The sequence below is a fragment of the Lysinibacillus sp. 10T31 genome (assembly GCF_056394365.1).
Map to the genome: position 1 here is coordinate 1 of NZ_JBFTHS010000016.1, position 57671 is coordinate 57671.

The window sequence follows — 57671 nt, forward strand, 5'->3', positions numbered from 1 at the left end:
TTCGAGGTGGAAGTGTGGTGACACATGGAGCTGACGAATACTAATCGATCGAGGACTTAACCAAAAAAGTTTGAAACATTCAATGCACCGTTTATCCAGTTTTGAAAGAATAATTCTTTCAACCAAGGGTTTCAAGATACGAGTAGTTCTAGGAAGCGATGGAGAGAAGGAAGGAGCGTACTCAAGTACGTGACTGACTGAACGACAGAAGCTGACGAAGAAATACGATGTATATTGAAAGCCGWYAATAGTCTAGTGATGATGGCAAAGAGGTCACACCCGTTCCCATACCGAACACGGAAGTTAAGCTCTTTAGCGCCGATGGTAGTTGGGGGCTTCCCCCTGTGAGAGTAGGACGTCGCTAGGCAATCTAAAGTCTGAGAATTTTTTCTCAGGCTTTTTTATTTTATAGGCTGTCTTATACAACAAATGTATAGGACAGCCTTTTATCTTCAGTCAGCAATATTTTCTGTGCGAAAGCGAAGCGGCAGCAACAAATGTTTTCTGTGCGAAAGCGAAGCGACAGCAGCAACAATTACGCAAGACAAAATCTAAAATTCAAGGGCGTTGCGAAGATTATTTAAATAAGATTGGCTAACGGGTAGTTCACTGCCATCCTTTAGAGTGACAATAAAATTAGAAGCAAGATCACGAGCCATTTTTTTTATGAAATGAATATTAACAATATAAGACCTGTGAATGCGAATAAAAGATGATGGTAGACGCATTTGAAGTTCTTTAAGAGTAATACTTGTTTTAAATTGTTCCCCCTCCACATAAAACCACGTTTTTTTCTGTAGGCTTTCAATATGAGAGATTTTTTCAATTGCAACAGGATTCCATTCCTCTTCTTGCTTTCCAGTTAAAAATTGAAAGGGCTCCAATTTCTTTTCGGTAAAGGTTGAAGGTAATACTACAACAAGTGCTGCAGGCACATCTAATATGTTTATAGGATAACCTATCCCATAATACGGTGTTTCGAATAAGGAATTATCTAAAACGGCATCTGTTCGTTTCCTCGTGCGTAGTACTTGCTCGGCAATGCTACCAGACTGTACTTGTTGACCTATTTCCAAGTTAATGTTTTGATGTCCAGAATGAAAATAGATATAGGAGTTTTCAGCAGCAATTGCAATGGATGAATTGGCTGGAACCCAGTCTTTTAACATTGAAATAAACTGTTGTGAAATATCTTTTGGCAAAGAATTAACCTCATTGTTCATTGTGAATATCCCCCTTGTTTGTAAACAGTTTACCAAATTTCGTCTCCAAAAAAAGCAGTTTCATCATTAAAATTTGGTATTTTATCTAAAAATAATGAAAATTCAGATGTACTGTTATATATTAATTTATAACAAATAAACCTGTTATGGAACAGTGAATTAAAAGTTTTTTAACAGAGTATATTGTATACAAAGGGGAAGGTGGAATTTCAATATGTCAACACGTCAAGAAAAAATCCAAGCATTAGAAAAACAATGGGCAGAGAACCCACGTTGGGCTGGTATTGAACGCGCATATTCAGCTGAAGAGGTAGTTAAGCTGCAGGGCTCTGTAGTACTTGAACAAACTCTAGCAACCAAAGGTGCGGCTCGACTTTGGAACTCTTTACACGAAGAACCGTTCATTAATGCATTAGGTGCATTGACTGGTAATCAAGCTGTACAGCAAGTAAAAGCAGGATTAAAAGCAATCTACTTATCGGGCTGGCAAGTAGCTGCTGATGCTAACCTTTCTGGTCAAATGTACCCTGACCAATCTTTATATCCAGCAAACTCTGTTCCAGCAGTAGTTAAGCGTATTAACCAAGCTTTACAACGTGCAGACCAAATCGATCATGCTGAAGGACGTGTAGATCAATTTGATTGGTTCGCTCCAATCGTAGCAGATGCTGAGGCAGGCTTCGGTGGTCCTCTAAACGTATTTGAGCTTGTAAAAGGAATGATTGAAGCTGGAGCTGCTGGTGTTCACTTAGAAGACCAATTAGCTTCTGAGAAAAAGTGCGGTCACTTAGGTGGAAAAGTGTTACTTCCAACACAAAATGCTGTTCGTAACTTAATCGCTGCTCGTCTTGCAACAGACGTAATGGGTGTTGATACAATTTTAATCGCTCGTACAGATGCTGATGCTGCTGATATGGTAACATCTGATATCGATCCGCGTGATGCTGAGTTTATTACTGGTGAACGTACTCCAGAAGGCTTCTTCCGTACAAAACCAGGTATCAAACAAGCGATTGCTCGTGGTTTAGCATACGCGCCATATGCAGACTTGATTTGGTGTGAAACATCTAAACCATCTCTTGAGGAAGCTCGTGAATTTGCGGCAGCTATTCATGCTGAATTCCCAGGTAAATTACTAGCATACAACTGCTCACCTTCTTTTAACTGGAAAGCAAATCTATCAGAAGAAGAAATCGCAGAATATCAACGCGAGTTAGGTAAAATGGGATATAAATTCCAATTCGTAACATTGGCTGGTTTCCACGCATTAAACCATTCTATGTTTGAGCTTGCACATGATTATAAGGATAATGGTATGGCTGCATACTCTAAGCTACAACAAGCTGAGTTCGCATCAGAATCAAAAGGCTACACAGCTACACGCCATCAACGTGAAGTAGGTACTGGTTACTTTGATGATGTATCTCAAGTTATCTCTGGTGGTACTTCTTCTACAACAGCAATGGCTGGTTCTACAGAAACAGAACAATTCGTATAAGATTCATAAAGTACGCGTATTCCTAAATTCATAATCATAGATTAGTCTCCTCCGCTCCTCCTAAAGCGGGGGATGACTACTTAAATTCGCAAAGGTGGGGGAAACAACTGATGGAACAAGCAACAACAGGTAAGCTTAAAATTGTTGGGGAACAAAACGAGCAAACAAAAGAAATTTTAACACCAGAAGCCCTTGAGTTTGTTCTTGCCCTGCACGAAAAATTTGATGCTCGTCGAAAAGAGCTGTTAGAGGCTCGTCAAGGACGTCAAAAGCGTCTTGATGCAGGTGAGAAACTCGACTTCTTACCAGACACACAGCATATCCGTGAGGGAGATTGGACAATTGCACCACTTCCAGCAGATTTGCAAGACCGTCGTGTAGAAATTACAGGACCTGTTGACCGCAAAATGGTTATTAATGCATTAAACTCTGGTGCAAGAATGTTTATGGCTTGCTTTGAGGATGCATCTGCTCCGACATGGGAAAACATGATTGGCGGTCAAATTAATATGCGTGATGCTATTAATAAGACAATTGAATTTACACAAGCATCTAATGGTAAAACGTATAAATTAAACGAAAACACAGCTGTGTTGTTAGTTCGCCCACGTGGTCTTCATTTGCTTGAAAAGCATGTACTAGTGGATGGTGAACCGATCTCTGGTAGTTTCTTTGATTTCGGTCTGTATTTATTCCACAATGCTAAAAATGCATTGGCACAAGGTACGGGACCTTATTTCTACCTACCGAAGCTTGAAAGCCATTTGGAGGCACGCTTATGGAATGATGTCTTTGTGTTTGCACAAGATTATATTGGAATTCCACAAGGGACAATTAAGGCTACTGTATTAATCGAAACAATTTTAGCAGCATTTGAAATGGATGAAATTTTATATGAACTACGCGAACATTCAGCTGGTCTGAATTGTGGACGCTGGGATTACATTTTCAGCTATATCAAACGTCTGCGCAATCAGCCGGATGTAATTTTACCGGACCGTGGGCAAGTAACAATGACTGTACCATTCATGAAGGCATATACGTCTTTATGTATTCAAACATGTCATAAACGTAATGCTCCTGCGATGGGCGGTATGGCAGCACAAATCCCTGTTAAAGGGGATGACGACGCGAATGCTGTAGCTTTTGCAAAGGTTGCAGAAGATAAACGTCGTGAGGCAACAGATGGCCACGATGGAACTTGGGTAGCGCATCCGGGTATGGTTGCAACGGCAATGGAACAGTTTGATGCGATTATGACGACACCAAACCAAATCCATAAAAAGCGTGAGGATGTAAATGTTATAGCGGAAGATTTAGTAGCTGTTCCAGAAGGTACAATTACACTTGAAGGTCTGCGCATTAACTGTAGTGTAGGGGTTCAGTACATTGCTTCTTGGCTACGAGGCAACGGAGCTGCACCGATTAACAACTTAATGGAGGATGCTGCAACTGCAGAAATCTCTCGCACACAAGTATGGCAATGGATTCGTCATCCAAAAGGTGTCTTGGATGATGGCCGTGGTATTACATTAGCCTTTGTACTAGAAATCTTGGAGGAAGAGCTTGTGAAAATTAAAGAGGCTGTTGGGGAACAAGCTTATAACGGTGGCCGCTATGAAGAAGCTGCTGAGCTGTTTAAATCTTTAATTGAACAAGATGAATTTGCGGAATTCTTGACGCTTCCAGGTTACGAAAAATTAGCTTAAATTTCTTTCAGCAATCGCTGAAAGAAATTGATTTAAGATACGAATCTACTAAACGAACATATCCTAACTTTCCTAAATTGTTGTGGACTGAACTCGAATGGAGTCCACCTTATTCCACTATTGTAAGGAGCGGGGTCTGTTCCCCTGTTCCTTACTGAAAAATGAACACGGTTACAAAAAAGGGGTCATTAATAAAAGTAAAGAGATCTAAAAGAGGTGAATGATGCCTTACGAGCTTAGATGGGGAGCTTGTAAGGCATTTTCTTATCCACTAAAAACGTTCCTGGACCGACACCGGTAGTTGATGAAATTTATGATGCATTAGCAATAGTTGAAGGGGATGTCTCGAATTAATCATGAGACATCTCCTTTTTCGATTGTTCAATTGGTCTCTTTCTTTATGCACAAAGAATAATTATTTGTTATATTAGCTATATAACAATTATGGAGATGATATTAATGTTTATTCAAATAGAGCCACAATCTGATGTACCAATCTATGAACAGGTAACACGGCAGATTATTGAAGGTATTGCAAGAGGAGAAATGAAACCAGGAGAAACCCTACCGTCTGTTCGTAATTTAGCGGCTGATCTGGGTGTAAATATGCACACGGTTAATAAAAGCTATCATGAGCTAGAGGAAAAGGGGATCATTACTATTAGAGCCAAATCAGGTGCTATTATTCGTTCAACAGAGGAACGAGCGTTAACTCCTGAACAATTTCAACAAATTGAAAAAAACCTAAAGCCTGTTGTGGTAGAAGGAATGGTGCTCGGCGCAACAGCTGAACAAATCGAGCACATGATAAAAAAGGTATTTTCTGATTTGCAAGTACCCGCAGAAGGGGTGTAGCACATGCTACTTGTCGTTTTTTCAACCGTCTACATCATAACATTAGCTCTACAAGTATTTGTTCCATATATAGTACGTGAGACAATCGTTTTTGGCGTTACTGTACCTGAACAAAATGTAAAACATCCCGCGTTATGTAATATGAAAAAGCATTATGCTCAAATCGTTGGAGTATCTGGTGTCATGTTATTACTGATGATGATTGTTAGCTATTATTACTTTGCTCAATCTGAGTTCATGCAAAGTATTTTACTGCTAGGATGCTTATTTGCAATGCTTGCAATCAGTATGACATTATATTGGATAAACCATCAAAAAGTTTTAAAACTTAAAAAGGAAGATCAATGGGGCTTAAATATAAAACAAGTTCGTGCAGTTGACTTAACGGCACGTAGTCGTGATGAAATGCTCCCTTGGCCATTTTATGTAATCCCTTTTGGTGTTACAGCGTTTCTCATTATCTTTACATTCCGCCATTATGACCAAATACCAGATCACATTGCTGTACATTGGGGACCTGGAGGTGAAGCGGATTTTTGGAGAAGCAAAACATATTTTACTGCGGTTTCATTGCCGCTTGTTATGCTGATGATACAATGTATGATGTGGGGAACTGTAGATTCTATAAAGCGTTCAGCAATCAAGTTGGCTGTCAATCGTAAGGAAGAATCATTGGAAGATCAGCTAAAAAGTCGAAAGTATATGAGCTGGAGCATTATGTTATTAAGCTATGCCCTTACAATATTATTTACAGTATTACAGCTAAGCAATATTTATCCTTCAATGACTACAGGAAATAGGTTATTACCGGTATTTATTTTGTTTTTATTGCTTGTTCTGGGCTCAGGCCTTGTTTACGCATGGAAAAAACGTAAGCTGAGAGTGAACTATGGAGATAATGTTGCTTCAGAGGTAATGGATGAGGATGAGGATCGCTATTGGAAGGGCGGATTAATGTATGTGAATCGTCAAGATCCTTCTGTTTTTGTAGAGAAACGCTTTGGGGTAGGTTGGACGATGAATTTTGCAAATCCACGTGGCTATATCGTAATTGGTTTGCCGTTACTTATATTGCTGTTGATTTCTTTCTTTTCGTTATAATATAAAAAAATGGAGTTATCAATTATATCTCGGCATAATTCCGTGACATCCGCCGGAGGCTTTAACTTTTTTCGGCGGATTTTTTGTTAAAATGGTGTACAGGAAACAAGTTGGATGGAGGTAGACCTGAATGAAAATTCTCGTTGTAGATGATGATGTACATATTTTACAGCTAGTGAATATTTATCTAACAAGAGAGGGTTATCAAGTGATACAGGCGGAAAACGGACAACAGGCTCTTAAATTACTTGAAGGAAACTCGCCTGATTTGGCTGTTGTTGATGTTATGATGCCGGGAATGGATGGTTATACATTAACCGAGACATTGAGCCAGGATTACGATATTCCAGTATTGTTATTAACAGCAAAAGGCGAGCTTGAGGACAAGGAACGAGGGTTTTTGGCAGGCTCAGACGACTATGTTGTGAAGCCTTTTGAACCTAAAGAATTGCTGTTTCGCATAGCCGCGATATTGCGTAGATTCGATAAGAAAAATCAGGTAACCATCAAGGTGGGTAGGCTCGTTATTGATCGTCGAAGCTTTGAGGTTGTCATTGGGGAAGATACACTTGTTCTGCCTTTAAAGGAATTTGAACTATTGGCATTACTAGCATCCCGCCCGAATCAGGTGTTTACACGTAGTTATATAATGGAGCAAGTGTGGGGCTATGACTACGATGGAGATGAGCAGACTTTAAATACGCATGTGAAGCGGATTCGTGAGCGTCTGCATCGTTATGAACCAGGTGTTGAGATTACAACGGTACGTGGTGTTGGCTATAAGGTTGAGGTTATTGCATGATGAAAACGTTATATAGTAGATTTGTTGTCACGACGATGCTCGTTATGATCGGTAGCTTGTGTATCGGCTTTTTAGCGACTAATACGTATTATCATCAAGTTGTGAAGGGGAAAAATGATGCTAAAAATGTGAAAATTGCGCAGGATATTGCGAAATACATTGAGTCATCAAAGCCTGACGATTTAGATAATTATTTAATGACTCTTGGTGAAATAGGTTATCAAATTTATGCAACAACTGGTAGCGAAGGACATTTCTTTGGCGGTGAGTATCGTGATAAAACACTACCGTCCAATACAGTCAAGCATGTTTTAAACGGGGAAATTTATCATGGTATGCGTGATTTTCCAAAAGAGACTTTTGTGACAGGTTTTTTTGCGAATGAATTAATTAATACGATAGGTGTGCCATTTACTTATGAAAATAAGCAGTATGCACTGTTCATTAGACCTGACATTCGCTTGTTGTTCTCTGAAGTGCATACGATACTTGGTGGACTTATCCTTACGATGACAGTACTTAGTCTATTGGCAATGCTTCTTTTTGCTAAGGCTCTCATTCGCCCTATTACACAGCTAACAGAGGCAACACATCAGCTTGCGCATGAAAAATTCGATACGCTACTGGATATAGATCGAGCGGATGAGATTGGACAATTAGCTGTTAGCTTTAATGTCATGACTGAAAAATTACAGGAAAATGATCGAATCCGTAAAGAGTTTATTAGTAATGTGTCCCATGATTTTCAGTCGCCATTGTTGAATATTCAAGGCTATGTAGATTTACTAAAGAATCCCTTGCTGACCGACAAGGAAAGACAGGAATATACAACGATTATTGAGCTAGAAACGAAGCGTATGTCGACATTAACAAAGCAATTACTTTTACTAACGTCACTCGATCAATCTACAAGGCTATTAAAGCGTGAATCCTATCGTTTAGACGAGCAATTAAAGGAAACAGTTAGAAAATATCGCTGGCAGCTTGAAGGCGCAAATGTACAATTGTCGTACCAACTTGAACCAGTAACATATGATGGTGATGCTGGGCTATTACAAAATGTTTGGGATAATTTATTGACGAATGCCATTAAATATAATGTCGAAGGTGGAGAAATCCATATTCACTTGCAAGAATCCTCAGCCTCAGTTGAAGTGCTCGTTGAGGATAGTGGCATAGGAATAACTGCTGAACAACTACAAAAGGTATTTGATCGCTTTTATCGAGTGGATGCCTCTAGAACAAAACAAGGTACTGGGCTTGGACTAGCCATTGTGAAGCAAATTGTTGAGCTACATGGAGGAACGGTTCATATGGACAGTGTTATGAATTCCGGTACAAAGGTCCGTGTCCACTTACCAAAACTGCCAAAATTGTAATGAGGAGTTCATGTAAAGTTCATGTTCGCGAGATAAACTGCTAACTAAGTTGAAAAAGCTTAGGGGGGTTATCGTTTGGAACAAAAATGGAGTATACGCCTTATTCGTCTTGCTGCGATTTTTGCCTTATTGGGTACGTATCTAGGCTCACATATGTCAGGCTCAGGTAGTTATGAATTTAGACCGATACATGCGCATATTTTGCTCGTAGGTTGGTTAAGTATGTTTGCATGGGGTATTTTCTACCGTGCCTTTAAAGTGAAATCGCAAAAATTAGTGACAGCACATGGTTGGACAGCTATTTTAGGCGTTTTTGGCTTAACACTAGGCATGTGGTTCTACAATTTAAATCCATTTAGTTTTAGCAAAACATTTACATTGATTTTCTTTATCATAGGTGGGACAACATTATTAATTAGTTTTGCTTTATTCATCGTTGTAACATTTATGGTAGATCAAAAAGAAGAAATGAAAAACTAATCAACATACCGTGTCACTGTCTTTAATAAGAGGTGACACGGTATTTTGTATGAAAAACAGTTTTGTTTGGCTCGTCATCAAAAGTTGGATATGACATTTATAAGTTGATGGTGTGGAGACTTAGCGACAAAATAAAGTAAAAGGATTCACACACAGTTTTGTGTGTGAATCTTTTTTTACTCTTTGAAAGGTGAATGTCGATAAAATTCAGAAGTTGGGTGATTAATCCCTTTATTTCATATTTTCAAGAGATTTCTTAAGCCATTTTGTTGCCTCGGTATAATCCTGTGCAACACCGTGTCCTTTTTTGTAAAGCATACCAAGCTGGAATTGTGCTTTTTGATGCCCTTGATTGGCAGCCAGTCGATATAGTTGGGCGGCCTTCGTAAAATCCTTCGGTACCCCTTGTCCATGACTGTGCATCTGAGCTAATTGATATTGTGCTTTGGCATGTCCCTTAGCGGCAGCTTGTTCAATCCATTTCGCTGCCTCAGTATAATCCTGATCGACACCTTTGCCCTTATCAAATAAATTACCAAGCTGATATTGAGCACCTGAATGTCCTTGGATGGCTGCTAATCGATAGCAACGTCGTGCCTCTTCTAAGTCCTGCTCGATCCCCAATCCATGCTCATATAATAACCCTAATTGATATTCAGACTGAATATGGGACTGATCAGTAGCGGCTCTCCACCATTTTACTGCTTCATCATAATTCAATTCAGCTTCATATAATAATCCGAGCTCGTACTGAGCATCTGCATAACCCTTTTCAGCAGCCGCTTTGAAGAGAGGGAGAGCTTTCTCTGGTTGCTGGAGTTGGTATACATAAATACGCCCAAGCTCAAAGCCAGCACTAATATGTCCATTGTTAGCGGCTAACTGTAACCATTTTTCAGCTAAAGTTATATCGTTTTCTTTGACATAGAGCACACCGAGACAGTATTGAGCATTTAAATGGCCTTTATGTGCTGCGAGCTTAAACCATTTTATAGCTTCCAGGTGATCTTTAGAAATACCTTGTCCAGTGTTATATAGCATTGCCAATTGGAATTCTGCATTTGTATGGTCTTGAAGTGCAGCTAAATGGAACCATTGCGCAGCTTCTTCAAGATTTTGCGAGATGCCACGACCTTTAAGGTACATATAGCCAAGATTATACTGAGCGCTTGCATCACCAGCTAATGCAGCCATTTCAAAATAGGCTATAGCTTCCTCATAGCTTTGCTCGACACCAGTTCCATTGTGATATAGGAATCCAAGGTTATTTTGAGCACTTGTATTTCCTTGATTGGCTGCTAGCATGTACCATTTTGCTGCCTCGGCAAAGTTTAGTGGCATCCCAAGTCCTTGATTGTATAAAACCCCCAGATTGTATTGTGCATCTGCGTTTTCTAAATCCGCAGCAGCTTTATAATATTGAGCGGCTTCTTCATAATTTTGTATAACGCCATTGCCTAAATGATAGAGCACGCCTAAGCTATAAAGCGCGTTTGCATCATTTTGCGCAGCGGAGCGTTCAAACCACATTTTTGCAACAGCATAATCTTTTTTAACGCCACGCCCTTGATTATAAAGAGCCCCTAAATTATATTGAGCACTTGCATTCCCTTGTTTTGCAGCAAGCTCAAACCAGTCTGCAGCTGTTTTATAGGCCTCGGTTGATTGGTCATCTTGAAGTAGCGTATTTATATCAAAAGCTGAAGTTATATCTTCAAAGCTGGAGCCTTGGCGCATCAACTTTGCCTTTAAGGTACGGTCATAGCGTTCGATAAACCATTCTACAATATCACTTATATAATCAAGAACAATTTTTGCTGCCTTTGCCTCCACAACTTCACTTCTATTACTAGAAGTCATTTTGCTTACAAGATTCATTAATAAATAAATGCGCCGTGGATGAATTTTTGCAACAAAGCTACGATTATTGAGTAAAGATCGAATATTTTTTAGCTTCGGTTCGGTATGCATTTCCAACTTATAAAGTTCATATAAAATTTCCTCCAGTACAAGGAGTGATTTTTGTAGAGATATAGCTGGTTTTGTAATGGCGAGCGTGCTAGCATCTTGTAAATTTTTAGCTAATTTAATGAAGCACAAAGCTTTTAATTTCTTACATTGATCTTGGAGAATTTCATATTGTATGACGATAGAACTCACCACTTTCATAACATTATTCTTTTTCTGCTCATTACCGAAATATGGATGTTTAATTTGTTAAAACGTATACCATGTATATTAGTTGATTGGAGTGGAGACTGGATGACTCCTTGGCGAGCGTCACAGATGTGACCCTGCCGCCCCCAGGAAAGCGCCCAGTCGGCGGAAATCAACCATACGCTACGATGATATCCTCTTTTTACATATATCGGGGAAATACCGTTATTGTTGAATTGTCCTCGATACATGATACTATTTGTTATGAGGAGATTTGTTGAAATTCAGTAACGATTACTAGAGAGTGTATATGTCAAAGTTTCATGTTATCCGGGGGATAGAAATGATGAAAAATATTGCAGCAATTATACCAGCCTATAATCCACAACAGTCACTTATAACCTATGTCCATCAATTATTAGCCACCACCATTAGCCAAATTATTATTGTCAATGATGGCAGCGATCAAAAATATGCAGATGTTTTTGAGGAGTTGAAAAAGATTGACTGCTGTCTAGTGCTAGAGCATGGCAACAATATTGGTAAGGGAGGAGCACTAAAAACAGCCTTTGCCTATGTAATGGAGCGAAGGGGTATGTTCCAAGGTGTTATTACAGTAGGTGCTCATAGACAACATACTATACAAGATGTAAAGCTAGTTTTAACAATGACAAAGGTATTTTCTGAAGGAATAGTGCTAGGAGTACGTAACTTCCATTCTTCGGATAGCACGTTTTTATCATATTGGGGTAACCGTGCAACAAGTTTGTTTTTTGAAGTCCTTTATCATAGAAACTAATGGATACACAAACAGGTTTACGGTTTATTTCTATAAAGGAGTTACCATGGCTAATAAAAGTAAAAGGCGAACGATATGACTACGACACAAATATATTAGTTGCAGCACTTAAAAGAAAGTGTCCAATTTTTGAAGTAGAGATAGGTCAGCTACGAATAAAGAAAAATACAGTTATACAGTATGATGAAATAACAAATGCAGGATCAATTATTGCTAAAATGCTTATGAATTATTTAAAACCCAAGGAAAAAATAACGAAGAAGTTTAACTTATTTTAGCAGATGTCCAAATCTACTGAAATAAATTAATATCTCTAGCGGATGTCACGTATTCGGAAAGGAGCTCTCATGCACAAAGCCGAATCCGGACGCATTGTTTATCTGTGCGAAAGCGAAGCGACAGCAACAAATGTTTTATGTAGCGACAGCTACAATTATGCCTCGGCATAATTGATTTTTGAAATAATATGTGAAATAAATAATAATAATTACTCAAAAACGTAGCGAGTATGGGAAGAGGGAGCAATGATGATGGAATATTCAGATCAAGTGAAAAATCGTGTGAAACGGATGGAAGGTCAGCTACGTGGGATTTTAAAAATGATGGAAGAAGAAAAGGACTGTAAGGCAGTCATTACTCAATTATCGGCAGTACGCTCAGCAGTAGATCGTACAGTTGGTGTCATTGTTAGTACGAATCTTTTAGAATGTGTACAAAATGCTGAAGGTGATGGCGAGAAAATGAATGAAGCTATTCAAGAAGCAGTCAATTTAGTAGTGAAAAGTCGTTAAAATAAAGAACAGCCTGACCTAAAAAAGCTCAGTAATATATAGAAAACTCACTTAAAGACTGAACTGCGCCCTAATTGTTAGACACATTCTAACAATTGGAGCGCAGTTCAAAAGACAAGTGAGTTTTTATTTTTTTACAAAAATATAGTTTAATTCGATACTTATATTTTATTTCAAGGAGTTTGTACCTATATATTGTATTTTATGTATATAGTTAAAAGTCACAGCTAGTGAACTTGTCCGATAGATTTATAGTTCCTTTATCTGTTATTCTAATTACAAGAATATAACAAATGGAAGGTGATTTATTGTGAAGAAATGGTTGATAAGCGGAGTAGCATTACTGATGTTAAGTCCAACAGCAGCCTATGCTCAAAATGCAGACACTCGCTCAGTAAATACTTCCTCTGCGTTTGCTTATAATGTAGTAGCTGATACAAAAGTAACGACTTGGGATCAATTCACAACAGAAATCGTAAAGCAATTAAATAATTTCGCTCCCGAAATTAATATTACATATAGTGGATCAATGATCGATTTCAAAAAGAATTTTATGGAGTCCTTTGAAAAAGCACAGGAGCAAGCAGTCTATGCGAGTGGCCATATGGAAAGTACTGCTATTTCTGCGGACTCAACGGGCAATGTGACATTTAAAGTGAAATATTTGACAAACCAAACGCAAGAAGCGGCCGTACAAAAAAAGGTTGATCAAATATTAAAAATGATTATTAAGCCTTCAATGAAAACAGAATTCGAAAAAGTAAAAGCGATTAATGATTATATAGTGTCAAATACAACATATGGTACTAAAACAAAGGCTAGTCCCCATAGTGCTTATGCATTGTTAATGGAAGGACAAGCTGTATGTCAGGGCTACGCGTTAACAACCTATAAAATGTTAGAACAAGCTGGATTCGATGTAAAATATGTTGTTGGTACTGTTAATGGTAACGAGGCACATGCATGGAATTTAGTGAAGGTTGATGGTGAATGGTATCATTTAGATACGACATGGAATGATCCATTACCAAATCGTTTCGGTGCTTCTTCGTACGATTATTTTTTAGTAACGGATGCACAGCTAAAGAAAGATCATAAATGGGTAGCATCAAATTATCCTGCTGCAACAAGTACAAAATATAGCTATATGCAAAATGTTCATTTTGCATATCAGGTTAATAATACACTGTACTTTAGCAATACAGCAGATAAAGATAAATTGTATACGCTTGATTTAGCAAGTGGTAAGAAAACAATGGTCATTGATAAACGCGCCTTGTATATTACAGGAGCGGATAACTTTTTATATTTCAGTGACTACAGTAACAGTGGCTACTTAACAAAATTAAATCTTAAAACATTGAACACTGAGGTGCTCGCAAAGCAAGTAGTTTCTGATTTAAGAATTAATGATAACTATTTAGTTTATAATGTTAATGGCAAAGAACAGAAGCTTAAAATAAAATAAACTTCAAATATTCTTATCTACTTATAAAATGAAAGCACAAAAAGACTTCCAAGTGAGTCCTTTGTGCTTTTTTTGTATATAATGAAAACAGGAAAACGGTTGGAGGTGAGGATTTTGTGGAAAAAATTAGCCATTATTGTAATTCTTATTATTTTTATTGACCCCATTTATACGGCTGGTAAAGCAGTTGTACAACAAGTGATAACTTGGGCAAATAATGATGAAATAGAAACGATGCTTCTTTCAACAAAGGACAAAATCATAGACGTTACTGCTAAACTTTCAGAGAATACCTCCATTGAAACGGCCACACCTATAGAAGGAAAGCCAGAAGAAGGAGTAGCCGTTACAGCTCCTGCAGCCAAAAAACCTGAAGCAAAGTTAGTTGTAACAAATGCAAAGGAAATGGCTGATGCGATGTATGCATACTACAGTAGTTTTTCACCTACTTTTGAGATTCAATATAAAGGCGATACACAACGAATTGAACAGCTAGTGAAAGAAGCCTATGAAACTGCTATAAAACGAGATGATTATGTATATGGGCATATTAGTAAGCATTCAATTCGTTATGAATATGGAAGAAAAACAGCCAAAATCTTTGGTGAGCAAAGTTATTTAATGACACCAGAGCAGGCAGCATTCGTTGAAATGAATGTACAAGAGATCGTAGCCTCTATCAATAAGAAATCATTAAGTGATGTAGAGAAGGTTAGGGCTGTTAATGATTATATCGTTGCCAATACCGCCTATACGGATCAAACGAATTCAAGTCCACACAGCGCTTATACAGTGCTTGCAGAACATGGCGGCGTTTGTCAGGGCTATGCATTGCTGGCTCATTCGATGTTACAAAAGCTAGGTATAGAAACAAAATATGTAGTAGGCTATGTCGGACAGGAAGGACATGCTTGGAATTTGGTAAAGCTGGATGGTCAATGGTATCACCTTGATACTACATGGAATGACCCGGTGCCTGATCGTAAAGGGGCGGTGCGCTATCAATACTTTTTAGTGGATGATCGAACAATGGCAAAGGATCATACATGGATTGCTGAAGACTACCCGAAAGCAACGAGTACAATGTATAACTACTTTCACAATGTAGATTTCGCTGCACAAGTAGGGCAACAAATATTTTATAGTAATGTAGCTGATGATAATAAGTTGTACGTGCTTGATTTACAAACAGGTAAATCGAAACGCGTCTCTAATTCACGTACCCAGTACATCGTTTATGCAGATGGCTGGCTATATTTTAGTAATTATTCACACGGAGCGTATTTAACGAAGATTCGTCCAGATGGAAGTGGAGAACAAATGTTAAATAGGGAAGAAACGAAGGATTTATTTGTGAAGGACAGCTATTTATATTTCACGACAAATGAACTGAAGAAAATGGCACTTTGACGTTATCAGCAAAACGATATAAGTATCAGAAGGTACATTTTATGTGAAGTGGTTGATTGGAGTGGAGACTGAGCGACTCCTTGGGGATCAGCGTCACAGATGAGACCCTGGAGCGAGCAGCGCGAGTGAAGCGGCTCATCGGACGCCCCCAGGAAGCTCTGCTCTGTGCGAAAGCGAAGCGTCAGCAACAAAGCGCTCAGTCGGAACGGAAATCAACCCCACGTTTTGCAGAGTGGTTAGTTTTTCAACAACATGAAGAGCCTATGACATTACAAACTGTCATAGGCATTTTTTGTTCGCTCGATAAGATAATGGATAGGTTGATGCTGACATAGAGAAACTTCAATTTGCGGATACATCGATTTCATTTCCTGTGAAAAAGTTTTAAAAATTAATGGATTATACTTAATGGCACCACCATTACAATAAAGGCTAAATGCCTCGCCTTGATAGTCAATTTTTTTCAACACAGCGCATGCAAGGAGTACTAATTCATGAGCAGCACGCATTGATATTTGAATGGCGCATGAATCCTTTTTGGTCACAGCATCTGCCAAAAATGCACCCATTTTTGCAAGCTGCGCATTCGTGTAGGAGGGACGGAATAGCCATGAAGCTAGCTCTGTAACATCTTGGATTCGTAAATAATCATAGACAGCATTTTTTAATATGGTCGGCTCACCACGCCCGTCTTCCATACGGAAAATGGCGCGTATAACCTCTTGCCCTAACCAATAGCCACTGCCTTCATCTCCTGCACGATGCCCCCAACCACCCGAACGTACTATTTGTGTACCATCAAATGCGTACGCAATGGCTCCTGTTCCAGCAATGAGTAATGCGCCTGCCTGTCCAGCAGTAACACCAAGTAAAGTGGCTTGTGCATCATTTTCTATAATAAGCGTATCTATTCGTAACTGTATTGTAGATACTGCACTATGAACGATTGCTGATACGGCTTCATGATCTTTGGGAGAATCAATCCCAGCCATTGCAAAGGTAGCCACAGCAATATTTGAATCATCTTGCTGTTGTAAAAAGTCCTGCACATTTGCTAATAAGGCTAGCAATATTTCTGTAGCAGATGCAGCACCAATTGCTTGATAATTCGAGCCACTTGTTGATGTTGTATATTTTATTTCACCAGACTCGGCATGTACGAGCGCACATGCCGTTTTTGTAGCACCACCGTCAATAATAAGTAGCCATTCCATCATTGATTCCATTCCTCGATTATTACTGTTAATTGTTTTTCTGCCTCAACAATCATAGACTCTTTCAAGCTAACCCACTCTTTAAGGTTTTGAGAATTTGCCTTGGAGCGTTCAAGAGATTCTTTCATCGTTACGGGCGCTGGACCACCAAGCAATTTACGTACACCAACGAAAGTTTCTGGTTTTAATGTGCTATAAAAATCTTCCTCAGAAATTTTTAATGGTTTACCAGTAATTAATTTAGCTTGTGTATTGGCAAGACCCCATGTAAGACTTGCTAGAGATTCCTCCCCATGAGAGAGCAGTACTTTAATACATTTACTAACAATACTATGTGCTTGGCGGAAGGAAATCCCTTCAGAGCGCACAAACGTATCGGCGAGCTCTGTAACATTGGCAAAGCTATTTTCTGCTCGATTTCTTAGTTTTTTCTTGTTTACATCCATCGTGACAACAAGCGAACCAAATAGTTTGTAAATACCTATTAAACGGTCGATGGCGCGCCATAAATATGGTTGCATATCATCCTCTGTGTCTACGATATCTCCAAAAGGTGTATTATGTACCATTTGTAATACTGTACTAGCATCACCAACAACCGCTGATAGCAATGAACGTGTATGCTCTATCGAAACAGGATTGCGCTTTTGTGGCATGATAGAGCTAACTTGCACGTACGGACTTGCCAGCGTAAAGGCATTGAATTCCTGTGTAGCCCATAGTAAGAAATCTTGGGATGTGCGGCCAAGATTAAGTGCCGCAAGTTGCACGATACTCGCTGCCTCTGCAATATAATCTGCTCCAGCAACTGCATCCCACGCATTTTCGATAATATCATCGAATGCCAATAACTCACGCATGCGCTCTCGGTTAATATTGAAGCCTGTTGTCGTTAATGCCGCAGCCCCCATACTACTGCGATTCACCGTTTTATAGACATGCTGTAAACGTTCAAAATCTCGTTCAAGTTGATCGATGACAGCTTTCAAATAATGCGCAAAGGTTGTTGGCTGTGCCTGCTGCGTATGTGTATAACCAATCATAATCGTATCAACATGCTCCTCAGCAGCTGCGATTAAATCATCCCGTAATGTCAGTAATTCTTGCATAAGCAATAACAATTTTTTTCTTAAAGTCATGCGATAGATAGCAATACCCATATCATTACGACTTCTACCAATGTGAAGATTCCCAGCAATGTCGCCAGCAAGCTCTATTAATTTATTTTCGATGCGGAAAAACAAATCCTCATATCGAGGGCTGTAATCTTCTATACGAAAATAGTTCAAGTCTAGTTTTTTAAGAGCAATACCAATGTCTTTAGCCTCTTCTTTTTTTACTAGACCCTGTTCTTCCAACATTTTTAAGTGTGCAATATTGATTTGCAGCATAATTGTTAAAAAGTTTTTCTTGGCCTCATCGTAAGCCGGCTGTAAGACAATTTTACGATAAATATTAGAAGGGAAGATCATCCCATCTTCTTGCTGGGTTTTGTTGCGGAAATCTTCAAACATATTAATTGCCTCCTAGTAGATTGGCAGTTATATGGCCGAACCAGCACTGCCTTTAGATAACTTCTCGGAAATAATAAGTACAATTAAAATTAAACAAATTTGTAAGACACCATATGCACAAGCGGTTCCAAATTTAAAAGAATATAATTTTTGGAATATAGCCACTGATAAGGGGATCGTTGACGTACTGTAAAGAAGTATAGACGCTACGAATTCGCCAAAGCTTTGAACAAGTGCTAGTAATGTACCTGCCAAAATGCCCGTAAATGTAAGTGGTAGAACAATACGTCTAAATGAATACCACCATGTTGCACCTAAACTTCGAGATGCTTCTTCGATAGATTGATCTAATTGCACAAGTGATGCCGATGTCGATCGGAAAACAAGAGGTAAATGTCTAATAAAATAAGCTAACGGCAAAATCCAGAACGTCCCGATAAGAACTTGATTAAAGGAGAATATATTTTCCGTACTAAAGGCTGCGATCAAATTGACAGCTACAACTGTTCCCGGTAATGCCCAAGGAATCATGATTAAAATATCGAGTAATGTTTTACCTTTAAAATTTAACCGTACCATTGCATAGGCTGCTGCAACACCGAAAATGATATTGCCGAATGTGGCAACGATCCCCATTCGAACAGAATTCCAAATCGGTCGCCACGTCCGTTCATCTGTAAAAAGAGCGTGATAATGATCCAACGTATAGTCTGTTGGGAGAATTTGCGTCTTCCATGCACCATCAACGGAAAACGAAATTAATATAAGCACTAAAATCGGCAAAATTAAAATTAATGTACCTATGAAAGACGCAATAGTTGCCATAACTTTCATGCCTCTTGAAGACACTTCAGATCGATGAACACTAATACCTTTACTGAGATTTTGATAGTTTCGGCGGTTTTGATACCAGCGCATAATAATTAAAAAGGTAATGGAAACAAAGGATAAAATCATAGATTGTGTCGCTGCCATATCTAAATTTCCATTCGTACGTGATAAATAGATTTGCATGGTCATCGTGCGTTCAACGCCGAACATTAAAGGTGCAGTGTAGGATGCCATAGAAATCATAAATACGAGTAAGGATGAGGCAACTATCGAGGGTGTTAACATGGGCAAAATAACCTTTGTCCATACTCGAACACGCCCGGCACCTAAGCTAGTTGCGGCCTCTTCTAAAGCTGGATCAAGACCTTTTATAGCTGCTGAGGCGGTTAAGTAGAAGTAAGTGTACATAGTGAATGTATGTACTACGATGACCCCCCATATGCCTTTTAATGAAAAAGGAACTTGCTCTAAACCGAATAGGTGCTGAAACGCACGTGGGAAAATACCACTTTCTCCATACAAAAATGTAAAGGACAGTACACCTACTAACGGCGGAAGAGCCATGGGTACCAATACTAAAACAGAGAGTATCCGTCTACCTGGGAAATCATAGCGTTCCAGTAAAAATGCCATAGTTACGCCGACGAGTGCACAGCAAATAACACTGATCACGGATATATAAATACTAGTCCATAATGCTTCTATATTTGCTGGGCTAGCTAAATTGAAAAAATTTTTATAATTAGATAACGCATTATCACCAGAAAAGCTTTCCGTAAAAGTTTGATAGAAAGGGTATACCACATAGGCAAACAACACTAAAAATAAAGGTGCAACTAAAATATAAACAAACCAATTTGAGCTAGTTAGTCGTGTCCATGCATTTCCTTCAGAAGGATTGAGGTGTGTTTTTTTCATATCGGTACCCTCCTATTCTCCCAAAAAATACAGTGAATCTTGGGCTATATTTAAGGTAATGTCTTCACCAATTTTTTTAAGTTGACCGTTCATATTGATAATCATTACTTTTAGTGAAAAATCGAGACATTCCACAATGTAGTTCACACTAATTCCTGTAAATTCAACAAAAGTGATTTTACCTGTTAATGTGTTTTCACCAGTACCTTGATTAATAGATTCGGGACGAATAGAAATAAACACTTTGTCTCCAATCATATGCGTTAAAGTGGGGGAGCTTTGTTGCTTTCGCCCAGTGAGAACAAGTCCATTTGCTGTTTTTACTTGTACATCGTTACCATTAACAACATCAATTGTCGCCTCAATTAAGTTTGTCTCACCAATAAAATTTGCTACGAAGCGGTTTGAAGGTCGATTATAAATCTCTTGCGGAGTACCGATTTGCCTAACATTCCCATTTTCCATGACCATTATCCGATCTGACATGGACATAGCCTCCATTTGATCATGCGTAACATAGATGGTTGTAACACCGAGCTCGGATTGAATACGTTTTATTTCAACGCGCGTTTCCTCGCGTAACTTAGCATCTAAATTAGACAATGGCTCGTCTAACAATAAAATATCAGGCTCTATCACCAGTGCTCTTGCCAATGCAACCCGTTGCTGCTGCCCACCAGATAATTCATTAATTTTCCGATTCCCATATTGCGATAAATGAACAAGCCCTCTAATACGGTCAACCTTTTGTTTGATCTCCGCCTTCGAGAATTTCCGTACTTGTAATCCAAACGCGATATTTTCGTCTACGGTCATATGTGGAAAGAGGGCATAATTTTGAAACACCATACCAATGTTCCGTTTATTAGGTTGAAGTCTTGTCACATCAAAATCATCAAAAAGAATTTTCCCCTCTGTTGGGTAATAAAAGCCAGCGATCATCCTTAATGTAGTCGTTTTCCCACAACCACTTGGACCGAGAAAAGTAAAAAATTCACCAGCTTTAATGTGAAGATCTAAATCCTTTACGCCATGAATTTGACCGAATTTCTTAGAGACATTTTCTATTTTGACACTTTTCAAATAAAATGCTCCTTTCTCGTTAGAAAATTAGTTACATGAAGCCTCGAGCAAAAATTACTCGAGGCTTAAAAATATGAACAATATTCGTAGATGTTTGTTTTATGATATTAAAAGGCATCACCATAACGTAGGGTTGATTTCCGTTCCGACTGGGCGCTTTGTAGCTGACGCTTTGCTTTCGCTACAGAAAACATGTGTAGCTGACGCTTCGCTTTCGCATAGAGAAAAGCTTCCTGGGGGCGTCCAGTCTCCACTCCAATCAACTTATATACATGGCATAGATTTAACAAATACCATTCCTGATTCTTTGGGAGTAACCTGTCAGCAACATAGGACAGGTTCACAACTTTTTAGTCCTCGGTCACTTTTTTCCGCGTCCTTTAATATTGTTATCCCAATACTCCATCCATTCTGCTTCTTTCTCAGTCATGAGTTTCCAGTCTATATCAAACGTTTTTAAGTCTAATTCTTTATACCACTCAGGCATTGTAGCTTTATCGATATCTGAGCGAGTAGGAATTTGATAGTAGTCGTTTGCTAGCTGAGTGACCATTCCTTTTTCAAATAAGAACTCTACGAAGAGCTTTGCATTTTCTAAGTTTTTGGCATTGTTGACAACAGCAACACCATCAACTAAAATCGGTGCACCACTTTTCGGATAAATATAATCAAACGGATAATCAGTCGTATATTTCTTTAATAAAATATCTTGCAAATTCCATAAAGAAACACTGCCTTCTTGTCGTGTCATCTTTAAATAAAGTGCATTTGGATCTTGTGTATATTCTTTCGTATTAGCATCTAATTTTAATAACCAATCGTAGCCCTTCTCAGGTGAATCTGCACCTTGACGTAAAATCATAGATGAATAAATAGTACGCATCGTCCCAGATGCTAACACACCACGAATTAAAATTTTATCCTTCCACTTTGGATCTAATAAATCATCCCAATCTTGTGGACCCGTTTCTTTCGTTAATACATCCTTGTTAATCATAATAACTTCTGGCAGTAACATTTCACCAAACCAACGACCATCTGCATCTTTATAAGCCGCATCAATAGAGTCGTTAAAGCTAGGCTTCCAAGCTTGTAGTAAACCTTCATTGGCGCCGACAGTTAGTGCAGATTGTGTACCACCCCACCAAAAATCAGCCTGAGGATTTGCTTTTTCACCACGTAGGCGTTCTAAAATTTGCTGTGCGCCCATCGTTAAAAATTCCACTTCAATGTCCGGGTACTTTTCATTAAACTGATCGATTACTTTTTGCACCATCTCTTCATCGCGCCCTGTATAAATAACAAGCTTTCCAGATGGCTTAGCTGCTACATCGGTCTTTTCAGAACTGGACGTTTTGTCGCTATCTTTTGTAGCAGCCTTGTCACTACTACAAGCAGCTAAGACGATAACCATCAGCACAAGTAAAAAACCGAAAATACGTGTTTTCTGCATAATCTTCCCCCTCCCTAATAGTGAAAAAAACTTACATACTAACAGTATAATCCGTAAACCTAGCATTAATGTTAGAATAATTAAAAAATTATAATTGGTTTCATCATAGCTAAGTAAATACTAGATAGCAATGGCGCTTCACTAAAGTCGAAAACTCTTTAAAATAGCCAGAATTAAAGCTTTTCGGAATAGATTATCAACTTTTGTTCAAAAGTTAACAAAAGTTGATTTTGGTGATTTTGAAATGCATGCTACGATTTGAAACAAGGACATCTATAAAATTAAATTTATGAGCGAGAGTAGTAGGGGAATGGTGCTAAACGAATCACGCCGTATAACGCTTTTGAGCAACATCCTGCCGCTTTCTTTATCATAACTAAGTAAATATTAATAACAGGCATTTCGCTAAAGTTAAAACTCTTTATATTAGCGAGAATTTATGTTTTTAAGAATAGATTATCAAAATATGTACGAAAGTGAACAAAAGTTGATTTTGTTAATCTTGAAATGCGTGCTACGATTTAAAACAAGGACATCTATAAAATTTAATGTTTAAAGTTTAAATCTTCGACGTCTTTTTTTATCTGAAAATTTCGATATATTTTGGGCGATGTTAAGAATTACGAAAAGCTCTTATATTATGCAATTTGTATATTTATAAAGGAAAAAAACTAAGAGATAACTATGTGACTGGAGGAGAAATTCGTGAAAGAAGCCTTACTAATAATAGATTATCAAAATTATATATTAGATTATATAGATCAAAAAGAAGTACTGAATAATATACAAAAATTAGTGAATTTATTTGAGCAAGAAGAAAAAGAGATTATATTTGTAAAAAACATTGTAAATGGTGATGTTAATGAAGAAATTCAAATGGATATAAAAGAATATCCTGTTTTCGAAAAGAAAAACCCAAATGCATTTAGTAATAATAATCTTTACAAATACCTTCAACAAAGAGGAATAGAACGTTTATTAATAACAGGATTTAACATAGAATATTGCTGTCTTTTCACCTCAATTGTTGCAAGTCACTTAGGATTTCACACTACCATGATAGAAGATGCTTGCGGTACAACGGGAGATGAAAATTCTTATGAAATGCCAGGATTAGATATTATAGACTTTGTAGGCACTATACTCAATTGGTCTGATTATGTAGAAGTTCTATATTATGATGAATATATTGAACAAAAGGATTCCTAATACCGATACTATCTTGGTAAAACCTGAACTGTACCTCATTTGTTAGACATTATTGGCTATAAGGGGAGGAGTAAAGATAGTTTACTAATAGTAAATCTATATTATGTGCTGAAGAATATTGCCAGAGTAAAGCCTAACATATTTTCTGTGTTAAGGGCTTCACTTTTTTAAATTTCCTAAAGAAGATACGATATTCATGCAAGCACAGCATTTATGTACCGAGCGCTTGGTTTATAAAAGAAATAAGGGAGATGTATCAAAAAATATGATACATCTCCCTTTCTAATTTAGATTAAGTATTTACTTACTAATAGTCTCTAAAGATTTTTCCTTTTGTCGTCGTTGCGAAAGTATTGTCGGTAGCATCATACCTAAAATAACTAGAATAATACCCGCTATTTGTAAAGAAGTTAATGGTTCATGTAGAACAATAACTGAAACGGTTACGGCAACAGGCAACTCCATAGCACTTAAAATAGAGGCAAGAGCTCCTCCTACTTTCGGGACAGCTATAGAGAATAAATAAATTGGCAAAATAATACCAAACAGCCCTAATGCTAGTCCAAATTTCCATAAACCGCCGGCAAATAATTTGCCGTTCCAAAGTACTTCAGGATTTAGGAAAATACTAATCATGATCAGAGCGACAAAGGAAACAATCAACACGCGTGATGTAGTTGTAATACCTTCCACGTGACGAGAGTTAAATTGAATAAAGCAAGCAAAAGTAAAGGCAGCAGCAAAGCCTAGTAGCCAGCCTTGAATAGGAATACCGCTTAAATCTACATTTAGTACGCCAGCAGCTAAAATAGTCCCAGCAAATAATACAATGATGGAAATCACTTCAGTCCGACTTGGTAAGCGTTTATGAAGTGCGCAATCTATTAATAAGCCGATCCAAGTGAATTGGAAGAGCATTACTACTGCAAGAGAAGCTGGTAGATACTTTAATGATTCGCCGTATATAATTCCTGTAGTCCCAGTAAATATCCCGGCGCACACTAAAATAAGCAGTCCCTTTTTAGAAAGCTTCGGTAATTGTCTTTGTGTCAATATAAAAATAGTTGCAACAAGCATAAAGCCAATAATATATTGACTTGATACTGCCTCTCCTGTTGTAAAGCCATGCTGCATAGCTACTTTGACAATTGTCGATAGTACACCGTAGCTACTAGAAGCAATGACAATTAAAAGAGGATAAAATAAATTTGTCTTCATGTTTTTTTGTTTCACATCCTAAAATTGCTTTACCATATGATGAAATGGTTCATCGATTATGGACCATGGCTCGGTAATGACAAAGCCCATGCGTTCATAAAGGCGACGAGCGTCTTCTTTTTCTGTTTCAACATTTAATGATAATTTTGTATAGCTTCGTTTTTGTGTTTCCTCTATGGCGAATTGCAGTAATAATGTTCCTATTCCTTTACCACGAGCTTCTCGTGCTACACAAATAGTATCAATATAATATTCATCTTCGTGAGCTTCTTTATCGATGATGATGGATGGCGCATTTTTTTCTTCAAGCCATTTTACGAGATTTGCATCCATATGAATGGCTTCGACACCATTATAGTAAACAAGAATTCCTAATACTTGCTCATTCTCAACAGCAACAAAAGAATTTAAATAGGAATGTCGATTGTCCTCACGCTTGAATAGTACAGTAAGTTCTTGTTCAACGGCCTTCGCTGTTTGTTCACCTGTTAAACGGTTGGCGATATCACCAATCGCATCAATAATTAGTGGTACAACGGCATGGGCATCCTGAGGTTGCGCTTGTCGAATTGTAATACTCATTGTCAAAATCCCTACCTTTCTATAGGCAAGTATAACAAAGATAGAGGATGACTCAAGTTTTTGAGTAAATGGTAATATTCTGATGCCATCTTTACCTTCTTTCAGCAGGTGTTTGGTCACCCGCTGAAAGAAGGTAAAGCCTCCGGCGGATGTCACGGAATCGGAAAGGAGTTCTTTGTGCAAGCACAAAGCCGATTCCAGACGCAATTATGCCAAGGCATAATTGATTATTTTTCCGAAAGTTTAAAACTTTATACGATATCAGATTTCGTGTTAATCTATAATGACTAGAGTTTCGGGAGGACAACAATGACAAAGGAAGATAAGGATTATATTTTAGTTTATGGAGATGCTTTTATTGACTATATCGCTGATGATGTAACAAACACATCATTTACTAAATATATGGGTGGCGCGACGGTAAATGTTGCTGCGGGAATTAGCCGTATCGGTGCTCCGTCGTCATTAATTACGATCACAGGAGATGACGAAGGTTCTCAGTTTGTTCGAGATGGCCTTGCACAAGAAGGGGTAAGCCTGGATTATGCAGTATTTAACCCTACGAAGCGTGTTAGCGGTGTCTATGTACATTTAACAGAAGCATGTGAGCGGATTTTTAAGGATTATGTCGATGAGACGCCAGATTTACAAGTAGAAGCAACACAATTAAATGAAGCGGCTTTTAAACATGCATCCGCTTTAACTGTATGCTCAGGTACAATGTTCCATCCTACAGCCCTTGATACAACACGTGCTGCTGTAGAGATGGCAAAGGAAAAAGGGGCAATTATCGCTATGGATGCGAATATTCGTCCTCTACGTTGGAGCAGTGAGCAGGTTTGTCGTGAAACGATCACGTCATTTTTTGAGCACGTAGATATTTTAAAGGTAACTGATGAAGAATTATATTTCCTGACAGAAACAACTAGCTTGGAAGAGGGAATCGAGCAATTAAACAGTTATTTAGTGCCTATTATTTTAGTAACAGTAGGGGAAAATGGCACATATGCGGTACTAAATGGTGAGGTTATCCATGTACCGACCGAAAAGGTTGTGCCAGTAGATACTACAGGTGCTGGAGATGCATTTATGGCTGGTGTATTACGCGATGTTCATTACAATGGTTTACCTACAACGGAGGAGGAACTTGTTCGTTGTGTAAGCTTTGGTAATAAGCTAGGTGCTTTGGCAGCCACTAAAGCAGGGGCATTAACAGCTCTTCCATTTTATGATGATATTAAGCATTTACTTAAATAGTCGTTTGGAGCGTGCATACAATGGAGAAAAATTACGATGTATTAGTGAAGGATCGATTATTCTTTGGCGGTGCGAAAGATGCAGATTTAGCTTTTGAACAAGAAACGGTTGATATCGTCATTGATGTTCGAGTAAATGGCTTATCTAATGAGGAGCAAGAAGCGGCTTCATATGTGTACAAGCATATGCCAATTGCTGATGAGGATATAGAAGTAGCACCATCTATTGAAAAAGTTGCGAAAGAAATTGTTTCTGCCTATGAGAATGGGCAAAAAGTGTACTTCCATTGCGGAAGCGGGGGAGGTCGCGCGGGAGTCGCTGCCACTGCTGTATTAATGGAGCTCGGCCAGGCCAATTCTCTAGAGGAAGCGGAAGAGGCCGTAAAGAACGCCCGTCCACAAGTAACGATTCGTCCAAAAATGGCAGATGCTTTGCAGAAGCTATACAAATAAATGAGAAGATGTACCAAAAGTTTTTTTCAACTTTGGTACATCTTCTTTTTTAGTTAGTGAATTATTCTATTTTTGCTCTTTGAAAGGTGGAAAGAAGTTAAAAGTTGGGTGATAAAACGTGAAAGTTTATCGATAAAATATAAAAGTTGGATGACAATAGATTGATTGGAGAGAGCAACGCGAGTGAAGCGGCTCATCGGACAAATCCAACGTTATTATAAATAGTCCTCATAACCAATATGTTAAATTGTGCTATACATATTAGAACAGTTTTTGTTATAGTAATAATATAACAAAGATGAGGTGATCTGTATGATGGAGGAGTTAGCGAAAGTTCCGTGGGCAGTCATAGCACCACTAATTGTGGTTCAATTTATTTTAATGATTGTTGCTCTAGTTGATTTACGTAAAATCCATGCCACAAATGGGCCTAAAATTTTATGGGTGTTTCTTATCCTTTTTACTAGTTATCTTGGATCGATTGCGTACTTTATAGTTGGGAGAAAACAATCATGACAATATTACTTCAGGTAACAGGACTTACAAAGCAATTTGCAGAGAGAGTAGTTGTGGATGGAATCGAGTTCATGTTAGAAAAAAATACATCGACAGCATTAATTGGACCTAATGGAGCTGGTAAAACAACGACATTATCGATGCTAACAGGATTATTAAAACCAACTTCTGGAAGTGTGAAAATGCTGGATGGTGATTTAAGAGCCAATATTGGTTTCTTGCCACAATATCCGCAATTCCATCCTTGGTTAAGTGCGTTAGAGTTTACTGAAATGGCGGCAAAGTTAAATGGTGTACCTGCCAAAAAAGCAAAAGTAGAAGCACAAAAAACACTTGAGTTTGTAGGTCTAGGTAATGATTTAAATAAGAAAATTTCTACTTTTTCTGGTGGCATGAGGCAACGACTAGGTATTTCCCAAGCAATTGTGCATAAGCCTAAATTACTCTTACTAGATGAACCTGTGTCTGCGTTGGATCCAGTAGGTCGTAGGGAAGTTCTTGATTTATTAAAGGGCTTACAGCAAGAAACAACTATTTTATATTCGACACATATTTTAAATGATGCCGAAGAGATGACAGATCAATTATTGTTTTTACGTGATGGAAAGCTAGTAGAACAGGGGACATTACGTGAAGTTCGACAACGTTTCGATGAACCAAATTATGTTGTAGAGTTTGGCACTGAAAAAGAGGCACAACTTTTTGCCAGTCAATCTGAACTTATTGGAGAAGTTAAGGGCAGTCATGTATATATAGAAATTATTGATGAAAAACCGAGTATGCAGGAGCTGCTTCAACATTTAAGCAGTTACCCTAATAAGATACGAAAAGTGGAGCGACAAACAGCATCACTTGAAGAGATTTTCATGAAGGTGGCGAGAAAAATATGAGAGGATTTAATGTACTTCTGCAAAAGGAATTCAGAGAAGCTTGGAGAAGCTGGAAGTTTTTATGGATACCTCTTGTATTTGCTTTGCTCGGTATGACCGATCCACTGACAAACTACTATATGACGGATATTTTAAATGCTGTTGGTAACTTACCAGAAGGCTTCGAAATGTTGATGCCAGAATTAATGCCAGTGGACCTATTACAAGCTTCCATTGGGCAATTTCAAACGATAGGTTTACTCATATTAATGGCTACTTTCGTAGGGGCCATTAGTAAAGAAAGAGCAAGTGGAATGGCTACTTTATTGTATGTCCGTCCTATATCGTTCAGCGCTCATTTTATGAGTAAATTTATCGTCATGAGTACTGTTGGCTTTATTAGTATTTTAGCTGGTTTTGCTGCGAGCATATACTATACGGTCGTGCTTTATGGGACATTTGAGATAGGGCCACTTGTGGCAAGTTTTTTCACGTATTTTTCTTGGCTACTCTTTGTGATAGCAGTGACATTAATGATGAGTGCGACTTTTAAAACAGTGGTAGCAACAACATGTGCTTTTGCTGTCATATTTATTGGACAAATATTGGATTCTTTAGTGGGGGCATTTTGGACAATATCACCGTGGAAATTACCGTTATATGGCGTTCAATTAATGAGGGGCACAATGGAGATGTCGGATTATTGGTGGAGTCTATCTCTTACATTAGTTATCTCGATAATTTGTGTGAGTATAGGAGTTTTGACAATGAAGAAAAATGCATCGATGACGAAAATTTAAATGGAGTATTAAGGCGAAAATTTGCTTAAAGTCAAGTGGTAGGGTAAGAGCACGGAATTTGCCACATGGTCAAAGTAAGAACTCCATACGACCCAATAGTCTGTTGAATAATATCTTGATTTTAAACGGCTTAATTTTTATATGTATACGAATATATTTAAAGCATCAACATGGTAATTCCTACCTCGTTGATGCTTTTTTATCTAACGGATTATTTATTTAAGTGAATTTGGATACTGAAAAATGAAAGGAGAACTAAGAATAATAAGAACTGTTCTTGGAATATCCATAACTTAGGAATATAATGTAGCTATAACTCGCGATTTGTCAAATAACTCAGAAAATATAAGTAGGAATACAAGGAGCAAAGCTTTATTAATAACGGAGCATGGTAAGCCACATCAAAAACTAATCGGCATTGTTACACCATTAGATATTGTAAAAATAGATAAAGCAAGACGAGACAAGCTGTTAAGAGCTTGATCGTCTTGCTTTATCCTTCATGCTTATATAGAGGGAGCCGTTTGTTTGAACCTGAGCAAAATAAACATCTTCAACAGATTGGACATTTTGCTTTTTCAGCTTTTTCATAAGCCAATCTTCAGTTAATTCAAGTTCAACTAAATTTTCATAAATAACCTGGCCGTCAGAAAGTACTTCTGTTGGTATATAGGTTGGTGGCGTAACATCGGCTTTTACATCTTGCTTTGTAGCTGGTTGCTCAGCGGGTCTTGGTAACACGCTTAGTTTACCCGTAGTTTCAAGTAATGCATATTGCACATCTTGTATAGAAAATATAGCTTGTTCCCGTAGCATCATCGCTAATTCATCCATATGCAAACGATTTTTCCTTAAGGCAGACTCTAAAATAATGCCGTTTTGAATAAGGATTGTTGGTTTGTCATCAACAATTACACGAGCCTTTTTAGATTTAATGGTAATGATGGTCATGAAATATGTTAAGACACTCCACCAAATGAGGGCAATAAGTCCATCTAAAAAGGGGGTTTCAGCCTGTGCTGCAATTTCAGAGGCAATGGAACCAAATGTGATACCTGTTGTATAGTGGAAGAATGTAAGTTGTCCAAGCTGTTTTTTCCCTAACAATCGGGTTACGATGAGTAACGCAAAGAAGGAAAGTGTTGACCTAAGTATCATTTCCCAAAAATCGGCTTTAAAAAATTCGTCTATATTCATACATTAATCAACTCCCTTAAAACTGCTATTTTCAATGAATAGCTTGTGCAAAAAGGTCAATAGTATGCGACGATCTCTTACAAATGAACATTTACAAAAATTAGAAAGTGGGTGGCGGCTTGAATAAACAAATAGGAAATTTTAATAATCCAGTCTATCCAATTATGATCGCAATAGCTGTTGCCCATCTTATCAATGATACGATGCAAGCTGTAATTCCGGCGATGTTCCCAATATTGAAGAGTGATTTAGGGCTAACTTTCACACAAATAGGCCTTATTTCGTTCGCATTAAATATGTTTGCCTCAGCTTTGCAGCCTGTTGTTGGCTTTGTTAGCGATAAAAAGCCGATGCCTTACGCTCTACCAATAGGTATGATAAGTTCATTCATAGGCATTGCCATTATAGCGTTCACATCACAATATTGGATAATTATTATTGCAGTATTATTTTTAGGGTTTGGGTCAGCTATTTTTCATCCTGAAGGTTCACGTGTTTCCTTTATGGCAGCAGGCTCAAAAAGAGGACTTGCTCAATCGGTTTATCAAGTTGGAGGTAACTCTGGGCAAGCACTTGCACCACTAATTAGTGCTTATATATTTGCTGTTTTTGGTCAACGTGGTGCCGCGATTGTCTTAGTAGCGGCAGCGATAGGTATTCTACTATTAAGTAAAATTGCAATGTGGTATAAAAAGCAGTTGGAGCAAGAACGTATAGCAAAGAAAAAACGAGTATTAGTTTCTAACTTGCCTCCATTAACAAAGAAACAAGTAGGCATTGCGTTGACGTTACTATTTACGATTATTTTTGCAAGATCATTTTATACAACTAATATTACAAGTTTTTATGTGTTCTATTTAATGGATCATTATGGTGTTAGCCTTCGTCTTGGACAAATATTAATTTTCACCTTTATGGCATTTGGCGTCGTTGGTACATTTTTCGGAGGTTCATTATCAGATCGAATTGGTAGAAAAAACGTTATTTTACTGTCCGTCGTTGTACCGATGCCATTTTGTTTAGCGTTGCCTTATGTACCGTTATGGGCAGCGATGATATTTTTGGTGATTATTGGAACACTCATCATGATTAGCTTCTCGGTAACAGTTGTCTATGCACAGGAGCTTGTGCCAACAAAAATTGGTACAATGGCTGGTTTAACAACTGGTTTTGCTTTTGGAATGGGTGCAATCGGTGCAATGGTAATTGGTATATTAATGGATCATAGGGGAATTGATTTTACGATGATGGTTGTATCTTTGCTACCATTATTATTACTAGTAGCATTTTTCTTGCCTAAAGATAAACCGGCTTCGGCGGTGTAAAATAAAAACGCGTTCTCCAGTTAGGGGAACGCGTTTTTATTATTGACGTAATGGCGATAAAAATTCAGCTGGAAGTTTTTCTTTATCTAGAACATAACCCTCTGATACATGAACTTCATGCATTTTATCATTGTAAGTGAATTTGAAAATACCATTATCAAAGTCAGTGCCAATCTCTTTGAAAAATATACCTTCAATTGATACATATTTAGGACATGTAAATGCTACTTTAAAGTCTTCGTGTTCTTGGATTAAATAAGCACGTACACCTTTTTCGTATGTATCGTTCGCATCGTCGTCAGTTGGACGTTGGACAGCTACGATGTGAAAGTCAACGAAAGGAACCTCTTTTAATAAAACGTTTAGGAAGGAACCCTTTGTAATCTCTTCCCAGCGACTTTGTGCACTTTGACCTACGATAATTTGAGAAATTCCGTAGCTTTTTGCCACTTCAGCAATAACCTTTTGGATGGGGCGCTTTTCATTATCTTGTAATATGAATTTTTCAATTTCAAGCTCTTCAGATAAATTTTTCCATTGCTCAATGTAGCTAGATTTCTCTGCATCAAATGCATCAAGGGGTTGCGAATCAACCGAAAGAATATATAGTGGACAATCTAACATTGTAGCCATTTTATGACCACGTCGTATTAATCGCTCACCGTTAAGCCCATAGTAGACACAAACTAATATACTTTCGTCTAAACGCCCTTTTACATGCTTCATAAAAATTAACACCTCTTATCTTGTCTTTATTTTGTTATTTTCACTGTAGATTTTGAAAAAAATATCCTAAAACAGCTAAAATCGATACTGATACAGTGCATTATGCTCATTTATATTGTATACTAAAAAACGTATAAAAGTTAATGATAATATATTGGGAAAACCTTGAGGAAACAGGGTTATCTTTATACTTTACAGTTATTTGATTTATGCATTTCGTGCATTTAAACCAATTGCTTCTATATGCCACACTATTATGCAATTAGTTAAATAGATAGTCAAGTGACTTGGTACGCCATAGTGATTTGCATAGTGTGTACATATTATCTCTTCAAAAGTCATGCCATTTTCTAAAGGCTTTAATGCAATACGCTATTGGTTATTCAGGCTTCTCAGTAAACCTGAAAAATTCCCCTGGTTTTATGCAGTGTAATCACCATAAGCTTCTCCCTGCATAAAATATGTGCTGAATGTTGAATGAATTAGATCTTTATCATTAAATCATAGATGCCACTTCAACACATACCACTTACTTTCCGATTCAAGGAGTACACACTTTATTACATGAATCAAACTTCAAGAGAATTTCTAATATGTTAGTTAGCTTTATTCATCTTCAGTGAGTTTTTTAAATAATCTCCAGCAATTGTTATAGATTTTTTGTGCGCGAAGCAAAGTATAAAACAGTAGTAACTTCAGTAGATTTGGGAATACTTTATTATCGGTTATTTTCTCATATACACAGTTTTTCGCACTATATCGAACAGCAAGTTGCTGAACGAAATTGTTAGTAGGAGGTTTTCATTTGGTTACAGTTCTCTTTGCGATTCTTTTACCAATTGTTTGTGCTGCACTTATTCCACTACTTTATAGGCGACTAAGGCGTGTTGCACATCTTGGCTGGTTTGTTTTATCCGTTCCATTCATCTTGTTTCTTTTACTCGCGCGCTACATTCCTCAAATTGCCGAGGGTAAAACGTTTATTCATACATATGAGTGGATTCCCTCTTTTAATATAAATTTCACAACTTATCTCGACGGACTCAGTATGATTTTTGGCTTGCTGATTACGGGTGTAGGTAGCTTAGTCATTTTATATTCTATTTTTTATTTATCAACGAAAGAATCTCTCCACCATTTTTACTGCTATTTATTACTATTCATGGGCGCTATGCTTGGCGTCGTCTTTTCAGATAATTTAATGGTATTATACACATTTTGGGAGCTAACAAGTGTATCTTCATTCCTGTTAATTGCATTTTGGCATCACCGAAAATCATCTCGTGCTGGTGCAAGAAAAGCTATGACAATTACCGTTTTTGGTGGTCTTTCAATGCTTGCGGGCTTTCTCATGCTTTATGTGGCATCGGGTACATTTAGTATTCGTGAAATCGTAGCTAATGTTGGGGTTATAAGAGATCATACACTGTTTATCCCAGCGTTAATCCTTATTCTAATCGGTGCATTTACAAAATCTGCACAGTTTCCTTTTCATATTTGGTTACCAGATGCGATGGAGGCGCCAACACCTGTCAGTGCTTACTTACACTCAGCAACAATGGTAAAGGCCGGTATATATTTAGTTGCACGTTTTTCCCCAGTATTTGGAGGAGAGGCTGTTTGGTTCTGGCTAGTAAGTGTAGTTGGTCTTGTAACGTTGTTCTGGGGTTCATTTAATGCTGTGCGTCAGACCGATTTAAAGGCGTTACTTGCCTTTTCAACGATTAGTCAGCTTGGGTTGATTATGAGTTTATTTGGGCTAGGATCAGTAGGACATTATTACGGTTATGCTGCAGATACTGTTCTTTATACGCAGGCAAGCTTTGCAGCGTTGTTTCACCTTATTAATCACTCCACGTTTAAAGGTGCACTATTCATGATGGTCGGCATTGTCGATCATGAGGCGGGCACACGCGATATTCGCCGTCTCGGGGGATTAATGGCCTTAATGCCGGTAACTTTCACGATTGCAGTCATTGGCGGATTTTCTATGGCAGGCTTACCGCCATTTAATGGTTTCTTAAGTAAAGAAATGTTTTTCGCAGCAGTACTAGCTATTCGCAATGTAGAGGCATTTTCAATTGCTGATTTGGGACTGCTCTTTCCAATAGTGGCATGGGTAGCAAGTATCTTTACATTTGTTTACTGTATGATTTTGATCAGTCGAACGTTTTTCGGAAAACTACAGCTAGATAAGTTGGATAAAAAACCGCATGAAGCTCCGTTAGGTATGCTACTTTCGCCAGTCATTCTGTGCGTTTTTGTAGTTGGGATTTTCTTCTTCCCAAACGTACTAGGGCATTATATTTTAGAGCCTGCAATGGCAAGTATTTATCCAACATTCCCATCGACTAGTGAATTAACACCACATATTCATGCTTGGCATGGCATTAATGCAGAATTGTTAATGACGCTCGGTGTAATTATTATTGGGATCATCTTATTTAAAACGTTAAAAAGCTGGAAGCCTTTGTATCGGATATTCCCGCAAAGATATACGTTTAATACGTATTACAATCGAATGATTGAGTTTAGTGAAAATAGTTCTGCAAAGCTTACTAATCGCTATATGACAGGTAATTTAACGCATTATTTTGTCTATATCTATGTATTTTTTATTGCGCTTATTGCAGGATATTTTATTTGGTCGGATGCTACTGCATTTAATTTTGCGAAGGATTCCAAAATTGAGACTTATGAGCTCATTTTAGTGTTTGTCATGATGTTCGCGGCAGTATGGATGATTTTCGCTAAAGGGCGCGTAACTGCCATGTTATTAAATGGCGTACTCGGCTATTCAATCGCATTTTTCTTTGTTATTTTCCGCGCTCCTGATTTAGCGTTAACTCAATTAGTCGTTGAATCCGTGACAACTGCATTATTCCTTCTATGCTTTAAATATTTACCTGATTTAATGCCGGAAGCCTCCCGTAAAAAAATGCAATGGTCTAAGGTGATTATATCCATTTTCGTTGGTGCCACAGTTACATTAGTAGGTTTAGCGGTTGTCCATTACGATCACTTTGAGCCAGTGGCTACTTACTTCAATGATTCCTACGAACTGGCGGGTGGTTCAAATATTGTCAACACAATATTAGGCGATTTCCGTGCATTTGATACGATGCTAGAAGTTGTCGTTCTTCTGATTGCTGGCTTAGGAGTGTATACATTAACGAAGCTAAAGCCACGAAAGGAGGAAACGGATCATGAAAATCAATGACGTCATTTTACGTACTATCACAAAGACGGTCGTATTCATTATTTTAACCCTTGGTATTTATCTATTCTTTGCAGGGCATCATGCTCCTGGTGGAGGTTTTATAGGTGGCCTCGTACTGGCCTCTGGTATTGTTCTACTATATTTAGCGTATGACATTGAAACAGTGCATAAAGGGATGCCATTTGATTTTAAAAAAGTTGCAGCGCTTGGCGTGTTACTAGCGACAGGCACAGCAATCGGCTCACTATTTTTTGATGTTCCATTTTTAACGCAGACACATAGTTATATAAATGTACCGATATTCGGAAAAATGGGCATTTCAACTGTAACAATTTTCGAGGCGGGCGTGGCTTTAACGGTAGTAGGTGTTGTAGTCACAATTATTTTAAGTATAAGTGAGGATGAGTAGCCAATGGAGTCTTTAATACTAGTGTTAGTTGGTGTATTAGTAGCTGTTGCGACGTACTTAATCCTCTCGAAACAGTTATTACGTGTGATTTTAGGAACTGCGGTCTTATCGCATGCGGCACATTTACTGATTTTAACGATGGGTGGACTGAAAAAGGGGGATGTACCACTTTTAGAAGAATCAGAAGGTCCTTATACAGATGCTTTGCCGCAAGCATTAATTTTAACTGCGATCGTAATTAGCTTTGCGGTAACGGCGTTCGTGCTTGTTCTCGGTTACCGAGCCTATAAAACGAACGGTTCGGCGAATTTTGATGAATTGAGAGGTACGCCGGATGAGTAATATGATTGTTTTACCATTAATTGTGCCGGTTATAACGGCAATTTTACTTGTGTTTTTACGTGAAAATGTTTTTTTGCAGCGCATCATTAGTTTACTGACATTAAGCTTTGTTGTTTTTATTAGTGTCATTTTATTGCTAGAGATTCAAAAACAAGGTGTGATGCGTATTGATTTTAGTGGCTGGGCACCACCATTTGGCATTTTATTTGTTGCTGATTCATTCGCGATGCTTCTTGTATTAGTAGCGAATATAGTTGCAGCCATTTGTTTATTGTACGCCATTTTTACAATCGGTAAGAGCTTTGAAAAGATGTATTTTTACCCGTTTGTCCTACTTATGGTAGCAGGAGTTAACGGCTCGTTTCTAACAGGGGATATTTTTAACTTGTTTGTGTGCTTTGAGGTTATGTTACTTGCTTCTTATGCACTTATTAGTTTAGGCGGCGATAAAGTTCAGCTGCGCGAGGCGTTAAAATATGTGCTGATCAATATTGTTGCATCTTGGATTTTCCTAGTGGCATTAGCTTTTTTATATGGAACCGTTGGAACGTTGAATATGGCACATATTTCTGTCCGTGTTATGGAGGCAGGAGCTGACCCACTAATAACGACTGTGGCTCTTATTTTCTTAATTGTCTTTAGCTTGAAGGCAGGTCTATTATTATTCTTCTGGCTTCCAGGCTCATACAGTGCACCTCCAACAGCTATAGCCGCATTTTTTGCAGCGTTATTAACGAAGGTTGGAATTTATGCGCTCGTCCGCACCTTTACATTACTTTTCCCAACTAATACTGAAGTGACTCATATGGTACTAGGAATTATGGCAGGACTTACGATTATTGCTGGATGTATGGGAGCTCTAGCAGGGCGAGATGTAAGAACAATTGCCTCTTATAATGTCCTTATTGGCGTTGGCTTTATAGTAGCTGGTCTAGCAATCGGAACGGAATCTGCTTTACAGGGCGTAACATACTATTTAATGCATGATATGGTAGCTAAGGCCATGCTGTTTTTAGCAGTTGGAATGATGATGTATGTTACGGGCGAAACGGTTATTGATAAAATGAGTGGGCTTATTCGAAATTACCCCCTTTTTGGCTGGTTATTCTTTATTGTCATGTGTTCCCTTGCTGGAATACCACCATTAAGTGGCTTTTTAGGGAAGGTTTTAATTGGACAAGGAGCTATTGAGGGCGGAAATTTTGTTCTACTAGGATTAGGATTTTTATCTAGTTTAATTGTTTTGTATTCGCTATTACGAATATTCCTCTCCTCATTCTTTGGAGAAACCATTATTAGTCTAGAGGATGAAAAGCCGTTACCAAAGCGCATGGTCTTGCCATTAACATTATTGGCAGCTTGTACAATTGGTTTAGGAATTGGAGCCGAATGGATGGCCCCGTATGTAACAGATGCAGCAAAAACGCTTTACACACCATCAATTTATATTGATGCAGTGCTGGATGGCACAACATGGCAAGGTGAGGTGAATAAATAATGGCGATGCAATTTATCTTAAATTTATTTATCGCAACACTTTGGCTCTTGTTACAGGATGAAGTTAGACCACAGTTTTCAACATTTTTAATGGGGTTTATCGTCGGAATAGGGATTTTATATGCTATGCATCGCTTTTACGGCACGCAATTTTATTTGCGACGTGTGTTTTCAATCATTAAATTATTATGGCTCTTTAATTGGGAGCTACTATTATCGAGTTACAGCGTACTAAGACAGATTACTACGCCGAAGCTCAATATTACTCCTGGAATATTTACGTATAAAACAGCACTTAAAGGAGATTGGGAAATAACAGCACTTGCGTTGTTGCTCACTCTTACTCCTGGCTCAGTAGTGATGGAAGTTTCTGAAGAGGGAGATATGTTTTATATTCATGCAATGGATATTGAACAATCAAAAGAAGCTGTCATTCGTTCAATAGGGAAATTTGAACAAGCAATCATGGAGGTGACACGTTAATGACTGAAAAAATTTTACTATTGGCTCTTGCGCTATTCAGTGTATCGATTGCGTTGTCGCTGTTTCGTGTAATTCGAGGTCCTTCGTTGCCCGACCGTGCCATAGCACTTGATACAATAGGTGTTAATTTACTGTCAGCAATCGCTATCGTCTCAATTATATTGAAAACAAAGGCGTATTTAGAAGCTATTTTAATATTGGGTATTTTAGCTTTTATCGGCACGATTGCGTTTACGAAATATATTGAAAGAGGTGTGATTGTTGAACGTAAATCAAATGATTGAATGGGCGGCAGTTATCCTTATATTGATTGGCTCCATTGTAAGTGTTATTAGTGCATTTGGGATGATTCGATTACCTGACGTATACACGCGTTCACATGCTGCAACGAAAAGTTCGACATTGTCGGTCTTAACATGTCTATTAGGCGCGTTTATTTACTTTTGGGTGCATGATGGATATGTGAGTGTACGTTTAATATTAGGAATTGGCTTCGTTTTTGTAACAGCTCCGGTAGCGGGGCATTTAATATGTCGTGCAGCATATCGCTCTCGCGTACCTTTAGCAGAAGGATCAGGGGAGGATGAGTTGAAGGAAAAGCTATTTGCAGATGAAAAATAGGATAAGGACCTCCAATTTTTGGGGGTCTTTTTTACTGAATAAAACTCTCACAGATGAGACTCAGGAGTACATGCGAAGCGACTTATCAGACGCTCCCAGCCGGAAAGGAAGGGAACTTTACTTTATGGCGATGAGCTTTTATATGGGAAAACTACTAGAATAGATAGATTTATCAGAAAATTTTGTTTATAATGTTTTGTCTAAAAATTTTCAATTTAGCTTGATTATTATTTCAAAAGAGTATATCTTATTAGCAGATAGATTTTTTATTCTCTAAAGTGAATAAATATCCATTTATTTTTTCAAAGAACTAGTTTTTTATAGACAATAAAACATAAATAAAAGGAGATCGTTGAATATGAAGAATAAATTTTTCATGCTAATGCTTGTTCTAGTAATTGGTGTACTAGCAGCATGTGGCGCAAAAAATGATAAGGCGAGCGATAAAAATTCAAATGCTGGCGAAGGCTCAGAACAAAAGCAAGTATTAAAAGTAGGTACTTCATCTGATTATGCACCATTTGAGTATGTTGACGCTGCAAAAGGTGAAGATATTATCGGTTTTGATATTGATTTAATTAAATTAGTTGGTGACAAGATTGGTGCAGAAATACAAGTTCAAGATATCGACTTCAATAGTCTAGTGCCAGCTCTACAAGCAGGAAAAGTTGATATTGTTATTTCTGGTATGTCACCTAATGAAGAACGTGAAAAAGTAGTAGATTTCTCTGATAAATATAATCAAACAGAGCAAGTGTTTATCGTGAAAAAGGATAGTGGAATTAAAAAAGAGGCTGATTTAGCTGGTAAAAAAATTGGTGTTCAAAACGCTTCTATCCAAGAAACTTTAGGTAATAAAATTGCAAAAGAAGTAGATGCCAGCGTTGAAGGACGTACTCGAATTCCTGAAATTGTTCAAGACATGATGTCTAAGCGTTTAGATGCAGGGATTGTAGAAAGTGGTGTAGCAAAAGGTTATCTTGATACGAACGATAAACTAGAAGCGTTCCCAGTTAAAGAGCAACCTGAAGACTTTAAAGCAATTGCTGTTCAAAAAGGTAGCGATCTTAAAGATAAAATTAACAAAGCATTAAAAGAATTAGCGGATGAAGGTAAAATTAAAGAGCTAGAAGATAAATGGTTAAAAGTTAAATAAGCAAGTTGAACTGCGATAGCTCTATTTCGAGCTATCGCTTACGTTTCCTTAAAAGAACAAGAAAGGAGGGGGCACTGTGAATTTAGATTTTACAGCTATCATTCCCTCAATGCCTTATATATTAAAGGGGATAGGTACCACACTTCAAATTGCAATTGGTGCATCAATCATCGGTTTTATAGTTGGTATATTACTAGCGTTATGCAAAATTGGTAAAGTGAATGTTTTGCGTTGGTTTGCAGATTTTTATACATCGATTTTCCGTGGAACACCGCTCGTGCTACAATTAATGATTATTTACTATGCGGTGCCACAGTTATTAGATATTCAAATTGAACCAGTTCCAACGGCTATCATAGCATTCGGGTTAAACTCAGGTGCTTATATTTCTGAAATCATTCGCGCTGGTATTAATGCGGTTGATAAAGGGCAGATGGAAGCGGCACAAGCGCTAGGCATTCCATATGCAAAAATGATGAAGGATATTATTATCCCACAAGCCGTAAAAAATATTTTACCATCTTTAGTAAATGAGTTTATTACATTAAATAAAGAAACAGCTGTTGTCACAGTTATTAGTGCACTTGATATTATGCGCCGTGCTTACATTGTAGGTGGTTCAACATATCGCTATCTTGAGCCTTTACTATTTGCGGGTGTAATCTACTACATTATGACGCTTGTATTAACGTTCCTTGGTAAACGAATCGAGAAAGGAATGAGAAAAAGTGATTAAAATTGAAGAGTTACACAAATCATATGGAAAAAATGAAGTACTAAAAGGTATTTCAACAGAAATTAAAGAAAAAGAAGTAATCGCTATTATTGGACCATCGGGATCCGGTAAATCAACATTCCTGCGCTGCTTAAATTTATTAGAAGAGCCAACGAGTGGAAAGATTACAATTGCTGGCGACGTTCTAACGGATAAAGGGACAAACATTATGAAAATCCGTGAAGAAGTCGGTATGGTATTTCAGCATTTTCATCTTTTCCCTCATAAAACGGTACTTGAAAATTTAACATACGCACCGATTAATGTGAAAGGAATGGATAAGACAGCTGCTATCAAAAAGGCTGAAGATTTATTAACGAAGGTCGGCCTATTTGAAAAGCGCAATGAATATCCAAACCGTCTATCGGGAGGACAGAAGCAACGTGTTGCCATTGCCCGAGCACTTGCAATGGATCCAAAAGTAATTTTATTTGACGAGCCTACTTCAGCTCTTGACCCTGAAATGGTAAAAGAGGTATTAGCTGTTATGAAAAATCTTGCTGATACCGGAATGACGATGTTAATCGTAACCCATGAGATGGGCTTTGCACGTGAAGTGGCTGACCGTATACTATTCCTTGATGGCGGAAAGTTAATTGAGGATGCATCACCAGAACAGTTTTTCACATCACCATCTACACAGCGTGCGAAAGATTTTTTAGAAAAAGTATTATAAACGAGATAACGCATTTAGACTTTCTGAAAGGAATGTCTTAATGCGTTTTTTGTTTAATTAGGTTCATTTGTTGATGATGTATCCATACATGGGGTCCCCCCTGTAGAAAAACTAGCTAGTCAGATTTTCATTTTAAGTCACTCTTTCTGTTCAATCTAATGATTTTATGTGTATGTGCTTACAATTACTTTGTTTTATGCTTATAATAGGGGGGTCAGAATTTTATCTTCATTCACTAGAAGCTCCCACCTTTGAAGGTGATGAGATGAATGTGTATGTGTTCCTTTTCAGTGGATATCCAAACCCCTACTGAATAAAGATAAAAGCCTCCGGCGGATGTCACGGATTTTTAAAGGAATGAATTGTGCAGGCACAATTCAAAATCCGGACGCAATGACGCCAAGGCGAAATTGATCTGATGAATAAGTAGCCTAGGGTGAGCGATTGCGATTGAAAAAATTATTATATGTAGCTTTTTTTCTTGTTTTTATAGTCATTTTTTTGTACGTAAACAATCACTGGCTGGTTGTAAGCAAGTATGAATTCGAGTCAGAAAAAGTGCCTGCCAGCTTTGATGGGCTACGCATTACGCAAATAACAGATTTACAGGATGCACTCTTTGGCGAGCATCAAGAGAAACTCATAGCAAAGGTGAAGACAACAAATCCTGACCTGATTTTTATTACAGGTGATTTAGTTGATAGTAATCGGTATGATTTGGAGCGAAGCTTGCAGGCTGTTAGAGGATTAGTTAAATTAGCGGATGTCTATTATGTACTAGGAAACCATGAAGTAGCGACGAATAAAGTGAATGTAATTTATGAGGAGCTATCATCGTTAGGTGTGCATGTATTGTCCAATGAATCGACCATCATTGAGCGCGACGGGGAGCGCTTGGCGATTGTTGGCATAGAAGATCCGTTATCGGGTAGAACAACGAAAGAAATGCTAAAGATAGCAACAAAAAATGTTCCACCCAATGTATTAACGATTTTACTAGCGCATCGACCAGAAGTGTTTAATACGTATGTGGAGTTTGGAATTGATTTAGTATTTGCAGGACATGCACATGGCGGACAAGTTCGAATTCCTGGTATTGGCGGTCTTTTCGCACGAGGACAGGGAATATTCCCAAAATATACGGCAGGCGTTGTTGAGGAAGGAACAACAACTATGGCTGTTAGTAGAGGGTTAGGTAATAGTACAGTACCTATTCGAATTTTTAATCCACCAGAGATTCTTGTAATGGAATTAAAGAAAAAATAAGCACTGCGTCTTTGCTACGCAGTGCTTTCTATTTGTTTACGCTCTATACGTTTAACAAGATAGATACTTATTTCATATAAAATAATCATTGGAATTAAGACGAGTAGCTGACTAATAAAATCGGGTGGTGTAATTACAGCAGAACCAACGCCCATCCCAATATAAGACCAGCCTCGTATTTTTTTCATGGATTCAGCCGTTAGTACACCAATGGACGATAAAAAGAGGGCTACGATTGGTAATTCAAAGAGCAGTCCGAGTGGTATAGTTGTCATCACTAAAAAATGCATGTATTCATTTGCGGATACCATAACATCAAAATTAGTTGCTCCTACACTTACTAAAAATGAGTAGCTAAGCGGATTAACAACAAAGTAACCGAAAGCTACGCCTAATAAAAAGAGTATAAGCATGACAGGTGCATAAAGACCGAGGAAACGGCTTTCTTCTTCTTTTAAACCTGGCTTTACGAAGCTCCATAAAAAATGAACTAAAAATGGCATTGATAGCCCGAATGCTAGTGTTGTGGAAATCGTCATATAAAATTTGACAACATCTAATGGCCCTAAAATAATTAGTGAATGTCCTCGTGTTACATAAGGAAACCAAATATTAATGGTAGAGAATACAATAATAAAAAATAAAATAAATACGAAAAGCCCTTTAATAATTTGTTTTCGCAGTTCAGTAAGATGTTCAAGTAATGATGCAATTGGGAAAAGTGGTTCATCAGCTACCACATCCTGTTCAATTGTCTCTACTGGAACTTCAACAAAAGCCTCCACAGGGGTGAGAGGCTCAGCTTCTTTCTTATCAAGTGGACTTAAATATTTTCTTTTTCCTTCTTCATATGGATCCATAGGACAACCTCCTACGAAACGTCAGATTTTTTTTCTTCTTTTTTCGCTGGATCATCCTCATCATCAATAAGCCCCTTCGTGGACTTTTTAAACTCTGCAAATGTTTTACCGACTGCGCCGCCGATTTCAGGCAATTTTTTCGGACCAAACACGATTAAAACAATTACTAAAATGATGATTAACCCAGGTAATCCAATTGCTCCAAGACCTCCCATAGTCTTGCCTCCTTTTAATAAAATGTTTACTATCAGTTATGCCTCGGCATAATTGTTGCTGACGCGTCGCTTTCGCGCAGAAAACATTTGTTGCTGTCGCTTCGCTTTCGCACAGATAAATTGCCACAGGGCGTGGCGTTCTTAGACTGAGTTCCTCTATTTCAGCGGGTGTCTAAACACCAGCTGAAAGAAGTTATACTAATGAACCACCTGATTTGCTATATTTCACAACACCCTCTGCACAGCGATAGGCTAGCGCCCCTAAAGTACCTGTTGGATTATAGCCACTATTGTGTGCAAAGTTTCCGGCACTCACAGCAAAAAGGTTTTCTGCATTCCAATGCTGCATGTAGTTATTCACAACGCCATTCTCAGGCTTTAAGCTCATAACTGTTCCGCCTGTATTATGGGTTGTTTGATACGGTACAATATTGTAATCAGTAATTTCAGCATTAGGGACAACAGTTTTGGCGCCCATTTCTTTCATAATGTCAGCTGCACGTGCTGAAATATATTTATGAAGTGCACGATCCTGATCCGTAAAGTTGTACGTTAACTGCATTAGAGGTAAGCCGTAAGCATCTTTATAAGTAGAATCAAGAGACAAATAATTTTCTTTATGTGGCATTGAAGCACCCTGTGCACCAATCCCGAATGAGCGTGTATAGTAATGAATAGATTGCTTTTTAAATTCTGCTCCCCATGTTGGCGTATCAGGAGGTGTTGGGTTCGAGCCGATAGGGCGTGCACCTGTTTGTGTTAGAGCTATATTTCCACCGTGAATAAAATCTAAGTCACTATGGTCGAAATTATCACCATTATAGTCATCTAAACTCACACCGAGTGAACCTGCACCCATAAAGGTGTTATACTGCTCATCGAAGAAACCTGCTGCTCCAGGTAGTATTTGATAGCAATAGTTTCTTCCAAGTGTCCCTTTTCCAGTAGCTGGATCATATCGCTCCCCAATGTTAGAGACCATCAATAGTTTGGCATTATTAAAGACATAACTAGTAAGTACAACAGCGTTTGCTGGTTGAATAAATTCTTCACCAGATATCGTATCGATATATCGGACACCAGTTACTTTATTGCCTTTCTTTAAGATTTCAACAACATTGGAATTATAGCGTAAGTCAAAGTTACCTGTTTTTACTGCAGTAGGAACAACAGTAACCTCCGCAGATGATTTAGCGCCATATTCACAACCAAAGCGCTCACAGAAGCCGCAATATTGACAAGCATTAATCGTTTCACCGTCAGGGTTCTTATAAACTTCTGATAAGTTTGCAGATGGAACCATGTAAGGTGATAATTTTAATTTTTTTGCAGCTGTTTCAAATTGCGTAAGCATTGGTGTCATTTTCATAGGCCCAGTCGGATAAGGGTTTGAACGTTTTCCGCTAAATGGATTTTTGTCATCTCCAGAAATACCTGCCGTTTTTTCGAATTTATCGAAATAGGGCTCAAGTTCATCGTATGTTAATCCCCAATCCTGTAATAAATATTCAGGTCCAAGTTTATTCGCACCATAACGTTTATCTGTCAATGTTTTAATTTGAAAATCATATGGTAAAAAGCGATACGTCATACCGTTCCAGTGTGTACCAGAGCCTCCAAGCCCTTCACCAAGTAGAAAGGAACCGAGCTGACGCATAGGCAATGCTTTCATATTGCGATTATTACGGAAGCTTACTGTTTCCTTAGAAAGATTTTGCATGATATCGTAACGAATTGCATAACGATACTCGTCATGGATAGTCAGATAATCTTCTGTGCCACGCTTTTGTCCGCGTTCTAAACCAACGACCTTAAGGCCTGCCTTCGAGCACTCTGCAGCGACAATGCCGCCGGTCCAACCTACTCCGACTGTTACAACGTCTACACCAGGTAATGTTGTTGCCATTTTTCTGACCCCCTTATATTAGTGACTACCTAATGAATTAGGCTCGATTTTTTGGAATTTCGGTTCTTCGATTTGAGAAATATACGCCATTTGATGACCAGGGAAGCCTTTCATACGCCAGCCATCCATATTACGATTTCCACCATATATTGGGTCAGAATAAGCACCTTCTAATGTCGCTGCACGTAATAAATTAAAGAAGAAAGCAGATGTGACACCACTCATTTGCACGTCACCTTTCTGGAAGGCAGTTAAAATTTCATCCATTTGCTTACCATCAATATCGTTAAAGCTCTTTTTATAGCGATTCTGTGCTTCCGACTCTAACTTTTGAACACCTTGCTTAAAAATCTCCGCACGCGTTAAACGACTCTGATAACCTTGTGTTGGAGCACCCTCACCGAATGGTCCATGCATATATTCTTTAGAATTACTGCCATATTGCCCTGCTAACTGATAGTCGATAAAGTAAGGCACATCTAAGCCCTTTGCCCCTGGACCTAAATCATCCTCAGGGAAAATACGTTCAGTAGCATTTGCTAAAATATTAAAATCTCTTTGATTCATAAAAAACATTTTGGCTTTTGGCGAGCCAGTCTCTTCAGTAGCAGTTCCATGCTGACCATGATCTAGCGTGGCAGTTCCTTTACCAGGCATGTTATAGCCTACAAGGCCACCTATTAATCCACCGCCGACTAATGTACCTGCCGCGATCCCTGTTGTTTTTAAAAAATTACGACGTGAAATATCTTTTTCAGGACTCATAGAAATCCTCCCCTCAAAATGTATAGAAACTATTCTATTTTTTATAATCAGCAAAAAAAGTAAATTATAATCAGGTATCTCTGGAAAAATTTTTAATTTAATCCAACTGGGGAATCAATCTGATGTAATCGAGATGGATTGTGGATAAGTTGTGTGTTATTTGTGGGTAATGTGTGGATAAACGAAAGTGCTAAGAGAACGATTACTACAGCTGAGCAAATGTCTGTGGATAATCATCGATGGGGGAGACAGTGGTAATAGAATGTTCAGCAAGTGATGATGTGCATAAATGAATAAAGGAGCTTCCCAAGTAATGAGGAGCTCCTATCATCGAAAAGGCTAGTTATTTAAGTACTTCTTGCATAGCTTCAAATAGTTGCTCGGTAGAAATAATACGCTCGCCACCGCCTTGTACCATCTGATCACTGCCGCCGCCTTTTCCGTTAACGAGTGGCAATGCTTTTGCAGCAATGTCCTTCATACTTTTCTCAACTTTTGCACCACGTGCTGCGACAAACTGAAGCTTGTCTTCGTTTTCTGAAACGAGTAAAACGATCGATTCTGTCTGCTCAGCGACAATAGTTCTTGCTAATTTTTGAAGCTCTTGCATAGTACGCTGAGTAAAGGCTGCAGTAATAATACGTTCATTACTAGAAACTAGCGCTTTTGCTTCATAATTTAGTAGCTCCTCTTTGGCTGCCACGAGTGCTTTTTCTGTATTTTTCTGTATTGTTAAGACTTTTGTAAGTGCTGTAGCTGCTTCAGCTTCAGGTACACTCAATTGTCTTGCAACGTCAGCTAATACTTTCTTTCGCATGGCAAGCTCCGTTAAAACTCGATGACCACAGACAAATGAGACACGAATATTGCCCTTCATTTTTTCTGTGCCAAGGATTTTTATCGCACTTACTTGTCCTGTAGATGTTGGATGGGTACCACCACAACCGTTGTAATCAAAATCAGGAATAATAACAAGTCGAATATCTCCTGTGACGGCTACCTCTTTACGTAGGCTATAGTTCTCAAGTTCTGTTTCTGTAATCCATTTCGTTTCAATTGGACGATTCTCTAAAATAATTTCATAGGCGCGGGCTTCCGCGGCCACAAGCTGTTCTTCCGTTAGAGCATCTACGGCAATATCAATTGTGACCTGCTCACTACCTAAATGGAAGCTAACAGTTGGTGCATCAAAAAGCTCAACAAAAGCCGCTGTTAAAATATGTTGACCAGCATGCTGCTGCATATGATCAAAGCGTCGTTGCCAATTCAATTTACCATGCACTTCTCCAGCTAAATTTGAAGAGTCGCCTTGAATATAATGACGAATTTCATCATTAATTTTCTCAACATCGATGACTTCGATATCATTTAAAGTACCTGTGTCATGAGGTTGTCCGCCTCCTGTTGGATAAAATGCAGTATTTGATAGCACCACGTAGTTACGACCATCTATATCGGTTCCTTTATTGACAACTGTTGCATTAAATTCACGCAGCATAACATCTTGATAATATAGTAGTTCTTTCAAGAAAAATCCTCCTTTTATGTAGAGTATCCTTAAGAGAATCACGTCTCTCAATTAGTTCCATTTCATTGTGGCATAATTACTTTCAAGTGTATATGAGTTTTCTATTTGACCCATGCTGAATTTGATTTAATATATATAAGAACAGGTTAACTTAAAGGAGATCGTACAATGGAAATTACACAATTCTCAATGGAAGAAATTTTAGACCCAACAAACATTATTGAAGGCAAGCGCTACGAATTTATTTTAGATGTAGAGATTGATGAAGAAGATGAGCTTTATCACGAAGCAGGAATTGAGATTCGTGTACTAATTGCTGAAAAAGGTGAAGAGTCATTTATTTTAAATTACTTCATCATGGAAAAAGCCGAAGGCGAATATTTAGACTTTGCATTAGAGGATGAAGAGCTAGAGGAAATTTTAGCATTCTGCAAAGAGGAAATCGCAAAAGCATAGTATGCTCGCGTAAAAGCCTTTCCAACAAAAATTAATATTTTTTATTTGATAAAATTCCGCTTTTCTTCCCGTAGGCAGGCACGAGCTACATTGGTGTACTCTTGTTTGTCTCCTGGGAGTCTACGCGGAATTTTAACGTTACATCACTAATTAAGGATTATTTAAGATTGGTGAAATATTCGTGTTGTGTTCAAGTGCTAAACTAAGTTTAAGATTATTTTTAAGTTTATCACTGAAGCGGCTCATCGGACGCACCGCCCTCAGGAAGCTTTGCTCTGCGCGAAAGCGACAGCGTCAGCGACAAATGTTTTATCTGYGCGAAAGCGAAGCGTCAGCGACAAATGTTTTATCTGTGCGAAAGCGAAGCGTCAGCGACAAATGTTTTATCTGTGCGAAAGCGAAGCGTCAGCAACAAAGCGCCCAGTAGGAACGGAAATCTCCCCAAGTTATGGTGAAGAGCCGATTTTTAAACGAAGAGGTGTTTTATGTCAGTTTATACACATTCTATTATGGTAGCTTTTTTAATAACAATTTTCTCATCCTTTGTACTATTTGTACCTTGGCTTATTTATACGTATCGGAAATATGGCTACTTATCTGTATCCAAAACCATTATAATGTTCTCATTTATTTTTTACTTTTTATCGGCATTATGCTTAGTTTTACTGCCTTTCCCAGAAACACGTGATACTTGCTCTTTGCAAGCTCCAGATACAGTCCATTATAATTTACATCCTTTTCAATTTGTCACTGATATTTTAAAGGATAGTAGGATTGTTCTGACGGATCCAGCAACGTGGATGTATATACCAAGAAAGCCTGCTTTTTTCCAGGCGTTCTATAATTTCTTACTGCTCATGCCATTTGGTGTATACTTGCGTTATTTTCTTAAAAAAAGGGAGTGCTGGAAGCGTGCATTTCTATTTAGCTTTTTGTTAACATTGTTTTATGAGGTAACCCAATTTACAGGGATTTATGGCATCTTTAATTGTGCGTATCGAATTTTTGATGTGGATGATTTAATGCTTAATAGTGTTGGTGCACTATTAGGGTTCTTTTTAGCTCCTGTTGTGTGGGCGCTGTTTCCTTCGCATGAAGAGGTAGCGGCTAAAGCAGCAGAAATGGTAGAAAAAGATATCGTCAAGCCATTATCTATTTTGTTAGCACTAGCAATAGATTTAATTATCGCACAGTTCATTTTGTTCTTCGTTGGTGGCGTAACAGGCTATAGTGGTATGTTCGAGTTTTTAGTAAAAATTGCTTTGTATATGTTGCTATTTGGTGTTGTTCCAAGCTTTACAAATGGGGCAACATTAGGGATGAAATTTATGCGTTTTACAATGGTCAGTGAAAACGGCAAAAGTATTGTAAGTCAATCTTGGCGCCGTTGTGTTGCTATTCTCGTAGTAGTATGTACTTCGAAAATGATAACAACTTTAGGCCATATTCAATTAGATATGGATTCACCATATTATGTACTACAAATTGTCATTACATTACTAGCCTTTATAGCGAATTTTGTTCTAACGATGGTTATTGCTATTCATGTAATACGTGTCATCCTAAGTGGAGGCAGACGCCGTTTATTTATGGACTATTACGCAGGCTTACTAGCAACGAGAAAAAAATAAGGGGGATTGTTGGATGAAGTACGTAATCATCGGAGGAGATGCTGCCGGAATGTCAGCAGCAATGGAAATATATCGAAATGTACCAGGAGCAGAGATTACATCTGTAGAACGTGGATTTATTTATTCATATGGGCAGTGTGGTTTGCCCTATGTTGTAGATGGGCGTATTTCATCGACAAAGCGTCTTATAGCAAGAGATGTAGAAACGTTTCGTGATAAGTATCGTATTGATGCCCGTGTGGGTCATGAGGTTAACGGAATTGATGTAGACAAGAAGCTTGTTTTTGGAACGCAGTCGTCTGGGGAATCATTTGAAATTCCATATGATAAGTTACTTATTGCAACAGGTGCGGATCCTGTTATGCCAGTGGAGAAGGGTTCTGGTTTAACGGGTATACACTCTGTGAAAACAATACCTCAGCTAGAGGATTTACTAGCCGATTTAACGCCAGCTATAGAAAATGTAACAATTATAGGTGCAGGCTATATTGGGCTAGAAATGGCCGAGACGATCCATGCTTGCGGCAAAAAAGTAAGATTAATTCAACGAGGTAGCTATGTTGCAAGAACTCTAGATGAAGAGCTTGCACAACATATTCATGAGGAAGCAAAAAAGAATGACATCGAGCTTGTGTTAAATACAAATGTAGAGGCATTTGAGGGCAATCACCGTGTTGAACGTGTTATTACGGACAATGGCACATTTGAAACAGATTTAGTCATTATGGCCGTTGGAATTAAACCGAATACACAATTTTTAGAGGGAACAGGCATAGCACTAGCTAAAAATGGTGCAGTCATCGTCAATCGACATTTAGAGACATCTGTTGAAAATATTTATGCTGCAGGAGATTGTGCAACGCATTTTAATATTGTGAAAGAACGTTTAGATTATGTACCTCTTGGCACGACAGCTAATAAGCAAGGTCGTTTAGCAGGACTCAATATGTCAGGCAAGTCTGCGCCGTTTAGTGGTATTGTGGGTACTTCAATCTTAAAGTTTTTCAATTTAACGATCGCTACGACAGGTATTAATGAGCGCGAGGCTAAAGAGCTAGGCTTTGAATATGAGGCCTTTAAATTATCTGCCCGCCATATTGCAGGTTATTACCCAGGTGCTCAACGGATGTTTATTAAAATTGTTGTTCGTAAACGAGATCAACAGCTTTTAGGAGCACAAATTGTAGGACCTGCAGGTGTTGATAAACGGATCGATGTGTTTGCAACAGCCTTATACAATAAAATGACATTACCAGATTTACTAGATTTAGATTTAGCCTACGCGCCTCCATTCAATGGTGTTTGGGATCCTCTACAGCAGATTGCCAGAAAAAATGCGCGTTTATAACATAGGAGGTTATTAGAAATGAGCATTTACGACATTCAAGTTGCTCTAGAAGATGGTACTGAATATAGCTTAGATCGTTATAAGGGTAAGGCAATGTTGATTGTTAATACGGCTTCCAAATGTGGTTTTACACCGCAGTTTGAAGAATTAGAAGATCTATATAAAAAGTATCAGGATGAAGGCCTTGTTGTTCTTGGCTTCCCATCAAATCAGTTTAAGCAAGAGGTAGCGACTGCTGAGGAAGCGGCATCACAATGTCGTTTGACATATGGGGTGACGTTCCCGATGCATGAAATAGTAAAGGTCAATGGTAAAGATGCACACCCTATCTTTGAGCATTTGACATCTCATTCAAAAGGCTTTCTCGGCAACAGTATAAAGTGGAATTTCACAAAATTCCTTGTGAATTGTAATGGTGAAGTCGTTGGACGCTATGGATCAGCTGATAAACCAAGTAGCTTTGAGGATGATATAAAAAAAGCATTAGCATAATAAAGATAGAGGAAGGATTCACGCACAAGTTTGTGTGTGAATCCTTTTTTTTGCTCGTTGAAAGGTAGATGTCGATAAAATTCAGAAGTTGGGTGATAAAACATGAAAGTTAGTAGATAAAATTCAAAAGTTGGTAGATAAATCTCAAAAGTGTTCCGATAAGATTCAAAAGTTGGATGGCATTTTGTTAAAACGTATGTCATGTAGATAAGTTGATTGCAGTAGAGAAAAGTAAGAGGATTCACGCACAGTTTTGTGTGTGAATCCTTTTTTTTGCTCGTTGAAAGGTAGATGTCGATAAAATTCAGAAGATGGTAGATAAAACGTGAAAGTTAGTAGATAAAATTCAAAAGTTGGTAGATAAAACGTGAAAGTTGGTAGATAAAATTCAAAAGTTGGTCGATAAATCCCAAAAGTGTTTCGATAAAACTAAAAAGTTGGATGGCATTTTGTTAAAACGTATGTCATGTGGATAGGTTGATTGGAGCGGAGACTGGGCGACTTCAGTCGAAACGGAAATCACCCCCTCGTTATGCCTACGATTTAAGGTTGTTGTAAGCTTGCGACAATTTTGTTGTAAGTTTGGGGTCGTATACTAAAGTCAGAAAGAAGAGGTGAGCGTTTATGACGCCATTATTAAAGGTACAAAATGTAGAAAAAACTTACGGCAAAGGCGCAAATACATTTACAGCGCTATCGAATATATCATTTGAAGTAGAAAAAGGAGAGTTTGTTGGTGTAATGGGGCCTTCAGGGGCTGGGAAATCGACGCTACTAAATGTGTTAGCGACAATTGATACACCGACGACTGGTGAAATCATTATTGGTGATACAAACTTAGCGCGCATGAAGGATGCAGAGTTAGCAGATTTTCGTCGCGACAATTTAGGTTTTATCTTCCAAGACTATAACTTACTCGATTCTTTAACAGTTCGAGAAAATATCGTACTGCCGCTTGCGATTGCCAAAGTGCCAACAAAGGCAATTAACGCAAAGGTAGAACGTATAGCTACACTGTTTGGGATAAAAGAGTTACTCGATAAATATCCATATCAAATTTCAGGTGGGCAAAAACAACGTACAGCATCATCACGTGCATTAGTTACAGAGCCGAAATTAATTTTTGCGGATGAGCCGACGGGTGCTCTTGATTCAAAATCAGCAACAGACTTACTTGAAAGTTTAAGTGATCTGAATAATTCTCAAGCGGCCACTATTATGATGGTTACGCATGATGCATTCGCAGCAAGCTTCTGCCAGCGTATTTTATTCATTCAGGATGGACAGCTTTCTAAGGAAATTCATCGTGGTATTCAAACGAGAAAGCAGTTTTTCCAAGAGATTTTACAGGTGCTTGCTGGCATCGGGGGTGGAGTAAATGACGTTATTTAGTTTAGCGCGTAAAAATATTCAGCGTAATTTGTCGAACTACTTTTTATATATCGCTTCGATGGTCTTTAGTATCGTTATCTACTTTACGTTTGTGACATTAAAATATAATGATGATATTTTAGCCTCACAACAATTTTCACGGCAAATTAAAGGCTTGATGAGTGGATCATCCGTTGTATTATTATTCTTTATCGTCATCTTTATGGCGTATTCCAATTCGTTTTTTATGAAAAAACGAAAAAAGGAAGTAGCACTTTACTCGCTACTAGGTGTGCGTAAGCAGAAAATTGGCTTAATGCTCTTTTTTGAGAATTTAGTGATCGGTTTTGTTTCTCTAGTATTAGGAATTGTTCTTGGATTCTTTATGTCACAAGGATTATTAATGATTTTAGTACGTTTGATGGGCTATGAGGTTGCAGGAAGTTTAACATTTTCTACTGAGGCTCTAGTAAATACAGCAGGAATTTTTACGCTACTATTTTTATTCACATCTTTACAGGGCTATCGTGTCATCTATCAATTTAAATTGATAGACCTGTTCCATGCAGAGAAGCAAGGAGAGAAAATTCCACGTGCATCGATTTTAACAGCTATTCTTGGGACAGCGCTACTTGCATTTGGTTATTATACAGCGTCTTCGGATATCTTTACGAGTAATATTTGGAGATTTTTCACTGTACTAGGTACTCCACTAATGGTTATAGGTGTAACAATTGCAGGGACATATCTATTATTCCATAGTGTTAGCGTATTTGTATTGACCGCGTTGAAAAAAGCAACTTCTTGGTCATGGAAAGGCTTGAATCTAATTGGTGTATCACAATTATTGTACCGTATTCGAGCAAATGCTAAATCTCTTTCAATCATCGCTATTTTAAGTGCGACAACGATCACAGCAGGTGGCGGCGTTTTCGGAATGTACTACAATGCTGAAGCCAGTGTACGTCAAGCGCTACCTAATACATTTATGTGGAAGGGCGATACGGTAAAATTCTCTCAAGAAGACGTCTTATACAACGAATCGCTTTCTGTGAAAAATTTACGCGTGGATAATGAATTTTCTTTTTTTGAATATACATTATTAAAGGAATCTGACTATAATCGTCTAGCAAAATTGCAGGGGAAAGATGAAGAACTGCACATTGCTAATGGTTCAACAGTTTTACTTGATGCAAGCTTCGATGAACGTTTTTCACATGATTTTACGGGTGAAGAGTTTAAATTGGCGAACGGGGAATCATTCCATGTTGATAAAATGTACAAAGAGAGTGTATTAAACTTTATTCCAGCTGGGACAGTACTCGTTGTTAATGATAAAGTGTTCGCTGCAACAAATGCAGAAGGTGTTAAAATGCAGGTAGTTGGTATGGATAATGACTTAAAGCAACAGGCTATTTCAAAGGAAATTTACAATCAACTATCTACTGAACAGCAAGAAGGGTTTTCAAGTGTTCCGCAAAGCTATGAGGATAGTTTAGCTACTGTAGGATCACTATTGTTTGTAGGAAGCTTTTTAGGATTAGTATTTTTAGCAGCAACAGGAAGTATTATTTACTTTAAAGTTTTAACAGAGGCAGAGGAAGATCAGCCTAAATATGCAATTTTAAATAAAATCGGTGTTAACAAAAAGCAAATATTAAAAACAGTTGCAGGACAGGTTGCCGTTATCTTTAGTGCACCACTCGTTGTCGGCATCGTCCATAGTGCATTTGCGCTACTAGCCTTTTCACAGCTATTTAGTATGGATATAACTAAACCAGTAATACTGTGGATGATTGCGTATTCAGCCATTTACGGCGTGTATTATATCTTTACAGTTCGTTCATTCTATAAAATTATTAGACAGGGGAATTAATATGAAAAAGGTTTTCTTAGGTATAGGAGCATTGTTCTTATTGTTCGTAGCAGGACTTGTTGTTCTGATGACCGTTGATTTTAACCGTTTAAATAAAGAAGCATACTATGTTCATATCACTACTGATGGTGAAGTAGAGGAGTATAAGCTAGATAGTGGAGAAATTATGAAAATGTATTGGTACGAGATACCTGCTTATGACGAAAACGGTAAAGAGCAAACATTAAAGTTTTCAGCTCATAAAAATTTACGCCACGATGCATACATGAAGCTTTATGTAAAAAAAGAAACGGAAGTTACATCATATGATGAAGTAAAATTCAGTGAGCTACCTAAAAAAGTACAGGAGCTAATGAAGAAATAAGAAAAAGGAGTAGTCCCATATCGGGCTACTCCTTTTTTCCTTCTTGTAATTGAATGCTGACAGTTGTACCTTGTTGTTCTTCAGAGGAAATAGTTACAGTTCCTCCGTGCGCTTCAATAATATCTCTAGCAATAGCAGTACCTAACCCAGTACCATGTGTTTGCTCAGTATTTGTACCTCGATAATAGCGTTCAAAAATATGTTCTAGGTCTTCTGCAGCAATGCCGTTACCGTTATCAGAAATTGTAATAGAATGATCATCAACAAGAACATTTACTGAAACATCAGAAGAATTATGAAGCAATGCATTGTGTAAAAAATTCATCACGGCTCGTCGCATAAAGTGTTTGTCAATGTGATGCTTGATGACATCTTTAGTTGCATTAAATTCAATATTGGCTTGCTCATATTGTGGTGTATTAAGTGTATCAATAACGATTTCACGAATAAATTGCACCATATTTACCTCGGTTAAACTTAATGGAAGCTGCTGATGTCTTAAGCGCATAGTTAAATTTAAATCATCCAGTAAATTTTGCATATGCAAAGATTGTTTTTCGATAATCTGAGCATATTCCGTTTGTTCATAAGGAGTCGATTTTTCATCATTTAGTAGCTCCGCATAACCACGAATCGAGGCAAGGGGTGTTTTCATATCGTGTGAGACATTACTGATCCATTCCTCGCGCATCATCTCTAATCTTTTACGTTCCTGCTCATGTGCAGCAAGCTCTCTCGATACTTCATTTAAATTTTCAAAAACTGGTTTGTAAACACCACCAGGCATTTTATTAGGCATATGCTCATGATTCTTTAAATGACGAATCCGTTCGATTATTGCATGTAGAGGTTTGGTCAACGTACGACCGAAAAGCCATCCAACTAGTGTAGCTACTAATAAGTCGGCAATAACGATGAATAACCCAAACTTGCCAATAAACTGTAATACTGATGAGCCAGAAAAATGCATGACTAATCTTGTAGTATCGCTACCCTTAATACCAACGAGATAACTAACAGCATCCTTACTGCCTATATACACCGTAGTATTAGCGTCAAATTCTTTATATTTATATACTTGAATTAAGTCGATGGGTGCATAATGCGACTGAGCCTTATCTGGTGCATTATGAGATTCAAGGACCTGACCATTAACATCAAGCAATTGAATCCAAGCATTTCGCTGATGTAAGTGTTGAAGCCCCTCTTCACTTACTGATGGCGTACCATTACTGATTTCAATATACTTCTGGAAGTCCCTGACAAAGTTTTCTTCTGTATTTGCAATTCCCCGATCATAATCCCTTGCTAGCTGATAAGAGAGGAGCCCGATTAGAATGGCCGTATTGACGAAAATAACAATAATTACAATAGACAGCACAGACAGAAGGAATCTAGCTGTTAATTTCCATTTCATACTTGCTCCTCTTTTGGAACGACAAATTTATAGCCAAGCCCTTTTACAGTTGTAATATACACAGGTTTTGATGCATCTTTTTCAACCTTTTCACGGAGACGTCGAATATGCACCATCACGGTATTGTCTGAGCCGAAAAAGTCCTCTCCCCATACACGTTC

Annotated in this window: 59 protein-coding genes and 1 rRNA gene (1 of these 60 running past the window's edge); 41 read left to right on the forward strand and 19 right to left on the reverse strand. The window is 38.0% G+C overall.

The window, feature by feature from the left end; all coding sequences use genetic code 11:
• Nucleotides 1–251: 251 nt before the first annotated feature.
• Both rrf and AC1DCY_RS11050 read left to right on the forward strand, forming a co-directional pair.
• Nucleotides 252–367, forward strand: a 5S ribosomal RNA gene (gene rrf, locus AC1DCY_RS11045).
• A gap of 62 nt (nucleotides 368–429) precedes the next feature.
• Nucleotides 430–555, forward strand: coding sequence for a hypothetical protein (locus AC1DCY_RS11050; RefSeq protein ID WP_477350056.1), 126 nt, complete (start codon nucleotides 430–432; stop codon nucleotides 553–555).
• Here AC1DCY_RS11050 and AC1DCY_RS11055 read toward each other — a convergent pair.
• Complete coding sequence (locus AC1DCY_RS11055; RefSeq protein ID WP_477350058.1) at nucleotides 552–1223, reverse strand: LytTR family DNA-binding domain-containing protein; 672 nt, start codon at nucleotides 1221–1223, stop codon at nucleotides 552–554. The two genes, AC1DCY_RS11050 and AC1DCY_RS11055, sit on opposite strands and share 4 nt — an antisense overlap.
• Nucleotides 1224–1437: 214 nt before the next feature.
• Between AC1DCY_RS11055 and aceA the strand changes: the two genes are divergently transcribed.
• The 7 genes from aceA to AC1DCY_RS11090 all read left to right on the forward strand — a co-directional run bounded on the left by aceA (nucleotide 1438) and on the right by AC1DCY_RS11090 (nucleotide 9047).
• Nucleotides 1438–2721 carry an isocitrate lyase gene (gene aceA, locus AC1DCY_RS11060; RefSeq protein ID WP_477350060.1) on the forward strand — a complete coding sequence of 428 codons (1284 nt, stop codon included), beginning with the start codon at nucleotides 1438–1440 and terminating at the stop codon, nucleotides 2719–2721.
• Between the two features lie 110 nt (nucleotides 2722–2831).
• Entirely contained in the window at nucleotides 2832–4430 is a 1599-nt protein-coding gene (aceB, locus tag AC1DCY_RS11065) for a malate synthase A (protein WP_477350061.1), read from the forward strand.
• A gap of 459 nt (nucleotides 4431–4889) precedes the next feature.
• Nucleotides 4890–5285, forward strand: a complete 396-nt coding sequence (locus AC1DCY_RS11070) for a GntR family transcriptional regulator (protein ID WP_477350063.1) — start codon at nucleotides 4890–4892, stop codon at nucleotides 5283–5285.
• 3 nt (nucleotides 5286–5288) lie between these two features.
• Entirely contained in the window at nucleotides 5289–6386 is a 1098-nt protein-coding gene (locus AC1DCY_RS11075) for a DUF1648 domain-containing protein (protein ID WP_477350065.1), read from the forward strand.
• A gap of 130 nt (nucleotides 6387–6516) precedes the next feature.
• Entirely contained in the window at nucleotides 6517–7188 is a 672-nt protein-coding gene (locus AC1DCY_RS11080) for a response regulator transcription factor (RefSeq protein ID WP_477350067.1), read from the forward strand.
• On the forward strand, nucleotides 7188–8567 hold the full coding sequence (locus AC1DCY_RS11085) for a sensor histidine kinase (RefSeq protein ID WP_477350204.1): 1380 nt from the start codon (nucleotides 7188–7190) through the stop codon (nucleotides 8565–8567). The genes AC1DCY_RS11080 and AC1DCY_RS11085 overlap by 1 nt, the downstream gene beginning before the upstream one ends.
• Nucleotides 8568–8642: 75 nt before the next feature.
• Nucleotides 8643–9047: a hypothetical protein gene (locus AC1DCY_RS11090; RefSeq protein WP_477350069.1), complete on the forward strand. Its 405-nt coding sequence runs from the start codon at nucleotides 8643–8645 to the stop codon at nucleotides 9045–9047.
• 231 nt (nucleotides 9048–9278) lie between these two features.
• Here the strand turns inward: AC1DCY_RS11090 and AC1DCY_RS11095 are convergent, their stop codons facing one another.
• Nucleotides 9279–11216 carry a tetratricopeptide repeat protein gene (locus AC1DCY_RS11095; protein WP_477350071.1) on the reverse strand — a complete coding sequence of 646 codons (1938 nt, stop codon included), beginning with the start codon at nucleotides 11214–11216 and terminating at the stop codon, nucleotides 9279–9281.
• 331 nt (nucleotides 11217–11547) lie between these two features.
• On the opposite strand from AC1DCY_RS11095, the gene AC1DCY_RS11100 reads away from it, so the two are divergent.
• From AC1DCY_RS11100 to AC1DCY_RS11125, 6 genes are all read left to right on the forward strand, one after another.
• Nucleotides 11548–12003, forward strand: a complete 456-nt coding sequence (locus tag AC1DCY_RS11100; RefSeq protein WP_477350073.1) for a glycosyltransferase — start codon at nucleotides 11548–11550, stop codon at nucleotides 12001–12003.
• Nucleotides 12003–12281: a hypothetical protein gene (locus AC1DCY_RS11105; protein WP_477350075.1), complete on the forward strand. Its 279-nt coding sequence runs from the start codon at nucleotides 12003–12005 to the stop codon at nucleotides 12279–12281. Before AC1DCY_RS11100 ends, AC1DCY_RS11105 begins: the two co-directional genes overlap by 1 nt.
• Before the next feature lie 252 nt (nucleotides 12282–12533).
• Complete coding sequence (locus AC1DCY_RS11110; RefSeq protein WP_004233098.1) at nucleotides 12534–12794, forward strand: metal-sensitive transcriptional regulator; 261 nt, start codon at nucleotides 12534–12536, stop codon at nucleotides 12792–12794.
• Between the two features lie 310 nt (nucleotides 12795–13104).
• Nucleotides 13105–14262: a transglutaminase domain-containing protein gene (locus tag AC1DCY_RS11115; RefSeq protein ID WP_477350077.1), complete on the forward strand. Its 1158-nt coding sequence runs from the start codon at nucleotides 13105–13107 to the stop codon at nucleotides 14260–14262.
• A gap of 105 nt (nucleotides 14263–14367) precedes the next feature.
• A complete protein-coding gene (locus tag AC1DCY_RS11120; RefSeq protein ID WP_477350079.1) occupies nucleotides 14368–15672 on the forward strand; it encodes a transglutaminase domain-containing protein in 1305 nt (434 codons plus the stop codon).
• Nucleotides 15673–15752: 80 nt separating this feature from the next.
• Nucleotides 15753–16007: a hypothetical protein gene (locus AC1DCY_RS11125; protein WP_477350081.1), complete on the forward strand. Its 255-nt coding sequence runs from the start codon at nucleotides 15753–15755 to the stop codon at nucleotides 16005–16007.
• Here the strand turns inward: AC1DCY_RS11125 and AC1DCY_RS11130 are convergent.
• The 6 genes from AC1DCY_RS11130 to AC1DCY_RS11155 all read right to left on the reverse strand — a co-directional run bounded on the left by AC1DCY_RS11130 (nucleotide 15942) and on the right by AC1DCY_RS11155 (nucleotide 22685).
• Nucleotides 15942–16889: an N-acetylglucosamine kinase gene (locus tag AC1DCY_RS11130; protein WP_477350083.1), complete on the reverse strand. Its 948-nt coding sequence runs from the start codon at nucleotides 16887–16889 to the stop codon at nucleotides 15942–15944. The genes AC1DCY_RS11125 and AC1DCY_RS11130 overlap by 66 nt on opposite strands.
• Nucleotides 16886–18400: an argininosuccinate lyase gene (argH, locus tag AC1DCY_RS11135; RefSeq protein ID WP_477350085.1), complete on the reverse strand. Its 1515-nt coding sequence runs from the start codon at nucleotides 18398–18400 to the stop codon at nucleotides 16886–16888. Before argH ends, AC1DCY_RS11130 begins: the two co-directional genes overlap by 4 nt.
• A gap of 27 nt (nucleotides 18401–18427) precedes the next feature.
• A complete protein-coding gene (locus AC1DCY_RS11140) occupies nucleotides 18428–20149 on the reverse strand; it encodes an ABC transporter permease (protein ID WP_477350087.1) in 1722 nt (573 codons plus the stop codon).
• A 12-nt stretch (nucleotides 20150–20161) separates the two neighbouring features.
• Nucleotides 20162–21232, reverse strand: coding sequence for an ABC transporter ATP-binding protein (locus AC1DCY_RS11145; protein WP_477350089.1), 1071 nt, complete (start codon nucleotides 21230–21232; stop codon nucleotides 20162–20164).
• Between the two features lie 107 nt (nucleotides 21233–21339).
• Nucleotides 21340–21522, reverse strand: a complete 183-nt coding sequence (locus AC1DCY_RS11150) for a hypothetical protein (RefSeq protein ID WP_477350091.1) — start codon at nucleotides 21520–21522, stop codon at nucleotides 21340–21342.
• A gap of 71 nt (nucleotides 21523–21593) precedes the next feature.
• Nucleotides 21594–22685 carry an extracellular solute-binding protein gene (locus AC1DCY_RS11155; protein WP_477350093.1) on the reverse strand — a complete coding sequence of 364 codons (1092 nt, stop codon included), beginning with the start codon at nucleotides 22683–22685 and terminating at the stop codon, nucleotides 21594–21596.
• Nucleotides 22686–23390: 705 nt separating this feature from the next.
• On the opposite strand from AC1DCY_RS11155, the gene AC1DCY_RS11160 reads away from it, so the two are divergent.
• Nucleotides 23391–23894: an isochorismatase family protein gene (locus tag AC1DCY_RS11160; protein ID WP_477350095.1), complete on the forward strand. Its 504-nt coding sequence runs from the start codon at nucleotides 23391–23393 to the stop codon at nucleotides 23892–23894.
• A gap of 300 nt (nucleotides 23895–24194) precedes the next feature.
• On the opposite strand, the gene AC1DCY_RS11165 is transcribed toward AC1DCY_RS11160, so the two are convergent.
• On the reverse strand, nucleotides 24195–25112 hold the full coding sequence (locus AC1DCY_RS11165) for an EamA family transporter (protein WP_477350097.1): 918 nt from the start codon (nucleotides 25110–25112) through the stop codon (nucleotides 24195–24197).
• Between the two features lie 18 nt (nucleotides 25113–25130).
• Complete coding sequence (locus AC1DCY_RS11170) at nucleotides 25131–25694, reverse strand: GNAT family N-acetyltransferase (protein WP_477350099.1); 564 nt, start codon at nucleotides 25692–25694, stop codon at nucleotides 25131–25133.
• A 309-nt stretch (nucleotides 25695–26003) separates the two neighbouring features.
• Here AC1DCY_RS11170 and AC1DCY_RS11175 point away from each other — a divergent pair, with 309 nt between their 5' ends.
• The 5 genes from AC1DCY_RS11175 (at nucleotide 26004) to AC1DCY_RS11195 (ending at nucleotide 29588) form a co-directional block, all read left to right on the forward strand.
• Complete coding sequence (locus AC1DCY_RS11175) at nucleotides 26004–26951, forward strand: carbohydrate kinase family protein (RefSeq protein WP_477350101.1); 948 nt, start codon at nucleotides 26004–26006, stop codon at nucleotides 26949–26951.
• Nucleotides 26952–26971: 20 nt separating this feature from the next.
• A complete protein-coding gene (locus AC1DCY_RS11180) occupies nucleotides 26972–27403 on the forward strand; it encodes a protein-tyrosine phosphatase family protein (protein WP_477350103.1) in 432 nt (143 codons plus the stop codon).
• Nucleotides 27404–27715: 312 nt separating this feature from the next.
• Nucleotides 27716–27919: a PLDc N-terminal domain-containing protein gene (locus tag AC1DCY_RS11185; protein ID WP_477350105.1), complete on the forward strand. Its 204-nt coding sequence runs from the start codon at nucleotides 27716–27718 to the stop codon at nucleotides 27917–27919.
• Nucleotides 27916–28809 carry an ABC transporter ATP-binding protein gene (locus tag AC1DCY_RS11190; RefSeq protein WP_477350107.1) on the forward strand — a complete coding sequence of 298 codons (894 nt, stop codon included), beginning with the start codon at nucleotides 27916–27918 and terminating at the stop codon, nucleotides 28807–28809. The genes AC1DCY_RS11185 and AC1DCY_RS11190 overlap by 4 nt, the downstream gene beginning before the upstream one ends.
• Nucleotides 28806–29588: an ABC transporter permease gene (locus AC1DCY_RS11195; RefSeq protein ID WP_477350109.1), complete on the forward strand. Its 783-nt coding sequence runs from the start codon at nucleotides 28806–28808 to the stop codon at nucleotides 29586–29588. Before AC1DCY_RS11190 ends, AC1DCY_RS11195 begins: the two co-directional genes overlap by 4 nt.
• A gap of 471 nt (nucleotides 29589–30059) precedes the next feature.
• Here the strand turns inward: AC1DCY_RS11195 and AC1DCY_RS11200 are convergent, their stop codons facing one another.
• Nucleotides 30060–30785 carry a DUF421 domain-containing protein gene (locus AC1DCY_RS11200; RefSeq protein ID WP_477350111.1) on the reverse strand — a complete coding sequence of 242 codons (726 nt, stop codon included), beginning with the start codon at nucleotides 30783–30785 and terminating at the stop codon, nucleotides 30060–30062.
• A 119-nt stretch (nucleotides 30786–30904) separates the two neighbouring features.
• Here AC1DCY_RS11200 and AC1DCY_RS11205 point away from each other — a divergent pair, with 119 nt between their 5' ends.
• Nucleotides 30905–32110, forward strand: a complete 1206-nt coding sequence (locus tag AC1DCY_RS11205; RefSeq protein WP_477350113.1) for an MFS transporter — start codon at nucleotides 30905–30907, stop codon at nucleotides 32108–32110.
• Between the two features lie 39 nt (nucleotides 32111–32149).
• Here the strand turns inward: AC1DCY_RS11205 and AC1DCY_RS11210 are convergent, their stop codons facing one another.
• Nucleotides 32150–32836 (reverse strand): histidine kinase, encoded by a 687-nt coding sequence (locus tag AC1DCY_RS11210; RefSeq protein ID WP_477350115.1) that lies wholly within the window; start codon nucleotides 32834–32836, stop codon nucleotides 32150–32152.
• 805 nt (nucleotides 32837–33641) lie between these two features.
• Between AC1DCY_RS11210 and AC1DCY_RS11215 the strand changes: the two genes are divergently transcribed.
• From AC1DCY_RS11215 to AC1DCY_RS11265, 11 genes are all read left to right on the forward strand, one after another.
• Nucleotides 33642–36056, forward strand: a complete 2415-nt coding sequence (locus tag AC1DCY_RS11215) for a Na+/H+ antiporter subunit A (RefSeq protein WP_477350117.1) — start codon at nucleotides 33642–33644, stop codon at nucleotides 36054–36056.
• Nucleotides 36043–36465, forward strand: a complete 423-nt coding sequence (locus AC1DCY_RS11220) for a Na(+)/H(+) antiporter subunit B (RefSeq protein ID WP_477350118.1) — start codon at nucleotides 36043–36045, stop codon at nucleotides 36463–36465. The genes AC1DCY_RS11215 and AC1DCY_RS11220 overlap by 14 nt, the downstream gene beginning before the upstream one ends.
• Nucleotides 36466–36468: 3 nt before the next feature.
• Nucleotides 36469–36807: a Na(+)/H(+) antiporter subunit C gene (locus tag AC1DCY_RS11225; protein WP_400728698.1), complete on the forward strand. Its 339-nt coding sequence runs from the start codon at nucleotides 36469–36471 to the stop codon at nucleotides 36805–36807.
• Nucleotides 36800–38305 (forward strand): Na+/H+ antiporter subunit D, encoded by a 1506-nt coding sequence (locus AC1DCY_RS11230; RefSeq protein ID WP_477350121.1) that lies wholly within the window; start codon nucleotides 36800–36802, stop codon nucleotides 38303–38305. Before AC1DCY_RS11225 ends, AC1DCY_RS11230 begins: the two co-directional genes overlap by 8 nt.
• Nucleotides 38305–38787, forward strand: coding sequence for a Na+/H+ antiporter subunit E (locus AC1DCY_RS11235; RefSeq protein ID WP_477350122.1), 483 nt, complete (start codon nucleotides 38305–38307; stop codon nucleotides 38785–38787). Before AC1DCY_RS11230 ends, AC1DCY_RS11235 begins: the two co-directional genes overlap by 1 nt.
• Nucleotides 38787–39071, forward strand: coding sequence for a Na(+)/H(+) antiporter subunit F1 (locus AC1DCY_RS11240; RefSeq protein WP_049663615.1), 285 nt, complete (start codon nucleotides 38787–38789; stop codon nucleotides 39069–39071). Before AC1DCY_RS11235 ends, AC1DCY_RS11240 begins: the two co-directional genes overlap by 1 nt.
• Nucleotides 39049–39408, forward strand: coding sequence for a Na+/H+ antiporter subunit G (locus tag AC1DCY_RS11245; RefSeq protein ID WP_079562765.1), 360 nt, complete (start codon nucleotides 39049–39051; stop codon nucleotides 39406–39408). The genes AC1DCY_RS11240 and AC1DCY_RS11245 overlap by 23 nt, the downstream gene beginning before the upstream one ends.
• Nucleotides 39409–39766: 358 nt before the next feature.
• Entirely contained in the window at nucleotides 39767–40564 is a 798-nt protein-coding gene (locus tag AC1DCY_RS11250) for a transporter substrate-binding domain-containing protein (RefSeq protein ID WP_477350124.1), read from the forward strand.
• A gap of 76 nt (nucleotides 40565–40640) precedes the next feature.
• Nucleotides 40641–41300 carry an amino acid ABC transporter permease gene (locus AC1DCY_RS11255; RefSeq protein WP_477350126.1) on the forward strand — a complete coding sequence of 220 codons (660 nt, stop codon included), beginning with the start codon at nucleotides 40641–40643 and terminating at the stop codon, nucleotides 41298–41300.
• Complete coding sequence (locus AC1DCY_RS11260; protein WP_477350128.1) at nucleotides 41293–42015, forward strand: amino acid ABC transporter ATP-binding protein; 723 nt, start codon at nucleotides 41293–41295, stop codon at nucleotides 42013–42015. Before AC1DCY_RS11255 ends, AC1DCY_RS11260 begins: the two co-directional genes overlap by 8 nt.
• 450 nt (nucleotides 42016–42465) lie before the next feature.
• Nucleotides 42466–43281 carry a metallophosphoesterase gene (locus AC1DCY_RS11265; protein WP_477350130.1) on the forward strand — a complete coding sequence of 272 codons (816 nt, stop codon included), beginning with the start codon at nucleotides 42466–42468 and terminating at the stop codon, nucleotides 43279–43281.
• Nucleotides 43282–43295: 14 nt separating this feature from the next.
• Here AC1DCY_RS11265 and tatC read toward each other — a convergent pair whose 3' ends face one another.
• The 5 genes from tatC to AC1DCY_RS11290 all read right to left on the reverse strand — a co-directional run bounded on the left by tatC (nucleotide 43296) and on the right by AC1DCY_RS11290 (nucleotide 48555).
• Entirely contained in the window at nucleotides 43296–44141 is an 846-nt protein-coding gene (tatC, locus tag AC1DCY_RS11270) for a twin-arginine translocase subunit TatC (protein ID WP_477350132.1), read from the reverse strand.
• Between the two features lie 11 nt (nucleotides 44142–44152).
• Entirely contained in the window at nucleotides 44153–44356 is a 204-nt protein-coding gene (gene tatA, locus AC1DCY_RS11275) for a twin-arginine translocase TatA/TatE family subunit (RefSeq protein ID WP_370079604.1), read from the reverse strand.
• A 193-nt stretch (nucleotides 44357–44549) separates the two neighbouring features.
• Nucleotides 44550–46262, reverse strand: a complete 1713-nt coding sequence (locus tag AC1DCY_RS11280; RefSeq protein WP_477350135.1) for a GMC family oxidoreductase — start codon at nucleotides 46260–46262, stop codon at nucleotides 44550–44552.
• Nucleotides 46263–46280: 18 nt separating this feature from the next.
• Nucleotides 46281–47027 (reverse strand): gluconate 2-dehydrogenase subunit 3 family protein, encoded by a 747-nt coding sequence (locus AC1DCY_RS11285; protein WP_477350137.1) that lies wholly within the window; start codon nucleotides 47025–47027, stop codon nucleotides 46281–46283.
• A 343-nt stretch (nucleotides 47028–47370) separates the two neighbouring features.
• Nucleotides 47371–48555, reverse strand: a complete 1185-nt coding sequence (locus AC1DCY_RS11290; protein WP_477350139.1) for an alanyl-tRNA editing protein — start codon at nucleotides 48553–48555, stop codon at nucleotides 47371–47373.
• Nucleotides 48556–48723: 168 nt separating this feature from the next.
• Between AC1DCY_RS11290 and AC1DCY_RS11295 the strand changes: the two genes are divergently transcribed.
• From AC1DCY_RS11295 to AC1DCY_RS11330, 8 genes are all read left to right on the forward strand, one after another.
• Nucleotides 48724–49011 (forward strand): DUF6509 family protein, encoded by a 288-nt coding sequence (locus AC1DCY_RS11295; protein ID WP_477350141.1) that lies wholly within the window; start codon nucleotides 48724–48726, stop codon nucleotides 49009–49011.
• 181 nt (nucleotides 49012–49192) lie between these two features.
• The gene (locus tag AC1DCY_RS11300) at nucleotides 49193–49438 is read left to right on the forward strand and encodes a hypothetical protein (RefSeq protein WP_477350143.1); all 246 of its coding nucleotides are present in this window, start codon (nucleotides 49193–49195) and stop codon (nucleotides 49436–49438) included.
• Nucleotides 49439–49496: 58 nt separating this feature from the next.
• Entirely contained in the window at nucleotides 49497–50642 is a 1146-nt protein-coding gene (locus AC1DCY_RS11305; protein WP_477350145.1) for a VanZ family protein, read from the forward strand.
• A gap of 13 nt (nucleotides 50643–50655) precedes the next feature.
• Entirely contained in the window at nucleotides 50656–51990 is a 1335-nt protein-coding gene (locus tag AC1DCY_RS11310) for an FAD-dependent oxidoreductase (RefSeq protein WP_477350146.1), read from the forward strand.
• 18 nt (nucleotides 51991–52008) lie between these two features.
• The gene (locus tag AC1DCY_RS11315) at nucleotides 52009–52482 is read left to right on the forward strand and encodes a glutathione peroxidase (RefSeq protein WP_477350148.1); all 474 of its coding nucleotides are present in this window, start codon (nucleotides 52009–52011) and stop codon (nucleotides 52480–52482) included.
• 624 nt (nucleotides 52483–53106) lie between these two features.
• Nucleotides 53107–53874, forward strand: a complete 768-nt coding sequence (locus AC1DCY_RS11320) for an ABC transporter ATP-binding protein (protein ID WP_477350150.1) — start codon at nucleotides 53107–53109, stop codon at nucleotides 53872–53874.
• On the forward strand, nucleotides 53861–55729 hold the full coding sequence (locus AC1DCY_RS11325) for an ABC transporter permease (RefSeq protein ID WP_477350152.1): 1869 nt from the start codon (nucleotides 53861–53863) through the stop codon (nucleotides 55727–55729). Before AC1DCY_RS11320 ends, AC1DCY_RS11325 begins: the two co-directional genes overlap by 14 nt.
• A gap of 1 nt (nucleotide 55730) precedes the next feature.
• Nucleotides 55731–56093, forward strand: a complete 363-nt coding sequence (locus AC1DCY_RS11330) for a YxeA family protein (protein WP_477350154.1) — start codon at nucleotides 55731–55733, stop codon at nucleotides 56091–56093.
• A 25-nt stretch (nucleotides 56094–56118) separates the two neighbouring features.
• Here AC1DCY_RS11330 and AC1DCY_RS11335 read toward each other — a convergent pair whose 3' ends face one another.
• Together AC1DCY_RS11335 and AC1DCY_RS11340 are read right to left on the reverse strand one after the other, a co-directional pair.
• Nucleotides 56119–57510, reverse strand: a complete 1392-nt coding sequence (locus AC1DCY_RS11335) for a sensor histidine kinase (protein WP_477350156.1) — start codon at nucleotides 57508–57510, stop codon at nucleotides 56119–56121.
• Nucleotides 57507–57671: the final stretch of a response regulator transcription factor gene (locus AC1DCY_RS11340; protein ID WP_477350158.1), read on the reverse strand. It continues 558 nt past the right edge of the window; the window shows 165 of its 723 coding nt (coding positions 559–723); the start codon falls outside the window, past its right edge; its stop codon occupies nucleotides 57507–57509. The genes AC1DCY_RS11335 and AC1DCY_RS11340 overlap by 4 nt, the downstream gene beginning before the upstream one ends.

Excerpts from the sequence above, each read along its gene's own strand:
- AC1DCY_RS11250 (WP_477350124.1), top strand. The coding sequence starts at position 39,767 with ATGAAGAATAAATTTTTCATGCTAATGCTTGTTCTAGTAATTGGTGTA.
- AC1DCY_RS11105 (WP_477350075.1), top strand. The coding sequence starts at position 12,003 with ATGGATACACAAACAGGTTTACGGTTTATTTCTATAAAGGAGTTACCA.
- AC1DCY_RS11320 (WP_477350150.1), top strand. The coding sequence starts at position 53,107 with ATGACGCCATTATTAAAGGTACAAAATGTAGAAAAAACTTACGGCAAA.
- AC1DCY_RS11330 (WP_477350154.1), top strand. The coding sequence starts at position 55,731 with ATGAAAAAGGTTTTCTTAGGTATAGGAGCATTGTTCTTATTGTTCGTA.
- AC1DCY_RS11085 (WP_477350204.1), top strand. The coding sequence starts at position 7,188 with ATGAAAACGTTATATAGTAGATTTGTTGTCACGACGATGCTCGTTATG.
- AC1DCY_RS11240 (WP_049663615.1), top strand. The coding sequence starts at position 38,787 with ATGACTGAAAAAATTTTACTATTGGCTCTTGCGCTATTCAGTGTATCG.
- AC1DCY_RS11180 (WP_477350103.1), top strand. The coding sequence starts at position 26,972 with ATGGAGAAAAATTACGATGTATTAGTGAAGGATCGATTATTCTTTGGC.
- AC1DCY_RS11280 (WP_477350135.1), bottom strand. The coding sequence starts at position 46,262 with ATGGCAACAACATTACCTGGTGTAGACGTTGTAACAGTCGGAGTAGGT.
- AC1DCY_RS11200 (WP_477350111.1), bottom strand. The coding sequence starts at position 30,785 with ATGAATATAGACGAATTTTTTAAAGCCGATTTTTGGGAAATGATACTT.
- aceA (WP_477350060.1), top strand. The coding sequence starts at position 1,438 with ATGTCAACACGTCAAGAAAAAATCCAAGCATTAGAAAAACAATGGGCA.
- AC1DCY_RS11185 (WP_477350105.1), top strand. The coding sequence starts at position 27,716 with ATGATGGAGGAGTTAGCGAAAGTTCCGTGGGCAGTCATAGCACCACTA.
- AC1DCY_RS11130 (WP_477350083.1), bottom strand. The coding sequence starts at position 16,889 with ATGATGGAATGGCTACTTATTATTGACGGTGGTGCTACAAAAACGGCA.
- AC1DCY_RS11210 (WP_477350115.1), bottom strand. The coding sequence starts at position 32,836 with ATGAAGCATGTAAAAGGGCGTTTAGACGAAAGTATATTAGTTTGTGTC.
- AC1DCY_RS11285 (WP_477350137.1), bottom strand. The coding sequence starts at position 47,027 with ATGAGTCCTGAAAAAGATATTTCACGTCGTAATTTTTTAAAAACAACA.
- argH (WP_477350085.1), bottom strand. The coding sequence starts at position 18,400 with ATGTTTGAAGATTTCCGCAACAAAACCCAGCAAGAAGATGGGATGATC.
- AC1DCY_RS11190 (WP_477350107.1), top strand. The coding sequence starts at position 27,916 with ATGACAATATTACTTCAGGTAACAGGACTTACAAAGCAATTTGCAGAG.
- AC1DCY_RS11075 (WP_477350065.1), top strand. The coding sequence starts at position 5,289 with ATGCTACTTGTCGTTTTTTCAACCGTCTACATCATAACATTAGCTCTA.
- AC1DCY_RS11335 (WP_477350156.1), bottom strand. The coding sequence starts at position 57,510 with ATGAAATGGAAATTAACAGCTAGATTCCTTCTGTCTGTGCTGTCTATT.
- tatC (WP_477350132.1), bottom strand. The coding sequence starts at position 44,141 with ATGGATCCATATGAAGAAGGAAAAAGAAAATATTTAAGTCCACTTGAT.
- AC1DCY_RS11170 (WP_477350099.1), bottom strand. The coding sequence starts at position 25,694 with ATGAGTATTACAATTCGACAAGCGCAACCTCAGGATGCCCATGCCGTT.
- AC1DCY_RS11070 (WP_477350063.1), top strand. The coding sequence starts at position 4,890 with ATGTTTATTCAAATAGAGCCACAATCTGATGTACCAATCTATGAACAG.
- AC1DCY_RS11315 (WP_477350148.1), top strand. The coding sequence starts at position 52,009 with ATGAGCATTTACGACATTCAAGTTGCTCTAGAAGATGGTACTGAATAT.
- AC1DCY_RS11175 (WP_477350101.1), top strand. The coding sequence starts at position 26,004 with ATGACAAAGGAAGATAAGGATTATATTTTAGTTTATGGAGATGCTTTT.
- AC1DCY_RS11225 (WP_400728698.1), top strand. The coding sequence starts at position 36,469 with ATGGAGTCTTTAATACTAGTGTTAGTTGGTGTATTAGTAGCTGTTGCG.
- aceB (WP_477350061.1), top strand. The coding sequence starts at position 2,832 with ATGGAACAAGCAACAACAGGTAAGCTTAAAATTGTTGGGGAACAAAAC.
- AC1DCY_RS11050 (WP_477350056.1), top strand. The coding sequence starts at position 430 with ATGTATAGGACAGCCTTTTATCTTCAGTCAGCAATATTTTCTGTGCGA.
- AC1DCY_RS11325 (WP_477350152.1), top strand. The coding sequence starts at position 53,861 with ATGACGTTATTTAGTTTAGCGCGTAAAAATATTCAGCGTAATTTGTCG.
- AC1DCY_RS11305 (WP_477350145.1), top strand. The coding sequence starts at position 49,497 with ATGTCAGTTTATACACATTCTATTATGGTAGCTTTTTTAATAACAATT.
- AC1DCY_RS11235 (WP_477350122.1), top strand. The coding sequence starts at position 38,305 with ATGGCGATGCAATTTATCTTAAATTTATTTATCGCAACACTTTGGCTC.
- AC1DCY_RS11230 (WP_477350121.1), top strand. The coding sequence starts at position 36,800 with ATGAGTAATATGATTGTTTTACCATTAATTGTGCCGGTTATAACGGCA.
- AC1DCY_RS11140 (WP_477350087.1), bottom strand. The coding sequence starts at position 20,149 with ATGAAAAAAACACACCTCAATCCTTCTGAAGGAAATGCATGGACACGA.
- AC1DCY_RS11295 (WP_477350141.1), top strand. The coding sequence starts at position 48,724 with ATGGAAATTACACAATTCTCAATGGAAGAAATTTTAGACCCAACAAAC.
- AC1DCY_RS11055 (WP_477350058.1), bottom strand. The coding sequence starts at position 1,223 with ATGAACAATGAGGTTAATTCTTTGCCAAAAGATATTTCACAACAGTTT.
- AC1DCY_RS11095 (WP_477350071.1), bottom strand. The coding sequence starts at position 11,216 with ATGAAAGTGGTGAGTTCTATCGTCATACAATATGAAATTCTCCAAGAT.
- AC1DCY_RS11080 (WP_477350067.1), top strand. The coding sequence starts at position 6,517 with ATGAAAATTCTCGTTGTAGATGATGATGTACATATTTTACAGCTAGTG.
- tatA (WP_370079604.1), bottom strand. The coding sequence starts at position 44,356 with ATGGGAGGTCTTGGAGCAATTGGATTACCTGGGTTAATCATCATTTTA.
- AC1DCY_RS11220 (WP_477350118.1), top strand. The coding sequence starts at position 36,043 with ATGAAAATCAATGACGTCATTTTACGTACTATCACAAAGACGGTCGTA.
- AC1DCY_RS11100 (WP_477350073.1), top strand. The coding sequence starts at position 11,548 with ATGATGAAAAATATTGCAGCAATTATACCAGCCTATAATCCACAACAG.
- AC1DCY_RS11155 (WP_477350093.1), bottom strand. The coding sequence starts at position 22,685 with ATGCAGAAAACACGTATTTTCGGTTTTTTACTTGTGCTGATGGTTATC.
- AC1DCY_RS11110 (WP_004233098.1), top strand. The coding sequence starts at position 12,534 with ATGGAATATTCAGATCAAGTGAAAAATCGTGTGAAACGGATGGAAGGT.
- AC1DCY_RS11195 (WP_477350109.1), top strand. The coding sequence starts at position 28,806 with ATGAGAGGATTTAATGTACTTCTGCAAAAGGAATTCAGAGAAGCTTGG.
- AC1DCY_RS11165 (WP_477350097.1), bottom strand. The coding sequence starts at position 25,112 with ATGAAGACAAATTTATTTTATCCTCTTTTAATTGTCATTGCTTCTAGT.
- AC1DCY_RS11310 (WP_477350146.1), top strand. The coding sequence starts at position 50,656 with ATGAAGTACGTAATCATCGGAGGAGATGCTGCCGGAATGTCAGCAGCA.